This window comes from Amazonocrinis nigriterrae CENA67, assembly GCF_016056305.1.
In the GTDB taxonomy this organism is placed as follows: Bacteria; Cyanobacteriota; Cyanobacteriia; order Cyanobacteriales; family Nostocaceae; genus Amazonocrinis; species Amazonocrinis nigriterrae.
The window spans coordinates 276,974-334,644 of the sequence record NZ_JAECZC010000001.1 but is presented as its reverse complement, the minus strand read 5'-3'; the positions used below and the strand labels follow the sequence as shown (position 1 = coordinate 334,644).

Here is a 57,671-nt window from a genome sequence, read left to right as displayed (position 1 = left end):
GACAACTGTGCTTCTTGCCATATAGGTGGTGGTAACATCCTCATTCCTCAGAAAACCTTGAAGAAGGAAGCATTGTTAAAATACCTGGCAAATTATGAACAAGAGTCAATTCAGGCAATTATCTACCAGGTACAGAATGGTAAAAATGCTATGCCTGCTTTCAAGGACAAATTGAGCGCTCAAGAAATTTTTGACGTAGCTACTTACGTTGGCCAACAAGCAGAACAGGGCTGGTAAATTCGCTGAAAGTACCATGCAACACCTCTTTCATACATCAAAGGGTGTTGCATGGTACTTTCAACTGTCTTACATCTAAAAGGTTTTCACCCGGAGGGCGATTCCTGTTTTATTTTTCTGAATTCGAGTTTTGTCTTTCTTGTCTGAATTTGTTCAATTCTCGTATTAGGTTTTGACTAGATGTTGGTGTTACAGAAGGCGACACCTGAGTTTTATTCGCTTCCTGTGTAGAAGATGGTTTAACAGGAGTTGTCGATGCAGGGGCAGACTTACCGTTTCTATTTCGCAGTTCCTGCATTAGTTTATTAGTCGTTGCTGGTGATGGCGTTGGCTGGTTACCAGGAACTTGCTCAGATAATGGTTTGAACGAAGGAAGTACAGGTGGTGGGGTTTGCTGATTACCTTTAGCTGGCGTAGACACTGGTTGTGGAGTAACTACACCTGGCGTTTGCCCTTGAGTAGCCCCAGCAGTATTGTTGCTGTTATTTTGGAAACGCAGGTTGAATGGATAAATATTAGTCTGCTTATCTCCCTTCGGAGCCTTGGAATTGAAATATTCCGTTATCTTTAATTTCAACTCAGGGGCGACTGGCTTATCTTCATACTTAATAACATGCTTACCTTGAGAGTCTACTACTAAAAAACCCGAAACTGTACCTTCAAGACTCGGTTTATCTGTAGTAATTGTTTCACGGATGACTGGTTTTTCTTGCGAATTGGGATATTCTTTGAGAACTTTATCTCTAAGTTTTGCGTGAGCTGCCAAAGCTAACAAGTTCCCATCTTTGGATGGTTTTGCCAACTCAGGTATCTTTGGAGGAGAAGTATTTGGCGAAGCACTTCTACCTGTTGGTGTTAAATTATTAACAAGATTTGAAGGCTGTCCTGGAGGATTTATTAGTGGTTGGTTTTGAGGAACTTGAAAACCGCCCGGTTGGTTGGTTGGTGAAGTGGTAGCACTGTCAGCTATTGTAGTAGGTGCTACAGAAGGGCTGAGAGGCTGAGAATTCTTCAGATCTAATGGTAGTGGACTACGATTTACTTCTGGCAAGTAATTTCCAGACTGTTGTTTGAATGCTGTTATACCTCTGCCACTAGAATCAGACCTTGAAGTGTTGGGTTTTGTGTTAGCAGCATTGAAACCAGATGTATCTCCAAAAGTATCTTTGGGCATTACCCACTGCTTAGAGAACTGTTTGGGCAAGTAATTAGTGCGATATTTGTTAGGTGTTGTGGTAATTGGCGGCGATATGGGCTGCATATAGGCAGGTGGTATCGCAGGCATTAGAGATGTTTTGGTGTCTAGATTCGGCAGTGTAACTTGCGGTTGTTGTGGTAACTGCTGTTGTGGAAGTAGGTCTGGTGGTTGCGGTTGCAAAGCAACTTGGGCTTGATCTGGAGTCTGTGGCAGACGGGCTTGGTCTGCTTGGTTTAATTCCACAATTCCGACTGATTTTGCTGATGCTGATTCTTTTGATTGGCTAGAATCTACAGGCATCAATGGCACAATTAGCGCAATAGCACCGTGGATACCAACAGATGCTATAGCTGCTATCCCAGCTGGCTGGCTTAAAACTTCTGGTATATTTTTTAGCAGGGAGACGTAAGACATAGCTGTTATCGTTCACTCGGCTCAGTGGCAGTTGACTAGCAAGGCAATTTGATTTTTACTGCAATAGGTGCGCCCCTCTAAGAATAATAACTTTCTCTGCCGATACTCAAAACGGCTAGATGGCATTTTCTTGCAGTTTTTATTTTAAAAACGCTGTGTTGAACTTTTGAATTGCATTTGCTGATGAGGTTTATAGAAATGATCGCTTGTGAATTTTGAATTTTGTGAAAAGATGCACAATAAAAACTGAAAACTAGAGTAGTTGCTAGTTAAGGCGATCGCGTCAGTCTCAAGATATAGACTTTGCCTGTTCAAGTCACCTATTTTACTAGCTAACTACTTTTGAGTAAGTGACTCTCTGAATCCTAGATTTCAAGTTCGCTCGTAACACGGAATAAAGCGGACTTGGAGTTAATACTACCACACCAACTCAGTCGCAAACTGTAACTAGCTTTGCTCTTTCCTAGATTAGGAAATGGGGAATGGGGAATGATACAAAATAATTAAGAATTTTTAATACTACTGCCCAAGTACCATACTCATCAGATTTACGCAAAAATACATCCAGTTTTAGTTCATGATCAATTGCCGCTCAATGAAAATAACAGTTTCGACTATTATTTGCGTAAATCCTGACTCAATGCCCAATTTCCCATTCCCAATTCCCCATTCCCAATTCCCAATTCCCAATTCCCAATTCCCCATTCCCAATTCCCCATCAGTCCAAAATGCCATTACCTACCGTTATTCTGCCTGGATATTTAGAAAGCGCGATCGCTTATCGCCAATTAGAACAATCTCTTTTAGAGTTGGGGTTTCCCACAGTCACAGTACCGTTGCGGCGGCGTGACTGGATACCTACTCTTGGTGGTAGACCAGTAACACCAATTTTGCAGCAACTTGATCTCACCGTCAAACAAACATTACAAGAACACAATGCGGCTCAAATCAACTTGATTGGTCACTCGGCAGGAGGCTGGATCTCCCGCATTTACATGGGAGAAAAACCTTATTTTCCCAGCGGTAACGTACAACCACCCATTTGGAAAGCTTACCCTTTGGTTGCCACTCTCATTACCTTGGGTACACCCCATATTAGTCAAGAACGCTGGACAAGACGGAATCTGGATTTTGTAGCCAACAACTACCCTGGAGCTTTTTACCAAAATGTCCGCTACGTTTGTGTAGCTGGTAAAACCATATTTGGGGCAAGACGACGCGGCAGTTGGCTAGCTTACAGTAGTTATCAATTAACTTGCGGCATTGGTAACACTTGGGGAGATGGCATTACACCCATTGCAGCAGCCCATCTAGAAGGTGCAGAAAATCTGATCATCGAAGGCGTAAACCATTCTCCTAGGAGTCCTGGCATTTGGTATGGCTCACCAGAACCGTTAAAAGTTTGGGTACAACATTTAATTTAAAACAGTTTATTTTTCTATAAAAATAAAATAATTTAATCTTTCTTAGTTAAAATTGTAACAAAAATACACTTTTATCTAAAAAAGTTTAAGAGGGGTCAGCCATGCAAAGCACCGAGTTCGACAGGATTTTGCGGCGACTAGCGACTGTACTCTCAGTCGTAATTCTTACATTGTCCTTAATTTACGTTTCTTGCGGAGTTTTGCTGTCTTTTTACTACGAACCCACAGCAGGCGGCGCTTATGAATCATTGCGAAGAATTGATACAGAAGTGGCATACGGCTGGCTGTTCCACAGAGCGCATGATGTTGCTGCTAATGCAGTGATTGCGATCGCCCTGATTCAGATTGTGGTGATGTTTTTAAGCAGGCAATTTTGCAACAGTTGGCTAATTGCTTGGGTAAGCGGGATTTTGTTTACCCTAAGTGCGATCGCCTTAGATTGGACATCAATGATTTTAACCTGGGATCAAGAAGGATACTGGCGTTTTAGCATTGAGTTAGGAAACATCGAAGCCATTCCTCTATTAGGTTCCCAACTGCGAAACATCCTCACAGGGGGTGGAGCAATCAACAGTGTAACCATTCAACACCTATACACCATACACAGCTACATAATTTCCATTGCTGCCATAACTTTGGCCCTAGTGCATTTATCAGCATTACTCTGGCAGGAAAAACAAATGTATCAAGAGAAAGCACTGAGTTAGTTGTCAGTTGTCAGTTGTCAGTTGTTAGTTGCTGGGAGACAGGAGTCAAGAATTATCTCCCTCATCTCCCCCATCTCCCCTTCTCAGGTACCGGGAGCATCACTAGTAGAAAGTTGAGCCAACTTAGCCAGAGGGACTTCTTCTAACTCCGGTAACTTTTCTAGAGACAGGGGAGTAGACTGACTAACGCCAGATAATCGTTTTAAAAGGTTAGGTCTGGGATCATACAACAAGTAAATAATGCGATCGCCTACTTCCCACTCTTGGTTTGCCGACATTATTTGTAGGCGTCCTTCTCGTTCTACTAACAAAGGTACTAACACCCCTGTCCGAATCTTTTCCTGTATACGCTCTAGTTGATTGGCAAATTCCGTTTCATCCAGCGTGATTGTACCTAACTTCACGCGCCCATCATTGAGATACTCGTTCCAAGTCTTGATTGGTAAATCTGTGGCAAAAGCTTGGTTAACTTTGCTATTTGAACTTGCAGTTGCTTGTGGGTCGCGGGGAAAAACCGCTAACACACGCGGCGGCTTAAATTCCTCAGCAGCTCTTTGAGCTAAGACAAAATTCACCTCTCCATTACTCGTCATAGCCAGAAAAGTGCCCATAGAAGCAAGTCCTGCTTCTTCCAAAACGGCAGCATCAAGGGCACTGCTAGAAATCACGCGCAGATTTTGTGCTTCGGCCTGGGAAAAACATTCTGGGTCAGTATCAATCATTACCACATTTTCTCCCCGTTCTTGAAAAAATCGGGCAATCAAAAGACTCAAGGGATTACAACCAACAATTACAGCACCAGTTGCTTGTTTAGAGGTGATTTGCAGAAACCTAGCAACCCAACCAGCTGTTAACCCTTGACAGACAACTGTCATGATAATTGTCAAAAAGACCAGGGCTTTAATGGAATCACCACCATTGATGCCTCGCTTTGTGAGCAAAATTGCGAATAAAGAAGCAACAGAAGCAGAAACGATTCCCCTAGGAGCAACCCAGCTTAAAAACAGTTTTTGTCGCCAGTTGAGGTCACTGTTCCAGGTACACAAGAGGATGTTAATTGGACGGACAACGAACATCAGTACCAAAACAGTAAATAAACTACCCCAACCCAAAGCAAACACACTAGCAATTGATAGGTCAGCCGCTAGCAAGATAAATAGTACTGATACGCTGAGAATTGTTAGCTGACCTTTGAAACTACGCAAAAGCCGTTCTTCTGGAACTGAAGAATTGGCAAATACAGCTCCTGCAACTACTGTTGTCATCACTCCCGATTCGCTGCGAATCATCTGTGCCCAACAAAACAGACCCCAAAGTATGGCCAGCACCACTAAGTTTTTCAGCTCGAAAGAAAGAAAATTGGCACGTTTGAAAATAAAGCTCATCAAGTAGCCGCCAAATGCACCAATTGCCCCACCAATCCCCAGACGTATGAGTAACCCAATAATGGCGTTGATTGGATCAGCATCACCGTTGACAATTGTGTCAAGGACAACGAAAGCGAGAATAGCTCCCACTGGGTCGATTAAAACCCCTTCCCCTTCTAAAAGTGTTGCGACTTGTCGATCTACATTGATTTGTCTAAGCAAAGGGCCAACGACGGTTGGCCCTGTGACCACAACTATAGAAGCGTATAGAAAAGCTATATTCCAAGGAAATTCGCCCAGCCAGTGAGCTGCCATGCTACCGCCAAGCAGTGTGACTAGCGTTCCTAGGGTGACAAGTAATTGTAAGCTAACTGAAACTCTGTCCAATTCTCGTAGATTCAGGTTAAGTCCGCCTTCAAATAGAATTATTGCCGTCGCTAGGGAAACAATCACTTCCAGCCCTGTACCTAGCAAATGGGGGTGTAATAAACCGATACCATCAGAGCCAAGCACAATACCTAATAGCAGTAGCAAGACAATGCTAGGTACACGCAAGTATGCAGCGAGTACTTGGGCACTAATCCCTGCAAAAACAGCGCTCACCATCTGTAGGGTGATTTCAAAAGATGCTTCCATGTTTGAGATTTTGAGCGATGTATTTCAAAATCTTTTGTAAAGAAGTGTAAATATTACCCTTATAGGGTACAATATCATATTCTTATCTTTTGCTAAATTCAAGCTTTTTTTCATACGTAGTGATTTATCTTACTTTTTTTGTGAGCTATAGAGCAAAAAATTCGTATTTTTTGGCTATAAATTGAGAATGTTTTGGAAATACTTAGTACCAACCTAAAAATAGAAAAGTATATTTAACTTCGCAACTATCCACAAATATAGTCAAAAATATTTATAACTTGCTAGTGGAAATCCCTTATTTATAACCTCAATGTTAGGGTGAGTTTTTACAGAACTTCTGAAAATAAAAAGCCATTATATATCTTGTTGGTTTACAAGTGCCAAAGTGAAGAGGCTGTGATTAAAATCATTTCGGCGTAAAAAATCAAATAGTTCATTCAGGACTTACGCAGCTAGGTTGTTTGTTGAGGTCGGGAATAGGGCACAGGGCATTGAAGATTTTTTCCTGCCCCATGACGCCACTTGCTTCAAGTCGGCAAAGCCGACGATACTTGCTTCAACGCTCTTAACCCGCGCAATGCAGTGTCTCCCCAACGCAGTGGCTCCCCCATGCCCGATGCAAGCGCCCAAACCCTTAATTTTTCGTTTCCCATGCGTAAGTCCTACCTACTTGCTTCCATTGAAAGAAGACTCGCGATCTTCGCAGCACTAACGAGGCGGTCGCGCGTGGTTTCCCGACTTGAGCAGACTGCCGTGGAAGCCTGCCTACCTTTTCCTTCAAAGACGCTCCAATACTCGCGCAACGCTTGGGCTAACGCCAGTCTCCTAAGTCGGGTTAACCCTCCCGCAGTGCTGTAATCACCGCAACACACTGCTTTCCTTGCTCCCCCTGTTCTCTTCTCTGACACCCAGTTTAATGTCACCAAAATTTTTTTCGCAAAGGCTGTTGACATCCATAGGGAAATTAGTTATTGTTAATAAGGTCTGAGTCTGATGCCCCCATCGTCTAGAGGCCTAGGACACCTCCCTTTCACGGAGGCGACGGGGATTCGAATTCCCCTGGGGGTACTTTAAGGAAGGCAAAAGCTAGACAAAAAACTGAAGAACAAAGAGTCTTCAGTTTTTTTGATTTGAGGTTAGTAGTCTTCAAGAAACGAAAGTAGATAGCTATTAGTGACTAGAAACCTTGTTTCGCTAACTGCTCTACACGCTGGTGAATAGCTGAAAGATTTAATTGTAAATCTTTGCTGAGGCGGCGTTCGATAATGGTGACTGGCATAGTCAGCTTTGGCCAAACTTGGATGGTATAGCAGAGATTAGTTCCTACATGCTCACCAAGGAAATAAGGCTCTAAACACCAACTACCAGAAAAGCCTTTAAAATCTCCCTCTACCATCTGGAAATCTATTTGTTTGGGGAAGTATTCAACCAAATCCAAAACCACACGCGCACAAAAGTTGAAATTAAGTAAGCGCTGAGAGCCTATTTGTTCTAGCCGAATACCACCGTTAGGATGCTCAAGCAGACGACTCTTGGCAAGGTTGGGTATGAACTCAGGTAAGGCTTCATAATCTGTGAGTACCTTCCAGATTTGTTCAACAGGTTGGGGAATTTGAACCCTAGCAGTAATTTGCCGCTGTCGCTCTGCTATTTTCTCAATTTGGACTGCCACAAATGGCAAATTACCTGCATCAGCAGCAAAATTGTCTTCTTGGCTTGCATCCTCATCAGCGGCGATGAGATCAAGATCCTCTGTTGTGTTGTGTTGTTCAGTCACTTTCGCCAATTATGGTTTGCTTTCGTCAGAAAATTGAGGCAGCGTGAGGGTAAAGCAAATTTCGCTCAATTGAGAGTTTGAGATGGGAATACTCTCAACGGAAATTGACCCATTGAGATGCTGTACTAAGGACTTGACTAAAGCGAGTCCCAAGCCAGTCCCTGGCGTCCAACGTCCTCCTCTACCGCGACGGAACCTATCAAATATGTAGGTTGCCTCTTCTTCGGAGATGCCACGTCCTGTGTTAGTCACCTTAATCATAACCTGATCCACCAGTTGCTCAACTTGGTGAGTTGCTTGCAAGTGAACTGTAGTGTCACGCTCTGAATAAGTGTAAGCGTTATTTAATAATTCTTGTAAGATGCGGTCAAAACTCTCTAGTTCAGTTTGTAATTTTAACGGCTCTTCTGGTAAATCTATCGTTACACTTAATCCTTTATCTACCAGCCTTTTCTCAAAGGATGTTCCTAACTCTTGAATTTTGGTATTTAAATCAATTGTTTCAAACTGTGGACTTTCCTGTTGAGATTCAAGCTTCTGAAGTTTCAGCAAGTCATCGATTAAATTTTTCTCTTTGGTACATTCTTTTTCTAAGATATCTAGGTATAGAGCCTGGCGTTCTGGCGTTATTCCTGGCCTACGTAAATTTTTGATTGATAACAGCATATTTGTTAGCGGGTAGCGTAGGCGATCGCTCATGTTGCTCATAAACTCATCTTTGAGTTCGTTGAGTTCCCGCAGTTGCTCAACATATTGCCGTGTTCTCTCATGCAATTTGGCTTGGAGTTCCAGACTGCTTTTGAGTTTCGCTGTCCGCTCATCTACTACAGTTTGTACTTGTCGCAAAGTCTGTGATTGAATAATGGCATTGCTGACTTGAGCGCAGACCATTTCCACAAGATTTAATTCTGCTATTTGCCAACTGCGAGGAACTGCTTGCTGTAGTACTAAGAATCCTAAAACTTTGCCTTGATTTTCTAATGGCATTAACAGCACCGCAGGCAATGCCTCAATAGCAAACAATGGATTCACTGTTGATGTATCCTGAAACTCTGTATAGTCATTGATGACTACAGATTTTCCAGAGTCAGTGAAAACACGCTGGCATAAACCGCAATCTCCAAGGAAGAAGGACTGCTCCAAACTGTCTGCTTGACTAGTGCTTCCGATTTGTGAATCCCGATTCCATTCCCCAACAATAGTAGCTTTAGCTTTGGGAATTTGTTTTTTCGGTTGAATCCTAAATAGTGGATCTGTATATTTCAAGAGGATGAGCAAACCCCGATCTGCCTGTAAAGATTCGGCAGTAGAAGCGATCGCTAACTGGAGCATTTGATTCAACTCCAGGTTGGTACGACTCAGTATAGTCAATTGCTTGATCAAACTTTGATGTTGATTCGTTTTATGCAAATACTGTTGTTGACTGGCAATTAGCTGTACTTGTGCCACTTGGGAAAAAGCGATCGCACAAGACGACTCCACCGCTTTGAGCAGTTGTTTTTCTGACGCACTCCAATCATGGGCTTGGAATTTGATCAAACTAATCACGCCGTTATTTTTACCGCCAAACCGCGCAGGAATCGCCAAAACTGCTTTTATCGGTAGTGGTAAGGATTGACATCCAACTACTAAACTATTTTGAATCGTCGAAATATCTTCTATAGTCAGTGGTTCAGCAGCGCATTGAACTACTGGTACGTCAGATAACATCTCATTTGAGTGAGGCATCCCCAAATACTCTTCAGAACACCAATTGGCAGCAGTCGCTTCGCCCGACACCTCATTTGTAACTGTAACTAAGCAGCAGCAGTCTACTTTGAAAGCAACTCCCAACAATTGGGCAATATCTTGCAGCATCAGTGCCGTGGCTGAATTATTGGCAATGATGTGGTTAATCTTTTGTACCAACTCGTGGCCTGTTTGTTCCTGATGCTGCATCAGCTTGACTGGGTATGGTTGTAGTCGCTCTAGGTCATCCGGGCACTGTGGCGGTAATGATAAATGCTTTTTCATTCCTGACACACTCTTATATAATGACCCCATTGTTGTTGTACCCAATTTCTTGGCATATTCTTCACTGTTGGTGGTGTTGCTCCACTTGCTTAATTACAAATTTTTTATTCGGACTTTGTTTGTTTTACCTGTTGTAACCTTTTTCTATACAGATGACCAAGAACAAGATACTGGTATATGAAACCAATTTCTACATAAGTATGGAAATATTTAAAATACACTACACTGCTTTAACCAACTCATGTTTGGGCGTTTTGTGCAGGCTTGATTTCTTAACTTTTGCCTAGGATATCCTGTCTGTAACTATACATAAACCGTAATTATTCTGGAATTAAGGCAACCAGTTTAAAAAAAAAGCCGTGCTAATACTGTATCCCAATTTTGTAAAAGTATAAAAATTAACTTTAAATTTTATGAAAATAACTACCTTTCTATCACTCTGATCAACTGTCAAATACTGTTACAGCAGAATCACACAAAAAACTTGAATAGCGGATCAAGCTTCTTCACTAAGGATTTGTCATGTCATTGCCTAACTCCTGTTCTCTAGAATCATTTACTTACTAGGCCAATGGTTTCTATCTGTCAAGTCCTTTTACACCCCCTGTTATCAAAACTCAATCTTAGCAAGTATATCTACCAGTCAAAACAGATTTTTATCTGGTTATATCACTACATAACTTTATGGTGAGTAAAATATTTACTATTTACGCGGACTTACTTGCAGCTAAATTATGAATGCAGCCCAGTCACTAATCAGAGTAACTGAGCTGCATTCAGCAAAACAAAAGGTTATCCAGCTAAACTCTCGACGCTTAAGGGAACCATATCGCCATTCCTCGTCAGTCCTAGCAGCATGGGTTGTTGGGCTTGAATTAATTGACCTGTAAGTACACAACGTTCTTCTTGCAAAGCTGTGGCAGCTATACTAGCTCGAATATCGGCTCGTGAAAATCGGGGTTTCCACTCACCTGATTTTTGCTGGACATAATTCCAGAGGATATCTCGAATCAGGGCTTGATACCCTTGATTGCCAGCTATGTCTTTGAGTTTATCTTTGAGTTCCCGCTCCAAGCGAATGCTCGTAACTTCCATATCGGTGGTTGGGGTGCGAGCGATCGTATGCATGACTTTTTCTCCTTCAAGGTATGGACAGGATAGTAATACAAGTGTAGTATGTTTAAAGGAATGTTCAATAGGTGAAATTTTCTGTGAAATCTCTTTACCCCAACTCTACTTCCTTGCGTGCTACTAACTGGCGAGCCAGTTGGGAATTAGCATCTGTGGGAGTGGAGTATTTATTTATAGGCAATGGAAGCCAAATTCATCGCCAAATTACAGAGGGTAATTATGATTTTAGATATCTGGGCATTAGCGCGCTGAATGCAAAACCACAACTAGATCTAGAAAGCGGGAGGTACAGACGAAGCAATACTGTACCGATATAAGACCAGAAATTTTTCGGTCAATTTCTAACCCCCGCTTCACATGAACAAGAAGCGGGGGTTTTTTTATAAGGAGTGAAGCTGTGACAACATCTTCGATGCGCTGCGCGAACGCAATGCAAGTGTTAGAGCAATTTGTGGTGGTTTTTTCTCAAAATTACTTGCCACTGTGTCGGGTGAATATCAAGCGAGCAATTGTGCTGTTAGTAACAAGCAAAGCTGAAGGGCTAAGTTTCGCCACGCAAAACAGATGGCGAGTTCATTCACCTGGCTTGGTCATTGATGTGGCAAAACACATTCGCTTGAAAATCGCCTCTAGTGAACAGATGTGGAAAGTTCTGCCAGTAAATTGGCGGGAAGTGTCGCGGCCAGACCATCACAGTTGCCAATATTGCGGTAGCGGCAAACATCTCACGTTAGATCATGTGATTGGGCGCTCTCAAGGCAGTTCACACACTGGAGACAACGTAGTCACAGCTGGTGAAAGATGTAACTCCCCTAAAGGCGATCGCATCCCCTTTGAAGCTGGTATGCAACTGCGGAAAACGCCAAAAGCACCAGTCCATCCGACGATTTCTTTTGTCGTTAGTAAAGCTTGGCGTAACAGCGCTACAGAGTTCTGGATAGATGTGCAAGCAAACCTGGAATAACAGGAGAGCATAAGGAATGCTGAAATTAACTTACACCGAAGAGAGCTTTTATTTAGAGTGTCTTACTCAGCCACTAGAAGACTGGGTGGCACAGCGAGTAATTTTCGCACTGCGTGTCGGGCAAAGTCTGTGCGTTGAACCTAGCACTGCTTCCTTTTTGCTGCCTGTTGATTTACCAGGGGTAGATTTGCTCAAGGCTGAGGTGAAACGAGATGACAGTGAAATCATTGACCTCTGTGCTTGCGATAGCGAGTGTATGGAAGTCACTCTGCGCGGTTCTTGGCTATCAGATGGTTCTGAAGACGCTATGGGTGTGTTTGCCACCAGTATGAGCGATCGCGCCGAGTTCTTGTTACAAAAACTTTGGCAGGAAGCACAAGCTTGCGCTTCTGTCATGAGTGAATGAAAAAGGGAATTGGGCATGGGGCATGGGGCTTTACTCTACTTTTAGTATGACTTTACCATCAATGAGCGATCGCTCAACCTCCCTAACACCCGCGATTATCCTCTACTTAGTACTTATGTACTATATTTAGATGCGTTCGCCCTGCTATCTCCCCTACTCCCTACTCCCCACTCACTACTCCCTACTCCCTTTATGGCGCAATTTTGAGTAATTCGGGAATTGTCACAAATCTGTAGCCTTGCTGTTTAAGTCCGGTGATGATTTGTGGCAAAGCTTGTACAGTTCTTTGGCGATCGCCGCCACCATCATGCATCAAAACAATAGCACCAGGTTTTGCACCTTTGAGAACATTGTTGACAAATGCTTGCGGTTTGGCGTGAGGGTCAGTATCTGCTGAAGTCAACGACCACATAACTACAGTATTTTTTTGGCTTTTGGCATAAGCGGCTAGTCCGTTGTTTAAAAAGCCTCCAGGAGGACGAAACAAAGAAGTTTTCACTCCTGTAGTTTTGTAGATCAAGTCGGCTGTCCGTTCAATTTCACTTTTGGCTGTGGCTTCGTCCATCCGCCGATACCAATGATGCCAAGTATGGTTGCCGATGGCATGTCCCTCGGTCACCACTCGTTTTGCAAGTTCGGGATTAGCTTGTAAAGCTTGCCCTACCCAAAAGAATGTTGCTTTAACATCATTTTGCTTGAGTATATCGAGCATTTGTGAAGTTGTGTTTGGCCAAGGGCCATCATCAATAGTCAAGGCAATCAGCTTTTCATTGCTGCTGGGATGCACTTGATAAACTGTTTTTCCTTGAAATTTATCTGGTACAGCAAAAGAGAGGTTTTCTACTTTGGCTGATGGTAGCAATTGAGAATTAACTTTGCTGTTTGCTGGATGATTGGGAATTTGTACAGCATGGAGTTGACTTGTTACTGGGTCAGCCTGCAATCGTGGGTGTATGCCTGGAGCAATACTACAAGCTGTTACAGAGAAAGCGATCGCGACAACACCAAATATTCTTTGTCGCTTGAGGTTGTTGTCTGCCACATTAGAGTTCCAAAAACTCACCCGATCATAAACTGTAGTTCTGCTTTTGAGAGAGGTTAACAGGCTACACCCCAAGCATAGAAACACTTTTCCACAAATTCAAAAAAATTTTCCGAAACCCCTTGACACTTTTTGTAGTATTTATGTAGTATAAATGTAGTGAAGCGAAAGACAAAGCTTCCAAGGGTTAAAACTCATGTTCCACATACAAGCAGCCCCAAAACGTTGGGATAAACTAAATTCTCCAAAAAACAAAGCAGATTCTACTTGCAAAACATCTCAAGTAGAGCCAGTAGACAACAAAAGTTCTCAGTTTGCCAAAGCAAAAACAACCGAATACATCAGTAATACACAACAGGTTTATTACTTAGAGCGTCGGTTATTTGGCTAATAGTTTCTAACAGTTAAAAGTAATTTTTCTGAACCTTGAAAACTGAATAAGGAATGGGCAAGTTCACCAACAATCTGTGCCTATAAGCCTAAAAAATAGTCACAGATACCAAACATGGGGGTATAGCTCAAATGGTTAGAGCGATCGCCTGTCGAGCGATAGGTTGCGAGTTCAAGTCTCGTTACTCCCGTGTAGCCTTGTGGACGACTAGACAAGTCGCTGTGCCTCTCAAGCACAGAGAAGCGGGTGCAACTCCCGTCGAGGCTCCCAAATGGCTGAGTAGCCAAGTGGTTGAAGGCGTCGGTCTGCAAAACCGACATCGTGAGTACCCTTCGGGAAGCCGCTTCGCGTCTACGATTCTCACCTCAGCCTTTGGTGATTATTGCAGCGTAGCTTAACTAGCAAAGCGCCAGGTTCATACCCTGGTGTATGCGGGTGCAAATCCCGCCGCTGCCACCAATGCAGGGATGGTGTAACGGCAATACCTCGTGACTCCAAATCCGATGTTCTAGGTTCAAATCCTAGTCTCTGCGTTAATGCCCCTGTGGACGAATGGTTAAGTCATTGCTCTTTCAAAGCAAAGATGCGAGTTCAATTCTCGTCAGGGGAATTATCTGGGTCGATGGCCGAGTCTGGTTGAAGGCGACAGTCTGTAAAACTGTTCTATTTTGCACGCAGGTTCAAATCCTGCTCGACCCACTGTGGAGGGATGGCTGAGTGGCTTAAGGCACTCCCCTGCTAAGGGAGAGCGGTTAACGACCGTCGAGGGTTCAAATCCCTCTCTCTCCGCCTTAATTGAGAGCGTGGTGTAACTGGATAACATCTCAGTCTACGAAACTGAAGACGTGAGGGTTCAAATCCCTCCGCTCTCGTTACATGGGAGAGATGATGGAGTGGCTGATTCAAACGGAACTAATCAGTCCACAGGCTAAGATCCATCTCTCCTCTTTATCCCCCGGTAGCTCAGTTGGTAGTTAGCGCCTGTCTGAAGAACAGGAGGTTGTCGGTTCAATTCCGACCTGGGGGGCTGTTGTTGCCCCGTAGCTCAATGGCAGAGCAAGCGGCTGTTAACCGCAAGGTTGCTGGTTCAAATCCAGTCAGGGGTATTGGTGACACGCGGGGATGAAGCAAGAGTGGCTTGGAGGTCTCATAAGCCTCATATCGGCAGGTGCAACTCCTGCCCCCGTCACCAAAATTCATGCTGGTGTAGCTCAATTGGCAGAGGAGGACACCGCCGTGCGGGGGTTCCCCCCCGTTGAGGCGAGTGTCCGTCAACTGACTTGTAATCAGTAGGTTGCAGGTTCAATTCCTGTCACTAGCTCCAGATGCGGATATGGTGTAGCGGCAGCATGTGAGTCTTCCAAACTCTTGGCACGAGTTCGATGCTCGTTATCCGCTTTAAAACTTGCGGGTGTGATGTAATTGGTAGCATCTGAGTGCGCCATACTCAGTGCGTGGGTTCAAGTCCCTCCACTCGCTTATACCATTTTGGATTTTAGATTTTGGATTTTAGATTGTGAATCGTCTTGTGTGTCCTGGTACGCGCAAATCAATATGTCGCAATCATTTTTCAAATTGGTATTACGTAGTCCTGTAGCTCAACGGTAGAGCAATTGTCCTACAAGCAATCAATTGCAGGTTCAAATCCTGCCAGGACTACTAAATATTGGGAGTGTAGCTCAATGGAACAGAGCATCGAGCTTCTACCTCGAAGGTTGTAGGTTCAAGTCCTACCACTCTCGCCTGTGGGTCTGTAGCTTAATCGGTAAAGCGTCTAACTGGCTGTTAGAAAGTTGTCGGTACCCTGCGGGAAGCCGCTTTGCGTCTACAATTCCGACCAGTATCCACCAAATATGGGGTCATAGCTCAGTTGGCTAGAGCGCCTGTCTTGCACACAGGAGGTCATGGGTTCAAATCCCATTGATTCCACTGATGGTGTCTGAAGCCAAAGTGGTCGAGGCGCTGGTTTGTGGAACCAGTCATAGCGGGTTCGAGTCCCGTCAGGCACCCCTAAATGGAAGATGCTACTGAATGGACGGCAACCAAGCTTGAAACTTGGATTACAGGTAACTGTAGGGGTTCGATTCCTCCATCTTCCTCTGTCTACAATCTTTTCCACCTGAAGCCGAAAAGTGAGGCGCTGTGCTGATAACACAGATATAGGAGGGGCAGTACCTCCCTGGTGGATTTAATTTGTCTACTAAGCTGTGGTTGGACGTTAATTTTTGAGGGGATATAGCTCAGTTGGTTAGAGCAGGTGACTCTTAATCTCAAGGTCGTAGGTTCAAGTCCTACTATCCCCATTTTTGCGGGTGGTTGACATAGCGGCTGTGTAGCGGGCTTTTAATCCGTACTAGATAGGTTCGACTCCTATACCACCCATTATTCTTTTATTAAGGGATTTAGTGGGATGTGTAGACGCGAAGTTGAATGTTAAGACAACAGGAGAGTAGGGGAAAAAGATTGATACTTTTTCTCTAAAATCAACAATATGCAATAGAACTTATACGGTTTCTTTGTGAAGCTGCTTATGAATTACCCACCTAATAATATTGATTGAAAAAATTTCAGGAATGTAGGGTGGGCTTTGCCAACAAAAACTTAAATATGGTAGATTTTACTCACTATAAATGTATTTCAATAATTTAATAGTAACTATTATAATATTTATAACTTATATTGATTGAGGCGAAGCATTAAAGGATATTGAGAAATTTCATCCTACGAGTATTTCTAAGTAAAACTGAGAAATCAAATACTTAAATAGTAATAAACTACAGTCGCTCTACCTATAGATTGATATTATTATAACTTAAGATATAAATAATTTCATTCTACAGATTGATGCGAGTACTCGACTATCACAGCTAAAAATAGAGATAGGTGAAATTTGGCTGAAGAATAAATTTGTATGCCAGGTGTATTAGGTAGTTTTTAAATACCTAATGACAAAGCAAGTAAAGTAAAAATGCAAAGTTCAATTCTTCACTATCTATTTCATTGTTAAAGGACTTCCATCTGCTAGAAGTAGAGCTTGATAATTTGATTACACAAATTTTCATGTAGCTCAAAGTATCTGCTTCTATTTTTGACTACAAGTCCTGTATTTTTGAGGCTGTTATTGAGGATTACAAATGAAAAATTTTACTGTTGTTTTATCTAGCTTACGTCCAGTGCGTTTCTTAATTGTGGCTTTTACTTGTGCTTTGTTATTCTTGTCTAATGTAGTTCCGGCTTTTGCAATAACTAGCACTCAAAGCGACCCTGAAAAGGCTACTACACAACTTCTTGAAACTCAACGCGAAACTGACAAAGTTGCTAAAGAGCCACCACCAGGACTAGAAGAGGTTCAAAGGAAGTCAAATGAAGGATTGAATGAAGTCCAAGGCGCTGCTGATATTGAGAAACAGAAGCGTCCTGAAAATTCACAAGGGGCAACCTCTGTTAGAGATGAGGTGGAGAATTTTTTAGGAAAAGTGACAGGTAATAAGTAAGCAGTCAGTAGATTACTAAAACTAGTTTTTGTTATAAAATAAGCATCTTGATTACTTGGAGTTTTCAAGATGCTTATTATTTATTATTGAATACATAATAACTCATAGCAAAATTTTAAGTTATCTGTACCTGTTATCTATTATCAGGTATAAATAAATATAAACCTAAGTAGTAATTAATTGAGCTTACATAATATTTCCTATGGTTGATGTTTATTATGGCTGATTTTTGGGAAGTTATTAAAGAAGTTCGCTTAGGGATGGAAAGTAATGCGTGCGATAAACATTGGTTTGACAGAAGAACAGCGTCAAGGTGTAATTGATCTGTTAAATCAAGATTTAGCAGATTCTTATGTAGTGTTAGTAAAAACTAAAAAGTACCACTGGGATGTGGTTGGACCTCAGTTCCGCAGTCTGCACCAACTTTGGGAAGAACACTACGAAAAATTAACTGTGAATATTGATGCCTTAGCGGAGCGGGTTCGTGCTTTGGGTGGCTATCCAGTCGGGACAATGGAAGGATTTCTGAAGATTGCTACCATTAAAGAACATGCTGGTGATGTTCCCAGTGCAACGGGGATGGTAGCTAATCTTGTGGAAGATCACGAGCAGATTGTTCGCAATTTAAGAGAGCATATCGATCGCTCTAGTGAGCAGTTCCATGATGAAGGAACAGCTGACTTTTTGACTGGACTGATGGAAGAACACGAAGAAATAGCTTGGATGCTGCGCTCATTTATTGAAGGACAGCCAGTAGAACCAAATGGTGCAAAGCCAGCAGCAGAAGCTAAAACCCCTGTAGGCGTGTAGCCAATAAGCAATATAAATCCAGTTCATAACATCTGATTTGAGTAAGGCAGTCTGTGGAAAGGATTAATACTAGCCACATCTGCCTTCTGACATGTCCATGATAAAAGCAATATTTAAGGAGTAGGCAAGTGCCAGAAACTTATCAAGCAGAACGTACAATCTCGGCTGTATTTAAAGAACAGAAGCAGATTGATGATGTGATTCGACGTTTACTTGACAGAGGTGTGCCTAGAGATCATATTTCGGTTCTGGGTAGAAATTTCCAGTCGGAAACTCGAATTTCTGGCTTTATTACTAAGAAAGATATAATTCTTGGAGGTTTGCGAACAGGAGCAATTTTTGGCTCTTTGTTTGGTTCGTTTCTCAGCTTACTTACAGGTGTTGGCGTACTGTTTATTCCCTTTGTGGGGCCAATTGTGGCAGCAGGGCCAATCAGTGCTTTGCTATTAGGTGCTGCTAGTGGGGCGATCGCAGGTAGTGCAGGTGCAGGTTTAGTGTCAGTTCTGACTGCTTGGGGATTACCAGAAGATAAAGCCGCTATTTATCAAACTCGCTTACAAGCTGGTGAGTTTCTATTAATGGCAGAAGTTCCAAGCGATCGCGCTGGCGAATTCCAATTGCTACTCGAAAGTGCTGGTGGCGAAGAAATTAACACTGTTGAGAAAACATTTACTCACCCTTGTCTTGGCCCTTGCAACAGTGCGGAAGATTTATCTCCTGAAGTTCGTTCTCATCTTTCCCCAGATGCTCAGCGTACATTTATTGAACGCTATAATGCTGTTTTAAGTGAGACAAGTGATGAGTTTAATGCTGAACAAGCTGCTTGGGAAGCTGTTCACAAAAACTTTGATGAAGATGAAAATGGGGTTTGGTCAAAGGCTAAGGTTGGTGTTTAATTTGGTGTAAATAGGTTGGTAATAATTTTTTAGGGGCGCAACACCTTGCGCCCCTTATAGTTAGTGTTTTATGTGATTTTTAAAAAAGAATTCATTTTAACTAACCGCAGAGGCGCAGAGAACGCAGAGAGAAACAAGAGAGATTTTCACGCACGAATGTTTTAGCATTACTATAACAATAGTACTTTAGTTGTGAACAATACTCTTTTCAACGAACCGCAAAGGACGCTAAGGACGCGAAGAAGGAGAAGAAGAGAGGAAGAAGACTTTTACAAATGATTTCGCGTTGCTATATATAAGTTAATTACGAATTACGAATTACGAATTACGAATTATTAGGGTGATTTGTAGCTGGAAACGCGCAGTGTTAATTGACCTTGGCGTGGATTTTTACTAAATATAAATGCTCCTTCTTCTTTTTCTCCACGAGATAAAAAGTCAATTTGTTGTTCTCCTGTTTCTACGACTTTGCTGTCAATCTGTAATTCAGCGATAATCTGAACTGATTCAGCTGTTTCTCCTCCAGTATTAACGATTTCAAAGGGTACATAAAATTGTCCATCAATTTCTCTAACTGTTTGTTTGTTACTAACAGAAAGGATGGGGGGTTGATTTTCGTCGTCTAGCCAAGTGTACACTACTAAGCCAATAATTACTGCTAGGATAAGTGAGGCAATGCTGAATGTCATCCATTCAGCTGAAGAACGTTGTGGTTTTTGTTCTGTTTGGGTCATATTGCTAATCTACCAGCTGCACCACCAATTGTTGCAGGTAAACCTAGCACTAAGGTATGGTCTAACCACATTGTCCAAGGGTCATCGAAACTTATTTTTTGAAAGAACCAAAGCATAAAAGCGCCTGCTAGTAGGGACAACAAGTAAGACATAATAGTTTCACTTGATGGTCTTTGAAAAATTCCCTGTTGCTGTCTGCGTTTTTGTTGGTCTGAAAAGCCTGCCTGAAATACAATGCCATAAGATATTACTAAAGATGCAGCGATCATTGCTAAAAGCCAAGGTGGTGAAACTGCGGCTGCAAGCATGGGAATTTCATCAGTTGGAGCAATATTAAATGCTATTACAGTAGCACCAATTAAGGTTGCACCCATATCAGAAAGGGTGGCTTGCAAGCCACCCTGTTTGTAGTTGTTGACTTTGTTTGTCTGTGCTTGAGTATTGGTGTTATTAGTATCACCTAACAACTGGTTAGATAATGCTACACCAAGAGTAAAAGGTACACTTTCAAAGATAATTTTACCTAAACCTTCTTTGAGAGATGTTTCTAATGTGAGTTCTCGCAATAATAATAGTACTAAGGTAGAACAAGCTAGTCCGATCGCTATTGCTTCTACGGTATCTATTAGTGTTTCGTAAATTCGCAAGTTACGTTTGCGTTTGCGAAATCCTTCTGTCTGGTTGAGTAAGAAAACCGCAGCAAACATTAATGCGATCGCCATGAGCATTTGTTGTGGTTTTACAAGTGACCCAATCCACCAAACTTCCATTGTGTATAGCAATGGGATACCAAATAAAAAACCACCACAAGCGCCCCTTATTATATCATTTATCTCTGTTGTCCAGACATTTTTCTTTCGCTTTATGACCACTCTGATTTTTTCCCTGTGAATCAAATTTACTTGAGGGTAAGTTTATATAGAAACAAGATATAGGAATCCGATTTGATTCCTGAAAACATTTGCGTAGGAAGGGAACGGGGAACAGGGAACGGGGAACAGTAAGAAGGAATAAAAGTGTACTGAGTTTTGTTCAGAACTCAAATATGAGTCCTATATTCAAATATCGTATCATTTTAGCCTGCATCTATCTGAAGATATGAGATGCTTAAAAAAGATCTCTCCAATGAAAGAGCAAAAAATTATATATTACTGTTATTTTATTTACTAGTTGATAGTTACAATAATTTAAATAAAAAGCTATGAGTATCGAAAAAAGAGTAGAAGCAACAGCGAAAAATATCGAAGGTAAGCTACAAGAGGCAATTGGTGAAGTTACTGGCAATCCAGCTGACAAGGTTGAAGGACAAGCCAAGCAAGATGAGTCTCAAGTTATTCACACTACAGAAAACATCAAAGATGAAATCAAGGATGTTCTCAAATAAGTTATCTTGTTGATTTAACTGATATCTTGCACCAGTTGCAAAAACTGCCTAGGAATGAATTCCTAGGCTTTTAGCTAAAGTTATCTAAAGACGACTAGTTAAGAGTTTGAGTTCAGTTAAGCGGAATAATTATAATTAATTTATTACATTTAATAAAAAAGGTTAGTTATCAAAAATTTGATCTAACCATGCATTTATTGATATTTAACTAATAACTCCTACGACCAGTAATTAAGCCCCACAGAAAAATTGCAATCATTGCACCAATAATAGCAATAATTAAACCAGGAATACTGAGAGTTGCTGCGGTTAGTTGTAATCTTCCTGTGTCTAAAAGCGTGGCTATAGTTCCTCCAATTATAGCACCGATGATACCTAGAATCATGGTTGCAATAATTCCACCACCCTGATGACCAGGGTAAATAGCTTTAGCTATAGCTCCGGCTATTAAACCAAGAATTATCCAAGCTATAATGTTCATAATTTAATTTATCAAAAGACTTAATAGAAAGGTTATAAATTACAATACTTATTTACTTCTACCGAAAGAAATAAGTATTAAATATAAATAAAATTGAATAAAAATATACGTTTTCAGTAGAATAATCGCAAAATAGACCTTAGCATTGTGATTTCACAATAATGCATAGGAATACTTGTTGTGGCTAGCATTCATTTTCGTATGGTGTTTGTGTCGGTGGGGTGATGTTTTGAATTGCAGATTTTTGAGAAAATACTCAAAAAATTAATCTACTTTTCATGACTTACTTAGCTTTACCAGCAACCATACAAAGTATTTTAGATAGATACAGCGAGCCAGATTCTATTTTGACTGCAATCCTGCCAGCACTGGGAGAAGTATTGCAATGCGATCGCTGTTTTCTTTACCTGAGAAATCCTCAAACTAAGTTTGGTAAAATTCCTTACTGCTGGCGGAGAAATCAAGAAATTCCCAATATGATTACTTCCAAATGGGAATTAGAACCACCATCATTACCCGAAGAAGACCCTTTATTTGCTGCGGCACTGCGGACTGACCCTTCTATTTATATTGAAGATGTGGAAACCGCTAACCCAGAAGTTGTTAATAAAGACTTTGAGCGTCGAACTTTTGGACATCGAGCGCTAATTCACGCGCATTTATTCCAAAACGGTGAATTATGGGGTATTTTGCAACCTTGTGTCTTTGGTCAAAAGCGAGTTTGGTCAGAATTTGACCATGCTATTATTACTCAACTTGAAAGTCAGCTGACACCCTTAGTAGTTAGTTACGTTAAAGCTGAGAACAAGTGAGGGTAGGGAGTAGGGAATGGGGAGTAGTGAGTAGGGAATCTACTATTACTAAGGGACTTGCAAATAAAAAAATATCCCACTACTCATAGTCAACAGTCATCAATAAACAAAACCGTCTTGAATTATAGCGGTTTTCACTTCGTTGCAATACAGTCGGAACCCCACCCCGCATTTGCTTTTTGCAAACGCTCCCCTCCCCGTGAACGGCTATCCATTACCCGGATCTTTCTCAACATTTGTGAGAGTATTCACTCACGTTTTTTCTAACCCTTATTAGTTCGTCGTTAATTCTCAATAAAAACGCAGTTTTAGCGAGAATAATAAGCGCGAATTTGTCAAGTATGTCTAATCCCTCAGTTGATAGGATGGTTATAAAACAAGGGTTTCAAGATTGTAAAGAAAGATGTGACTAATGGATAGCCGTGAACGGGGAGGGGCTGGGGGTGGGGTTGAAGCGTACCTCATCCAACTGAGAATCGCTATATGTTCGCTGAAAACTTTAACCGTACATGATATCAAAAGGTTGTTTGGTTTTATACTCCATCGAAAGCGGGGGGATAAGCGACTATTCCCTGATAAGCTGCTTGATATTGTTGGAGTGGTTTAATCATAAAAGCTTCTTCTGGTACTGAAAAAGGCGGCTTGATACCGTATAGCACCGATCGCTTAAAACCAAATCGAGTGTAGAAGCCGGGATGTCCCAGCACGATCGCTCTTTGGTTCTTGCATTGTATCAGCGATCGCAACTCCAGCTTCAACTAGCTGCCTACCAATACCCTGTCTTTGAAACAGGGGATGCACTGCTAATGGTGCTAAGGCCAAAACAGGCAATTTTTCCTCACCCACCAAATCGACATAACTGAAAAGAATATGACCGACGACTTCACCATCAACCTCGGCGACTAAGGAAAGTGCAGGAATAAAGCGATCGCTTTGACGAATACGTTCGACTAAATGCGCTTCATTTTCTTGCCCAAATGCTAGTTGATTCACTTTCGCGATCGCATCTGTATCTAAAATGGTTTCAGGACGAATTTTTAGGTGGAGTGGCTGAGGTTGCATAATTATTCTCCTTGAGCAAATAATTTACCTACCTGTGCCAAATCAACATTACCACCGCTGATAATTACACCAATTTTTGCATTTGGTCGTGTGACAACACCTTCTAGTAAAGCAGCAGCCGCCAATACTCCGGTAGGTTCAACAACAATTTTCAGCCTTGACCATAAGAAAAACATCGTGCGAACAATGGCTGAATCAGATACTGTTACCATATCATCGACGTAATGCAGCACTAGGGGGAAAGTAATTTTTCCCAGGCTAGGAGTACGAGCGCCATCAGCAATAGTATTAGGATTGTTAACAGTTTGCAGAGTTTTGCTGTGAAAGGAACGAGTCGCATCATCGCCTAGTTCTGGTTCTACGCCAATAACTTGACAATCGGGTAAAAGTGCTTTGGTCGCAATAGCACAACCGGAAATTAATCCGCCACCGCCACAACAGACTAATAATAAGTCGAGTTGACCAACTTCTTGAATTAGTTCTAAAGCAGCTGTACCTTGTCCGGCGATGATATGAGGATGATCGTAAGGGGGAATGAGTGTCAAACCGCGATCGCTTGCTAAAGTTTGCGCTAATTTCTCGCGGTTGCTTTCTTCTCGATTGTACAGAATGATTTCTGCACCATAACTTTGAGTTGCTGCTTGCTTCACCGCAGGAGCATCATTAGGCATGACAATAGTTGTGGGAATATTCAGCAGTTTCCCAGCTAAAGCGATCGCTTGTCCATGATTTCCCGAAGAAAAGGTGATTACACCCCGTTGTTTTTCGCTACTGGTTAGCTGTGCTAATGCGTTGTATGCGCCTCGAAATTTAAAAGCGCCTGTGCGTTGAAAATTTTCGCACTTAAAAAAGACTTGACTATTGGTGCGATCGTTTACAATTCTAGAAGTTAGCACGGGTGTGTGATGAGCAACACCAAAAAGACATTTTTGTGCTGCTTGCACATCATTGATAGTGACCGAGTTAGGCTGTGGCATCGACGGCAGTATTAAAGCTAGTTACTCTTTATTTTCAGATGAAAGAGAATTTATGCCAATTACCCACAGATTCATATGCAATCGCTTGAACTGTATCTTGAACTTGACCAAATTTTATAACCTTATTTAAGGATTATGTGTTTGAGATGGTAAATAGAGGCGCTGATATACTAAATTAAATCAGTTTATTTTCAGGAATTTGTAGAATCGTGACAAGTCTGTCAAACATCTCCAATATTGTGCATGAAGTAGAAAGTGATGGTTTAGGAGAGATTGACGACCTTGATAAGCAATTACACAATCGCTTTCAAAACAAGTTCGTAGTTCAGCCTTCGCTTACCCGACTTTTAGTTAGTTTTCAAGCTAACAAAACTAGACCAATTTATCGGTGGTACAAGTACAAGGAAGCCTTTTCTGCCTCTCTAGTCGAACTTTTGTTTCAGAAATATAAAGTTACTCGAGGCAAGATTTTTGACCCTTTCGCAGGCAGTGGAACTGCTTTATTTGCTGCTAGTCAGGTTGGAATTGATGCTGATGGTATTGAATTGTTACCCATAGGTCAACAGATAATCAATACTAAAAAAATTTTAGATATTGAATTTACCTCTGATGATTTTAAAAGGTTAAAAACCTGGTTACAGTTGCAGCCTTGGAAACAGTTTGATAACAAAATTGAACTGCCAGAGTTAAAAATTACTAAAGGAGCTTACCCCCAAGCAACTAAAACTGCAATTGAACAATATCTTGAAGCTTGTCGTCAAGAAAATACCAGAGTTCATGCAGTTTTGAAATTTGCTTTGCTTTGTGTTTTAGAATCTGTCAGTTACACACGTAAAGATGGACAGTATCTCCGTTGGGATTATCGTTCTGGTCGTGGACAGGGAAAGAAGCCTTTTAATAAAGGTGAGATTCTAGAGTTCGATAAAGCTATTACTAACAAAATTAACGAAATTCTTGATGATTTAAAACCTTCTACACAACAGATTGAGCTTTTTTCAACTTTCAACAATCAAGGTCACATCTATCTTTGTGAAGGTTCTTCTCTTGAAGTCATGCCACAGTTATCTGATGGTTCATACGATGCAATTATCACATCACCGCCCTATTGTAATCGATATGACTATACTCGCACCTACGCACTAGAACTAGCTTTACTTGGTATTTCTGAAACAGAATTAATTAATCTTCGACAGAAGATGCTCAGTTGTACGGTTGAAAATCGCCCTAAAGATTTATTAGCTATAAATTCAGACTGGAATAAAGCCTTGGCAATTGCTGATTCGCAAAATCTATTACAAGCTATATTAAAATTTCTAGAAAATCAGAACTCACAAGGTTTATTGAACAATAAAGGTATCCCAAGAATGGTAAAGGGCTATTTCTATGAAATGGCTTGCATCATACAAGAATGCTTTCGTGTTTTGAAACCTGGAGCATTTATGTTTATGGTAAATGACAATGTGCGCTACGCAGGTGCAAGCATTTCAGTAGATATGATTCTCTCTGACTTTGCTGAACAATTAGGTTTTACTGTTGAAAATATTCTTCTTCTACCAAGCGATAAAGGCAATAGTAGTCAACAAATGGGTCATCATGGGCGCGAACCTTTGCGTAAGTGCGTTTATGTATGGAAAAAGTAATAATTTAAATGCCTATGTGTGCCTATCGTAACCATCTGAAATCTATTGATGATCTGGTAACAACTTACGAAGCAACCCGTGCAGGTTTTGTTGCACTTGCGCTTGAAAAAAATCGACGTGCTACACCTTACGTCGCGGAAGCCAGGGCACTTCAAGAAGCTGCTGGTGAAGCTGAGAATGCTGCTGACTTATTAAAAGTTAAAGGCATTGAGATGGGACTATTAACTGCGGCTGGCTTATCTGACAAATCTCTTGCACATCTAATGCCAGAGGACAAGATTGAAGCGATAAATGGTTTGATCAAGAATTTTCTTGAGCCAGCAGGCGCAAATTTTGTTGAGGAATTAGTTTTTAGATTCTTGCTAACTCGTGGTGATACACTTGGTGGCTCAATGCGTAATGTTGGAGGTGCATTAGCACAAAGAAAACTGACTCGCGCAATTCTTTCAACTCTCACAATTGCTGGTAATAAATACCACTGGCAACACTCAAAAACTAAAAAGTGGATAGCCATGACAAATAATGACTCAGAAATTGAGTTGTCTTTACGTGGAATTAGCTGGGAGAGTGAGATTGGTAATCGCACATTGATTTACAATCTAACTGTGCCGTTAGTCAGGAGTAATGTGGATCTTTGTTTGTTTAACCTTGCTCCATCAGAGTTAGTAGCCAATAAATCAAGTGCAATTGAACCATCTGTAGTTGCGCCTTATGTTATCGCGCTTGGTGAATTGAAAGGGGGTATAGATCCCGCAGGTGCAGATGAACATTGGAAAACTGCACAAGCAGCACTAAATCGTATACGCGAAGCATTTGCCAAAGTTGAGCATTCACCTTTCACTTTTTTTGTGGGTTCAGCAATTGCAAAAAGGATGGCGGGTGAAATCTGGAATCAACTGGAAAATGGCACTCTCAGTAATGCTGCTAACTTGAATCAGGAAAACCAAGTTGCATCTATTTCTCGTTGGTTGTGCAAACTTTAAAAGTTACAGCTACCTAATAATAAATTTTGGTGTAGAGGCATTTAAACAAATCGTTGGCAAAATTCACACATCAAATCTACTCTTCCTTTCCGCAACATTGCTGGATCTAATCTTTCAGTGGTGTTACAAGTCATCAAAACAACTAACCGCTGCTTGATGTGAATACCAGAATCATCAATTACACTTTGGTACAAAGTACCATCCAGCAAACTTAAGATATGTTCTGTTTTGTTATTATATTGTGCTACTTCAGATGCCCGATTTTGTGCCAAGTTATCAGCTTCGTTGATGATGATACAAATTCGCTCTAAATAAGCCGGTGGGACAAAGTTAGCGATCGCATCATGATCTAAAATAAAAATCACATACCCTAAAGGTACAAGAATTTCTTTTGCTACTGCTTGTGTCCAGGCAGTTTTACCTGTACCTGGTTCTCCATGTACCACAACTGCTAACTGATTTTGATTGAGTACTGCCTGTTGTACTGTGTCGGTAAAGTTTTGAATATCTGCTGGAAAAGTCTTAATGGGAAATTGACTATGAACCTTCCCTACACGACTTTGATATCCACTCAGCATGACTGCTAAATCGTAAGTCGCTTTGTTAATCAATGGCGAGATATTTTTCGACATTAAAGTATATTGTCGTCGCCCGCGATCATAAAGTTCAATTTGTAGCCAAATGTCATGCTTTGACCAATAAGCATAAACTGTATTAACAACGTCTAAACGCTCCCAACTCACAAATTTATCGACAGGAAAGTAAAAATCTCTTTCTAAATAATATTGGGTAATAATATCAGGGCGCTCTAAAAGATGTAAAACCCGTAAAACAGTAATTTCTTGCAGCCGATTCAGAACATAATCAATGGGAATGCTGCTACGACTGACAAATTGCACGATAGGCGTTTCTGTACTCAAAACATCTTTGTAGCGATGATCTGGTGATTGGGGATCTGGTGTAATATAATTCCAAAATTTTTCAACTTCGTAGCGAGTATTATCAGATGCTATGCTTAATAAGTTAGCCCACCAAGTATAATTATTTCGTCCTAAAACTTCAGCAAAACTACTTGCTAAATTTAAAGTTCTTTGTGTTAATTCTTGTGTGTCTTTATGCCACAACTGCCATAAAAATTCCCATTCGAAATCTCGCTGAAATGGTCGCCAACCACTAGCAATTAAGCTTTGACCTTTACTATTTGGAGGATTGCCTTCATTATTTCTAAAGTAATCAAATTCCATATGTTGCATTCTGGATATAAACCAATAGATTTCTACTAACCTAACTTGAAAATACTTTGTGTCTTGTACCTTAGTAGTAAAAAAATCAAATAACCACTAAGACACTAAGACACAAAGGGTTTTGATTCGTTATTGTCTAGGCAGTTGATGGCGGCTACTTAGCTAGTTAAACACACTTTTGTACGGATGCCTACTTTGAAGAGAGGTTATACCAATGGAAGTATATCGATTGGTTTCAAATCAGGTGCTGTCCAGTGGTTACGAGCCTCCCAGGACATAAGTAAATCTCGACTATAGTATTCTAAAGGTAAATTTTTATTTCCATAAGTATGGATTAACTCATTGGCTAGCTCTATATTAGAGCTACTTTTCTCTAAATTAAATAGATAACGACGCACCATATGAATCCAAAAAAGCGTCAAGGTTTCGTGATAACCACTATTTTTTGTGGTTTTGATACCTATAGCTTTGTTGTACTCTTGGATACCCTGACGAATAAGATTGACGGCTTGTTTTTCCTCATACTGAATCAGATAAGAGAGTGCAACTATCAAGTGTGCAAAATGATTCCACTCACAACGAGGTAAGGTACAGTTTTGAAATCTATTTATTAGGTTGTCTATCTCATCTATTGTTTGGTATTTCTCAGTTACATCCATAATTGTGCTTGATCTATCAAATCAATTAGATGCATTTATGTGAGTAATTACTTTGCTTATATGAAGAAAAATATAATCACTTATGAATGATTACTAAAATAATACATATGTAATACAAAATTGTCAAGAATTAAGAAAACCTAAAAAAATAGATGATTTATTCTCCAGCACGCTTAAAGAAGAAAACAATATAACTATAAGTTTTTACTGATGATGCTGCATCTTATAACTTATGGAAAAAAATAGCACTATGGATACTAAGGGTGATGAATATTTTAAATACCAAGTTATGATAAGGATAGTGAAAAAATATTATGTAATTTTGCTTATAATCAATAAGTGTCTGCTAAATATATCAGTTTGACGTTTTTTTCCCCATACACTTGTTGTCAAGGTAGCGAGTATCAAGTTGCTAGTAGTGAAATAAGAACTAATTTTAAGTGCCATCTACCCCATCCATTACGGTAAATCCCGTCTATAATTTGGCAAAAAAGACGATAAATTCCTATTGAATCCTCTGGAGAAGAGATGTATCTGGCACATTCATTTATGAGTGATCAAAAGAAGCACAACTCTCAGCAACCATTAGTGTTGGTAGTAGAAGATCATGATGATAGTCTACTGTTGATGAGTTATGCTCTTGAGTCACTTGGCTGTAGATTCATTTGTCAAGCAGACAGTTCCACAACGCTGGTAGTGGCAAAAGAGTATCAGCCAGACTTGATCATGTTAGATATTCTGCTACCAGGTCTAAGTGGAATTGATGTTATGCGTCAATTAAAACAAGATCCGCTAACCTACCACATTCCAGTGGTGGCAGTTACAGCTTTAGCTACTAAAGAGGATCAAGAACAGATTCTCATGGCAGGTTTTGATGAGTACATCAGCAAACCTTACATGATTGAGGATCTAGAGGCGATAATTCAACGCTTACTATACGGTAAATTTGAGGCTTACTCGGCTTATGAATTATGTCAAGATTAGCTGATGACTTTTGAGTAAAAGAACTTAACCATGTTTTGGTAGTTGCACTGTAAAGACTGTGCCTTGACCTAATTGTGAGGCAACTGCGATCGCGCCACCATGCGCTTCCACAATTCGGCTTGATAAATGTAGTCCTAAGCCACTGCCTGAACGTTTGTTTCTACCTTGACGAAACCGTTCAAAAATGGTCGCTTGGTCTTCAGGTGCTATGCCATAACCAGTGTCTTCCACTGTGATGGTGAGCCAATCTTTACCTTGAGGATTAGCGGATTGTTCGGAAATAGTAATTGTAATGCCACCTGTATCTGTAAACTTGATGGCATTGCCAATTAAGTTGTTAAATACACGCCGTATTTCCAAAGCATCACCCATCATCACACCAGCGTCTGCTTTACCTGGTTCTAACCCACTAGTGTCCATTTTCAAAATCAAGTTTTTCTCACTGGCAAGGGGAGTGAGTTCACTAACTACTTCTTGGATGATTTCTGGCAAGTTGCAGGTTTCCCAATTTAATGTTTTTTTACCTGCCTCGAAACGATAAACTTCTAGCAGGGTATTCACCATTTGCATCAAATTTTGGTTACTGCGAATCATCACCGCGATCGCTTGTTTCATTTCTGGCGAAATCTTGCAGAAGGTTTCTTGTTGAAACAAATCAAGCATCCTATCTGCTGCGACTAAAGGAGTTCGCAAATCATGAGTCAGACGAGAAACAAAATCTTCACGTTGGCGTGCCATCTTTTTTTGTTCGTCAAGACTATGCTTGAGACGCAATAGCGATCGCACTCTTGCTAAGAGTTCATCAGTATCAAATGGTTTGCGAATAAAATCATCGGCACCAGCATCCAAACCCTCGACAACACTTGATTCGTGAAAGGCCGTAATCAGCAAAATGGGAATATAACTGATAGCAGGGTTATTACGAATGCGACGTGTAACTTCATAACCATCCATCCCTGGCATCATGACATCTAAAAGAATCAAATCGGGTGGAGATTGTTCAACATGCTCTAAAGCGGTTCTGCCATCTGAAACTAAATCAACCTCATACCCCTCACTTTCTAAAATAGTCTGAACCAAAATGAGATTATCTCTAGTATCATCGACGGCAAGAATCCGATCAATTTTAGAATTTTCAAGAACAGACATGATTGGCAACTTTGATCAACTTTTTTTAGAATCATTTATACTTTGACATTGGGACATCCCAATGATGGTTTGTAGATTGATGCGGATTTTGAGCGGAACAAACGATGGTGTTCTCGTCCAAGTGTAAAGTCTGAAAATTTCCGTTGGCGGTTGGTAATGAGATTTGCCGTGGAATTTCAATCCTGAACATTGACCCGGCCCCTAATTGACTTTCTACAAATATTTTGCCACCCATCATTCGCACCAGCGAATCGATGATTGCCAAACCCAGACCAGTACCAGGATATTTACGAGTGAGACTTTGATCGACTTGTCGAAAGGCTTCAAAAATATGTTTGAAGTCTTTGGGAGCTATGCCGATACCTGTATCACGAACTGCGATCGCTACATGATTTCCCGGTATTTCTCTAGCTTCCACCCAAATGCTGCCGGATTCTGTAAACTTAATAGCATTTGATAATAGGTTAACTAAAATTTGTCGTATACGTACTGAATCATTAAATAATATCGGATTTTGTATATCTATTTGAACTAGCAAAGACAATTTTTTTGCCTCAGCTAGAGAACGCATTTCTGCTACTGTAGTATTTATTACTTTAGTTAAATCAAAGAATTCTGGCTTTAATTCTAGTCGTCCTGCTTCCAATTTGGAAAAGTCGAGAACTTCGTTAAGTAACATCAGCAAATGCTTGCCATTGTTGAGAATGCGCTCTACCATATCCGCTTGCTGATGGGTAAGTTGAGCGAATTTAGGACGTAATAATATTTGCGAAAACCCAATGATGGCATTCATGGGAGTCCGCAATTCATGAGACATGGTTGCTAAAAACTGAGATTTCAGCCGCGTTGCTTCCAACAATTTGAGGTTTTGTAATTGAATTTGTTGTCTTTGTCTCTCTAGTTCTTGATTTTTACGAATCAGTTGCTCGTGACTTTCTCTGAGCTGCTGGTTTGCTAAAGCTGCTTGCATTTCAGCACGATGTACTCGAATTGCATTTCGTAAAATTTGTGCCAAAGTTGCTGAAGAAACTCTAGATTTGGAAAGATAATCTGTAGCACCAGCTTTCATTAAAGCTACAGCAATTTCTTCATCTCCTTGAGCAGTCAGAACAACTAAAGGAACTTTAATTTCCCAGGAACGTAGTTTTTGAATTAGGGTCAAGCCGTCTTGGTCTGGTAAACGATAATCCAGGAAAACGCAGTCATAGGTAGTATTTCTTAAAGCAGAGAGTGCATCATGGCCATTAGATACCTCAGACAGTTCCATGCAAACTCCTGCTTTAGTGAGAGCGCGACGCACTGCCATGCGATCTACTTCATCATCGTCTACAACCAAAATTTTCAGCGTCTTTTCCATCGGTTTTTATTTTCGCTGCCAAATACGGTTTGATGTATAACATTGGTATTTTCAAACTATCCAACTAAAGAATTTTAGATTTTTAGATAGGGTTTTGATGAATACTTACCCCTGAGTTTGAAAGATGTAGTGATCACCTTACGGTTCATGCAAAAAATCAGATTTGATGGTTTTCATACCTGATTCATTTGGAGTTGAGTAGTTTATACTTGATACTTCATGCTTTAACTAGGGTATTTCGCACAAAATCCAATATTTGTTCAGTGTTGCCATAATTTCAACAAAGCTAGTAAAGGTTACAGGTTTGAGGATATAGCCAGCAACATTTAAGTTGTAAGCTTCCACTCTGTCTTGGTCTTGGTTTGAGGTCGTCATCACAACCACAGCAGTTGCTTTTAATTTTGGATCTCGTCGTAATTCTTGCAGAAATTCGATGCCACCCATCTTAGGCATATTTAAATCCAACAAAATCAAGCGCCGTTCATTAGGTACATTGGGAGGCTGACTATTATGACCGCGTAGCATTTTTAGTGCTTCTACCCCATTGTCAGCATGGTAAATTGGGTTGGTAATATTGACTTTTTTGAATGCCCGCTTGACATTCATCACATCAACTGCATCATCCTCCACTAATAGTATGTTGATCACTCTTTCCTGCATTATCTTGGCTTGAATTGAGTTGGTAAAATCATCCTCAATCTAGTTAATAGACTAGAATATTGGAATTACAATTGAAGCTGAGAGCTAATTGCTATAATACAAAGAGAAATTAGCAAGCTCACAATGTGATTTAAAAAAAATACATACAAGTGATATAAAGTAAAATAAAATACTTTATTTAGCTCTAATACATATTGTAAATGAGCGGGTTAACACCCGTCCTCAGTCATTGGTGAGAGTTGGTAATTAACATTATGTTCCATAAGCTGGAGCAGTTTTATTGATCTAGTTGCTTAGGCCAGACAAAATAAAAAGTACTGCCAGCGCCGACAATAGAATCAAGATTAATTGTACCTCCTTCGGTTTCAACAATTTTTTTGACGATCGCTAGACCAATGCCAGTATTTTCTTTGCGATCGCGAGCTTCTAAAGTTTGAAAAATCCCAAACACTTTATCATGATATTCTGGAGCAATACCTGGCCCATCATCTGCCACGGCAAATTTGTAGTAACTTCCCTCGTCTTGAAGTGAGATTTTGACTCGACCATCAACTCGTGAGTGATGCTTAATCGCGTTCTCGATTAAATTGGCAAATACCTGTTGTAGAGGAATCCGCTTAGTAATCAAGGTAGGCATTCCTGGTGCTATCTCGATGCTGAAAGTTGGTGGCGGTTGTAGTGAGTCAATCACTTCTTGGAGCAATTGACCAACATTCACCAAAGATAATTCTGTATGAATGCGCCCAATACGCGAATATTCTAGTAAGCCATTAATCAAGGCTTCCATACGCCGCACTCGTCCTCGCAACAGCTGCATCTGATGCTGATTTTCTGGTGGTAGTTGGTCGGCTAGGTCTTCTTCTAACCATTCTGAAAGACTAGCGATCGCGCGTAAAGGTGCTTTCAGATCATGGGAAGCTACATAGGCAAACTGATCTAATTCTTGGTTGCGCTTTTGTAACATGGCCGTAGTTTGCGCCAAAATTGTGTTCGAGCGCGCTAACTCCTCTGCCCGTTGTTGTAGTGTGAGTTCAGTGAGTTTGCGATCGCTAATATCAATACATGAGCCGATGTATCCAGTAAAACTTCCATTTGCCGTGAACCTGGGTGTACCTATATCCAAAACCCAGCGATATTCACCATCATAACGTCGCATACGATACTCCATAGTGAAAGGTTGCCGAGCATCAAACGCCGTGCAGTAAGTCTTTAAATAACGCTCTAGATCCTCTGGATGTACACCCTCTGCCCAGCCGTTGCCTAGTTCTTGCTCCATTGTACGCCCAGTAAATTCTAGCCAGACTCTGTTAAAATAATTACAAAATTTGTCTATACCAGACATCCAAATCATTACGGGTGCGGTATCTGCCATTGTATGAAACCGTTCTTCACTCTCCTGCAATGCTTGCTCTACTTGTTTGTGTGTACTGATGTCTTCAACTACAGCAATAAAATACTCAGCTTCTAGCTGTGGTTGTTTAGTAGCTTCTTGCTGTAGCAGTGAAATTTTCAAATTAATCCATATCGGTAACCCATCTTTGCGGATGTGACATTTTTGTTGTGAGTAAGTCTCTATTTCACCCGTTAAAAGTTGGCGAATATAGTTAAGATCAGTTTCCCAGTTATCAGGATGGATAATTTCCCCAAATGTCAAACCTAAAAGTTCTTCTTGGCTATAACCTAAAATTTCACACAGCTTTTGGTTAACTCGTAAGTAGCGACCATCAACTGTTAAATGAGCAATGCCGACAGCGGCTTGTTCAAAGGTAGCGCGAAATTTTTCTTCACTTGCTTTGAGCGCTTGTTCTGATTGCCGATACTCAGTAATATCCACTACTGTACCAATGTAGCCGATAGCCTCTCCATTGGGCTTAGTCTCTGCTTCTGCTTGTGACAACACCCAGATGATTCTGCCATTAGGATGTTGGAACCGAAATTCATATCTAAAAGGCCTGACATCTGGTAAAGTGCGTCTGATTTCCGTATCGATTAAATCCAGATCATCTGGATGGATAGCTGTTCGCCAACCTTGACCAAGAGCCTTTGTGAATGAGATACCAGAAAGTTCAGACCATCGCTGATTAACATAAAGGCAATTACCCGATAAATCTGTGCGAAAAATACCAACAGAAGACATTTGGTCGAGGTTTACGTAGCAGCACACATTTTCTTGTAATATTTGCTCACTTAGCCCATGTTGATTAATGTGATCAAAGGCAGTTTTCATATCCCGGTTAAGTAATAGAAAAACATTATTACTAGTAAATTCACTGAAATTAAACGCAGTTTGATTTATTTTATTTAGAATGGATTAGGCTTAATTAAACTTAAAAATTCTAAAGTTTGATTGAGGATAGCACGCTGGTATGGCTCACTTTCTTTTATGGCTTATTGAACTTTTTCTGACTTGTCCATTTTTGCCAGCTTTTTTCAAAGCTTTAGAATAGTATTAGATTAAGAAAGTCATGAATCATAAGTGATAGCTAAGTATTGTCCAAAGTTGGAGTTCGTCTAAATATTTCACATTTTCTTGTAAAATAGCCATATATCTCCAGCTAGATTTTGAACTCTATCTAGGAGGAAAAATTAGCAAGTTGATTATTTCTATCGGTGGATGCAGGATTGTAGAGAAATCATCTATCTTTGGAATGGGAAAATCATAGAAGCTGCTTAAAAAAAATCGTAGTTTGCATGATGCAATCAGAAAGAGCGAGTGTAGCAATGAGCGAAATAAGCATTATTTTAATTGAAGATCATGACCTCACACGAATGGGACTAAGAGCTGCTTTACAGTCTTATAGCGGACTGAAAGTGATTGGTGAAGCAGCAAATGCCACCCAAGGACTAAAACTTTTGGAAACAGCTAAGCCGGATGTAGCAGTGGTAGACATTGGCTTACCAGACATGGATGGCATTGAACTGACGCGCAAGTTTAGGCGTTACCAAGCAGAGACTGGGCAAACAGCAACAAAGATTTTGATCTTGACAATGGATCACACAGAGGATGCAGTACTGGCTGCCTTTGCAGCAGGGGCAGACTCATATTACATGAAAGAGACAAGCATCAGCAGGTTAACAGAGGCGATACACGCCACTTACGGCGGTAACTCTTGGATCGATCCAGCGATCGCCAATGTAGTATTGCGGAAGATGCGGCAAGGTATTCCTGGAGAAAGCCAGCCATCCGATAAGCCTAAGACAGTGAAAATTGAGGCACTGGCTACCGAATACGAACAAGTTTTAGAAACTTATCCCTTGACTCAACGCGAACTCGAAATTTTAGAGTTGATTGTCGCAGGCTGTAGCAATGGGCAAATAGCTGAGAAACTTTACATTACCGTTGGTACAGTCAAGACCCACGTCCGCAACATCTTAAATAAACTCTGTGCTGATGACCGTACCCAAGCCGCTGTTCGCGCCTTGCGTTCTGGGTTGGTAGCATGAGGGAGATGGGGAGATGGGGGGTATGGGGCGATGGCGAGACAAGGGGGAGAATAACTAAATTAATTCCCCATTCCCAATTCCCAATTCCCAATTCCCAATTCCCAATTCCCTATGCCCTATGCCCCATACCCAATCTCTCCAGTAAACAATTAGCAATACGTCTTGCTGCACCTGGTTTACCCATTCGCCGCATACCATTTTCAGCGATGATGTGCAAATGATCAGGGTCTTGGAGTTGCGATCGCATCACATTTGCAACTTCTGCTGGCTGTTCGACTAAAATCAGAGACGGCCCCAAAAGACGACTTTGAGCTTCAGCAAAGGCAGGATTATATTGGGGCCCAGCACCAGGAATGGCGATCGCAGGTTTCCCTAAACCCACAAATTGTTCTGTTGCTGTACCTGCCATCGCGATCGCCACATCTCCCCAATGCAAACATTCATTGTAGGCTTGTTGTGTTAAAACTAAATATGCATTTCTTTGCTTAAATGTCAAGGCATTGGTATCAGGAAGGGGTATAGGAGATTCTGGGTGGGTTTGCCAGCCTTGGGATTGAATAGTTTGGCAGAGAATATTACAGTCTAAACTAGAAGCGATCGCCCCCAAAAATACTACACTTCCAGAAGTATGAAAAACTGAATCTCGCTCTTGGAAACTAGCCATTAATGCAGATACAGCCAGCATAATCACTTCCCAATTATTATATGCTTCTGGTGGGCGGGAACCAGGAAGCAGAGTTACCACTAGCGATCGAGCCAATTCTTGCTGTCGGACATCAGCACTATAAAATTGTTGGGGTGAGAACGTTGGTTCTAGACCATCCATCATTGGATTCCCCAAATCAAAAGCTGGAATTGGCCACCGTCTTAAGATTTCTGTAGTTAGTGAATCTCTAGGAAATACTGCCCGACAACGGCGACGACTCATTAACCAACGTTCCCAAGGATGATAAATCGAACCAGAAAAGTTTTCCCAACGTGCAGCTTTTGATTTTCGAGGCAATAACCCCACTTCATCCTGCACGTAATATTCTGATTTCGCCGTGCCAACAAAAGCATAGTTAGCACCACTTAAAGCAGCAAACAACAGTGGTACAATATCGCCCACAGCTAAAATAGCTCTTTTGTTACCCAACCGTTTTTGGGAATTTACCCAACGGCGCATAGCTTTAATTTGGCTGCAAGTAAGTTGCAATAAACCGCCGTGTACATCTCGCATCAGTTGACGCCCATCCATATAAATGAAGCCGCCAGAAGGCATAGTGCGTACTGAACCAATACACGGAATATTCAAATTTTGATAAGCGCGTCCTTCACCCACCAGAGGCAAAGCAAAGATATCTGGTGGGTTTGGTTGTTGTTGAAGTTCCTGCAAAATGCGGACAGCAATCACATCTTCCCCATGACCATTACTTAAAACAAGTAACTGCAAACGAGAAGTAGCAGCAGGTGTATTAGAGGCTAAAGATAAACGAGATAAATCACTCATAAGAAACAAAACATAGAAATTAACGGTCTGTTTGGGCAAAGAGGTATAAAACTGGGGATATTAATCAGCAAAGCTATTACCTCATTTAAAATAACTCCGACTTTATAGACTAAATATTATGCGAGTTTCTTCTGCTGCAATTTTTACTTTAGCTACTTTAGCCGCTAGCAATGTCACTCAAAAAGTAATGGCTGCACCTGTGGCAAATTCTTCTGAGACTGAACCAGCTAAAAACTTGGTAGTTCCAGTCAATGAAGAAACGCCCACACAGGTAAAGGCTATCTCATCGCCGGAAACTGTAGTTGTTCAACAGTTTTCCCCAAATCCTGTAGTTGTGCAAACAGGTGTCAACAATAATTCCAAAGTAGCCCAAACACCAGCTAAGCAAAATTCTCCCGTTATCCTCCCACAATCTCCTACTCCCCCCATCACCCCACCAGTCTCAAAGCCTCCTACTATTGACAATAACTTAGTAGTCACAGCCACAGACGTGCAGATAGTGGGGGCTAGTCAGGAATTACAGCAGATTATTCGCAAAGTGATTAAAACCCAAGTGGGTGGAGAAACTAGTCCTAGCCAACTACAAAATGATGTAGGGGCAATTTTGGAGACTGGGTTATTTACCAATGCCAACGTCAATAGCCGCAGCACTCCAGCAGGATTGAACGTAGTGTATCAGGTGCAACCAGTGGTAGTGCGATCGCTAGAACTTTCCGGTGCAAAAGCACTCACTTACCAAGTAGTTCAAGAACGGTTTCAATCTCAAATCGGTAAGACTATTAGCCCTGCGGCACTCCAGCAAACGGTAGAACAAATTAACAAGTGGTACGCTGACAATGGGTATAACTTAGCACGAGTGCTATCAATTAAACCTAACCGCCAGGGAATCCTTAGCGTGAATGTAGCGGAAGGCTTAGTGGGTGATATCAAATTTCGCTTTCTTAACGACGAGGGCAAAACTGTAGACAGTAAAGGTAATTTAGTTGCGGGACGCACTAAACCAGATTTCTTGCAACAGCAACTCAAGCTTAAGCCTGGTCAAATCTTTCAAGAAAATGTAGTACGCCAAGACGTACAGCAACTTTATCGTACTGGCTTATTTGAAACTGTGAATGTTGCCCTGGAAGGAGATGCCACAAAAGTTAATTTGGTTTACGAACTTAAAGAATATGGAGCGCGTGCCATTAACTTGGGTGGTAGTTACAACAGTGACCAGGGAGTCATAGGTACTTTAAACTACCAAGACCAGAATATTGGTGGTGTTAACGATACTTTCTCGGCAAATGTTGGCTTAAGCCTGCGTGACTTCCAGTTTGACACCAAATTTACTAGTCCCTATCGCTCAACTGATCCCGATCGCTTCGGTTACACTCTAAATGCCTCCCGCAACCGAGAACTTTCAGCAACTTTTGATGACGAGATTAAGCTGGCTAATGGTGACAAAGTGCGGGAAGGTAAAATTGGCGGTGGTGTTAGCTTCCAACGACCCATTGACGATTGGGATACCTCATTAGGATTTAACTACACTCGCACCAGTATTCGCGATCGTCAAGGTAATATTACCCCAACTGACGCTCAAGGCAATCCCCTTTCTATCAGTGGCACTGGTATCGATGACCTGGCTACAGTATCTTTCACCGCCACCAAAGACCGACGAGATAATCCTAACAATCCTACGCAAGGTTCCCTACTGCGTTTAAGTACAGAACAATCTGTACCGCTTGGCCAAGGCAATATTTCCATGAATCGTATTAAAGCTAATTACAGCCAGTACGTACCAGTCAATTTATTTAAGAGCAAACAGCCACAAGTCTTTGCTATGAATTTGCAAGCTGGTACAGTCATCGGTGATTTACCGCCCTACGACGCTTTTAACTTGGGTGGTTCCAACTCAGTGCGCGGTTATGATAGTGGGGATATTGGCAGCGGTCGCAGTTATATCTCAGCTTCTGCTGAATACCGCTTCTCCATCTTGCCTATAGTAGGAGGCGTGTTGTTTGCAGACTATGCCTCAGACTTAGGGTCTGGCAATACTGTCTTGGGAGATCCAGCAGGCGTGCGCGGCAAACCAGGTTATGGCTTTGGTTATGGTGCTGGGGTACGCGTTGACTCACCTCTAGGTTTAATCCGGGCTGATTATGGTATTAACGACCAAGGAGAAAGCAAAGTGCATTTCGGCATAGGTCAACGTTTCTAGGAGTCAGTGGTTAGTGGTCAGTTGTCAGTTGTTATTCCTGTCCCTGATCTCCCTCATCTTCCTCATCCCCCTCATCTCCCCATCTCCCCATCTCCCCATCTCCCTGCTGTATTATGAAAAAGACAAAGCTCTGGCGATAATCGGGAGGGAGGCTTTTTCCAATTCGGGTGTCCCAAGCAATAAATCATTCCTAAAGACAGATATCGAAGTTTAATCAGTGTCTGGCTTATAAAATATTGGGAAGGCTTATTGTATGGCAATCACTGAAGACTCAGGAATCAGTACTTATCTGCTCACTCAGGACTAAGGACTCAGGACTCAAAACTCTCTATGTTAGCAGGCACAATTTTGCAGGGTGGAAAATATACCCTAATCCAGGAAATAGGGCGTGGTGGCTTTGGCATTACGTTTAAAGCTACTCATCACTACTTAGGTCAAGTGGTAGTGATGAAAACCATCAATGAAAAGCTGCGGCAACATCCTGATTTTGCCAAGTTTGAGCGCCAGTTCCAAGATGAAGCCAGACGGTTAGCTACTTGTATTCACCCGAATATTGTCCGGGTCAGCGACTTTTTTGTCGAAGATGGACTGCCTTATATGGTGATGGAATATATTCCTGGTGAAACCTTGGGAAATGCCTTTGTCTTACCTGGGATACCCTTGCCAGAAGCCACAGCAATTCATTACATCCGGCAAATTGGGGCAGCATTGCAGGTAGTACACAACAATGGTTTGTTGCACCGCGATATCAAGCCAGATAATATCATTCTCCGTGAAGGCACTCAGGAGGTAGTACTAATTGATTTCGGCATTGCCAGGGAATTTAACAGCGGTGTCAGACAAACTCATACAGGTTTGGTTTCTGAGGGTTATTCGCCCATAGAACAATACCTGACGCAAGCACCGCGCACACCTGCTACAGATGTTTATGGTTTAGCAGCAACATTATATGCTTTATTGACAGCACAAGTTCCCTTGCCAGCATTGTTGCGCGATCGCGAAAAAATGCCTTCTCCCCGCGAACTACAACCCCACCTGAGTGCAGCAGTCAATCAAGCAGTAATGCGTGGCATGGCTGTAGAATCTCGCTTTCGTCCGGCGACAGTTGCCGAGTGGCTACAACTACTACCTGCAAATGAAGTGAATGCTACACCTCAAACAGCAGCCACTTACATGATGCCGACTATCGATTTATCTTCCCAACAGCCAGGAAAGTTACCCGCAGTCACTGTTGTCAATCACATCAACAAGCCATCACCAGTCAAGAATTTAACAGCAATTGGTAAAAAACTGGGAAATTCTAAGATATTTCTGGGTACAGGTATCGCCCTGGTTGCTGCTACAGCAGGTTTTGGCATCACTAATCTATATTCTAATTATCAGCAACAGACGCTTGAACAGCCCAAAATAGAGCCTGCTGGGCAAAAACCCACCATTGATTTTCCACCCTTGCCTGAGAGTCAACAGCCTAACACTGCCAAAGATTCTCAAACCTCCTCACCAACTGAATCTGCACCTGTCTCAACCTCTAGGCGGCGTAGCAAGCGCAGTTATGGTAGACAAGAACAATCTCCTAATACTAGTAGCAGCGATTCTACAGAAAAATCGTCACAACAACCCAACTCAGGAGAATCATCACGTCGCGATTCTCAACAACCCCCACTTTCCCCCAGCATTTCTCCATCGCCATCGCTAGTAGAGAAGCTACGGTCTATTCGTTCATCTCGTCGTCCTTCCTCTACATCATCAGAAAATACTTTGCCCTCTTCTAATCAGAATTCCACTCCACCCCAACCAGTGAAGCCATCACCCCAACCTGTAAAGACATCTAATCCTGTGGTTATACCATCAGCACCACCACCTGCGGAATCAAAACGCTCAGATACTCCCGCTATAGTAGTACCAACCTTGGAAGATAAGCAAAATTCATCTACTGATAATCAATCTCAAAAAAATGAGAAGTCCCAGGAAAACCCACAACCTGAGAAACATTAATAATGTGTTTTCAGCCAAATGTAAAACTTCAAATAATACCAGAGTTACATGGTTAATCTCAGCGAATAAAAGCGTAAAACAAATAAGTTTTGCTCAACATTATGAATGAAATTTTAATATTTTTCATTCATAAACATTGTTACTAAAAATATTTATTTTTCTTTTTTTACATCATTCATTACAACAATTTTCCCCTTTTGATCAATCTTCACCGGATTATTGGGAAAAGCTTGACGATTTAAAGAACGCATCAGTTCTACTGTACGGAAACGCTGATCTATGTAAGGAATTCCCTGACGATTCATATGCACAGGGATAATTTTACTTGATACCAAATCTCCCTTGGAACTCAGTTCAACTTCTAAAATCATTGAGTACCCAGTTTCAGCATCTGTCGATAAAGTTCGGTATCCCAGAAAGTTACCCAAAGAATAGGCTATGAGTTTTCCTTTATAAATCTCAATTGCTCTTGGGACATGAGGGCCATGTCCTAGTACTAAGTCTGCTCCTGCATCAATCATTGTCCGGGCAAACTGAATAGAATTACCTCGGTTTTCTCCATAAAAAAACTCTGTTTGATTCTTAACGTGCAGCGCCCCTGTTCCTTCTGCTCCTGCGTGCATTGATACAATTACGACATTGGCATTATTTTTAGCTTCTGTGACTAATGCTTGGGCAGCTTCAAGATTGTGAATAGAATTATACATGTCATAGGGAGAAAAGCCGATCATTGCGATCGCAATATTATTGGCTTCTAAATAAAGAATTTGATTTTTCAGACCTAGTGTGGCAATACCAACAGCAGCAAGATTATTAACTGTATCTTGGAACCCCACAGCACCAAAATCCATTGCATGGTTGTTTGCCAAATTGAACACATTAAATCCAGCATCCGCAAATAATTCAGCATAGGCGGGTGGCGAGCGAAAAGCAAAAACTTGTCCGCGACTAATATCTTTAGTAGTGTAGGGATAGTTAGTTAGGCTAGTTTCAAAGTTGCCAAGTAAAATATCAGCTCCCTCTAGTTGTTCTCTTACTGAGTTGGGTAATAATTTATTGCGATCGCGAGGCAACCTGTAGTTAGGAAAATTTGTACCAGGAATAATATCCCCAACGGCTTTAATGGTGATGGTGTCTGGAAAAGTTTCCTCCCCTCCTGGTGGTAGAGGTTCCGGCACTGCAAATGGAAATGAGTTAGACTCAGTGGATGAGGTAGCAGCGTCAGATGGGAGTAATTGCCCAAAGCGAATGAATACTCCAATACCAATGCCAAGACAAAAGCAGCCACTAATAAAGCCCACTGACAGTAATTGCACCAGCCTGCGATTTACCATCGTTTTACACCTCACACGATGGCATTAGTTTATCCCAAAAATTGTTCATCTATGTATATAGATGAATAATTAGCACATCGTGTTTATCCAGGCTGGTAAATTAGTTTACTTCGTTATCGCTTGTTTTGCTCCCCTGCTCCCCTGCTCCCCTGCTCCCCTTTTACTTTCTATCTACCTAAAAATTGCTGTATGTCTAGCAAGTTGATAATTCGGGAACGCTGTTTCGAGTGGGGACAGCGTACTTATCTAATGGGCGTTTTAAATGTGACTCCTGACAGCTTTAGTGATGGCGGTGAGTTTAATTCTACCTCTACTGCTTTAGCTCAGGCTGAAGCCCTGGTGGCTGCTGGTGCTGACATTATCGATGTGGGTGGTCAATCAACCCGACCAGGGGCAGAACAAATCACTCAAGCTGAAGAGCTTAACCGGGTGTTAACAGTTTTGCAGGTGGTACGAGAAAAAATTTCAGTACCGATTTCTGTGGATACAACCAGGGCAGCTGTGGCAAAGGCATCTGTGGAAGCTGGAGCAGATATTATTAATGATATTTCTGGAGGTACATTTGACTTAGATATGTTGCCAACGGTGGCAAGTTTGGATGTGCCGATTATATTGATGCATATCCGGGGAACACCGCTGACGATGCAACAAATGACTGATTATCAGGATTTAATGGGGGAAATTTCTAGTTTCTTGGCAAAGCAAATAACAGCAGCGATCGCTTGTGGCATTAACATTGAGAAAATCATCATTGACCCAGGTATTGGTTTTGCTAAGAACTATGAGCAAAATTTAGAAATTTTTCGCCGCTTGCGCTCATTGAAAGCCCTCAACTGCCCTATTTTAGTTGGAGCATCCCGTAAAAGTTTCATTGGTCGGATTTTAAACCAACCAGAGCCAAAAGCACGAGTTTGGGGTACAGCAGCGGCGTGTTGTGCAGCTATTTTTAATGGGGCAGATATACTACGAGTTCATGATGTTAAAGAAATGCGCGAGGTTTCGCTGATTGCTGATGCTCTGTTGCGATAATCTGCTCGTAAAAACTTACCATTACCTCCTCAAACTTGTTAATTGGGTTAGTGTTTTCTTCCTGCTTCGTCCAAGGTAGTCTACTACTACTTGTCCACAGGCGTTTAGTTAAGATTGAGCCAACCTTACTTTTGATTAACCTTTCTCAGAGCCATTGTTCTCAATTTCGTGACTCGCCGCTTCGCCTATCATCTGATCCAATGCTCCCTCTGTTAATGCTGGATTGAGAAAAACAATCTTAGCATTTTGGCTCGCACTAAGTTTTTGGCTAGCTTCTAGATGTTCTTGAGCCACAAGATACTTGAGAATTTCTTTTGTTTCCGGCTTGGAAGTTATAGCTTGAGAAAGTATCTGAATAGATTCTTTTGTTGCTTCTGCTCGCTTGATAGCAGCTTGCCGTTCTCCTTCTGCTGTGGTGATAGCTGCTTGTTTTCTGATTTCAGCAGACTGTTGTTCTGCCATTGACTTCTGGACGCTCTCAGGGGGTGTAATACTCTGAATATCGACTCGAATAATCTGAACTCCCCACTCTGCACTTGTATCGTTTAAAACCCTTAATAGGGCTTGGTTAACCTCGTTTCTGGAGGCTATAGTTTGCGCTAGAGTTCTATCGGCAATGTTGGCACGGAGTTCAACTTGAGCCAAGGTTGCCAATGCTTGCTGAATATCATCAATTTTGTAAAAACTTTTTTCCATATTGGTGATCCGCCAGTTGACAACGCCATCTACTTCTAGATAAACGTTATCTTTGGTAATCACGTTCTGGGGCTTAATGTCTAAAATCTGTTCCCGTGTAGTATCTTCCATCACAATGGAATCAACTAGGGGAACTATGAAGTTAAGACCTGGGGTAAGTTTGCGATGATATCGCCCTAAACGTTCGACTAGAGCCTCATTCCCTTCGTTAATAATTTTTGCTGAACCTAAGGCATAGCCTAAAAGCGCTAAGACAATAGCAATCAATGGTTCCATATATCCTCCTATTTGTTTAGTTTTTAGGGGAATTTTAGTTTAAAGGACATGGTACTACCTTGTCCTACCTTTAAGTCTAATGTTTCGAGTCTGTAATTTTATGAACACAGCAGCTATGTCTGTTGACTCGCTGCTATGAGTCTTGTGCATCTTTTACAGGCTAGAATATTTGGCAGAACGCAATCGTTATTAAAGCACCTTGATCACATACTGGCAAGGGCTATTTTTGTAATTAACTTTACTGGCAACACCTGTGACTCTCTACTGATGGTGTTTGTGGAATGCTGAACATGCAGCAATTTTTGAGTGAGAAGACCCAAGTAGCGATGGCTACGCCAACGCCTTCGGCGATCGCAGATTTCTCTCTCAGCAATGATTATGTATTTAGTTAACTGAATAATATCTTATTGTAAATGTTTGAAACAAAACATTGTTTTGTCTCTGATGCGGTTTGATGGAAAGTTTTATTTAAGACCTAGATTAGCGCTGCTAAATCCTACAGCCAAAACGCGATCGCAAGGTTTAATATTTTCTCATAAGTGAGAGTTATGAGATTTTTAGAATCTGGGGGTAGGGAGAATTAACCAAAGCCCCCAGTTTGTCATCTGAATCTAAAAACCTACGAACAACCTGACAACATTCAAGAGCGTGCCAAGAGGCCCTGAAATAACGCCTATACTATCACCAGCCTGAGCTATGCCAGAGCGGTTAACTACTATAACATCATTATTGCGGAGTATAGGATTAGTTTGCTCGTTAATTCCTTGAGAGAAGTCAACTTTGACTTGACGTTTAGTAACAGAACCATTGGGGTTCAGGCGAATCAAATCTACAGTGGCTCTGCTAGCTCTGGCATCGTTGAAGCCGCCAGCAGCGAGCAATGCTTGGTTTAAAGAGCTATTGGGCCGAATGTCTATGGCTCCTGGTTTTTTGACCTCACCTACTACACCAACCTGAATGGTGTTAGGAGACAAAGTAGTACTAGCTAATTGGGTTGCTTCTGCTGGGTTAATTTCTGTTGCGGTAGGAACAACAATTGTATCTCCGTCTTGTAAAACTATGTCTTGATTGACATCACCACTCTGCAATAATTGCCAGAGATTGATATCCACAGTTTGCTCTGAGCCGATTCTTGTATTTCGCCGTATTTTCAGATTACGAATATCGGCTTGTGATGTAATTCCCCCAGCTAATTGAATTGCCCTTGTCACAGTTGGCAAACCACTACCTGCGGCTCCACCCGCTTGTCCTGCTGCACCACCTGTGGTAGCGCCTGTGGTGACAAGATACGAGCCTGGACGATTAACTTCACCAACGATTGCTACTGTGCGGGGTGTATTTGGATCTGCGGCAAAGTTAGCTGCAAATAAATTGCGTGCTTCTGCTACATTTAAGGCGGTAGCAGTTGGCACAATAATTGTGTCTCCATCCCTTAAGGTAATATCTTGTGCTGTACTACCTGTCTGAATAATGTCTTTCAAATTGAGAATCGCAACTTGCTCAGCGTCGGGCCCTATCTTACGCCTGACTTTAACTTGAGTGACATCTGCTGCTAAGGTAACTCCTTGAGCTGAAGTTAGTGCTGCTAATACAGTTGGGTATTGTACGCCTGGGTTATTTCCTGCGCCTCCTTGCAAGCTCAGAGTATAAGACCCCGGACGTGTCACCTCACCAGCCACTAAAACATTTATGGGACGAGGTGATATAAGGTTAACTGAGATTAAAGGACGTTTGAGAAACTTAGAGTATTTTTCGGTAATTTTATCAGCAGCTTGTTCTGTTGTTAGCCCTTGAACTGGTACACTGCCAATTAGAGGTAGGTTGATCGCTCCACCGGGAGGAATTTGATATTCACCTGTATATTCAGGTACTTCAAATACGTTTACACGAATAAGATCCCCGCCTCCTAATAAATAATTTGTATTTAATTGTGTGGTTGGTGAGGCTGGTTGTGTAATAGCTGGTATTGTTTGCGTGTTAGGTATTACTGGTTGTCTATTAGGTATTACTGGTTGTCTATTAGGTATTACTGGTTGTCTATTAGGTAATACTGGTTGTCCTTGAGCTAGGCTGGCAGACGAAACGGCAGCATTGAAAGCTATGAACAAAGCCACACCTGCAACTGATTGGGTAAGGAATTTTAGCAAACCTGTGTTAAGCATATTTACCTAATACTCTTAGACGACCGTCGGTAAAGTGTTGTCAAAACATTTTATCTTGACTGTACTTAAATAGTTAAATTAACCGACAATCTTATTTTCGTAGAAAAATCAGATTTTCCGGAGGTTAATTGTTTATTAAGTTTGAATTTTTAGTAAAGTTAGCTTAAAGTTTATCTAGTGTCAATTCAGAATAACTTGAAATCGAATTGCTGTATTAGTTACTTTTGATACTACTTAATAAAAATTATATAGACAATAGTATAAATTAGTCTTTAAGTAATTAATAAAATCGGGATTAGGCAAAGATATTTTTTGATGAATGTTTGAACTGTGTAGCTCAAACTTTAGTAGCGATCGCAACTTGAAGTTTGTACATTGATTGTACACTTACATATTATGATAAATAATTAATTTGTGATTATTACTAATTAATATATTAATTATATTTTGACAAGATTGAATGAGATAGCTGGTAATTTTACAATCTATCCTGCTGAACACTAACTATTAATATTGAAGTTGGTGGTGAATATGAGATGGAGTTTTAAGAGGATGTTTTAAAAGTGTGCTGCAACAGGACTGACGCAACTGGCACATTGATCTAAAAACTGTTACATAGAACTAATTTAGCTCTAATGCTCATAAATCAAAGCTTACAAGCATTCGACTTTAATTGAACGTGAGTTCGACAGATTTAAAAGACCCCTCTCCAAACCTCTCCCCTGAAAGGAGAGAGGCTTTAAAAGCTTGATTTTTCGTTCTTTACCGAAGATGCTAAAGCCCCTCTCCGACGCGGAGAGGGGTTGGGGAGAGGTTCATCGAACTCACGTTAATTTAAGTATATGTGCCAGTTGACATTTTTTTGTGACACTTGCGTAAGTCTTATGCAAAAACAAGCTCTGCAACACATGAATAGACAGTAGGGGCGTACAGCTGTACACCCCCTACAAAATTAGGTATTTTGTGAAATAGTATTAGGCGAATGCAGCAGTTTTCACATCATTATTCGCCAGAATTTCTTGCAATTCTTCTGCGTCTACTGTTTCTTTATCAACAAGCAATTGTGCTAGTTGATCCAAAATGTGGCGGTTACTGACCAACACATCTTTAGCGCGTTGGTAGGCGACATCCACAAGTTTGCGGACTTCTTCATCGATGGCGGCGGCGGTTTCTTCAGAGAAATCGCGCTCTGACATGATATCGCGACCGAGGAACATGTTGCCTTGTTGACGACCAAGGGCGACTGGGCCGAGTTTGTCGCTCATGCCAAATCTTGTTACCATCTGACGTGCTACCCGTGCTACCTGTTGCAGATCGTTGGAAGCACCGGTGGTAACTTCTTCTTCACCAAAGATTAATTCTTCGGCAAGACGACCACCTAAAGCCACTGCCATCTGATTTTCCAGATAAGCACGGCTGTATAAACCAGTGTCCATGCGGTCTTCACTAGGGGTAAACCAAGTTAAACCACCTGCACGACCACGAGGAATAATACTAATTTTTTGCACTGGGTCATAGTCAGGCATCAAAGCACCAACTAAGGCGTGACCAGCTTCGTGATATGCAACCAAGGTTTTGCGTTTTTCGCTCATTACCCGGTCTTTCTTCTCTGGCCCAGCTAATACGCGGTCGATCGCGTCGTTGATTTCATCCATCGAGATTTCCGTCAAGTTACGCCGTGCTGCTAAGATTGCGGCTTCATTTAGCAGGTTGGATAAATCTGCACCGGTAAATCCAGGGGTACGACGGGCGATTTTATCCAAGTCCACATCTTTGGCCAAGGTCTTGCCACGAGCATGAACTTTGAGGATTTCCGAACGTCCAGAATAGTCGGGACGGTCTACAACGACTTGACGGTCAAAGCGACCAGGACGCAACAACGCTGCATCTAGGACATCGGGACGGTTGGTAGCGGCAATAATAATGATACCGGTGTTGCCTTCAAAGCCGTCCATTTCTGTGAGCAACTGGTTAAGGGTTTGTTCGCGTTCGTCGTTTCCACCACCTAAACCAGCACCCCGTTGACGACCTACGGCGTCGATTTCATCGATGAAGACGATACAAGGAGCGTTGGATTTGGCTTGCTCAAACAAATCGCGGACGCGGGATGCACCCACACCCACGAACATTTCTACAAATTCCGAACCGGAGATGGAGAAGAAAGGTACACCAGCTTCACCTGCTACAGCACGAGCTAAAAGGGTTTTACCTGTACCTGGAGGGCCGACTAACAATACACCTTTGGGAATTTTTGCACCAACTGCGGTGAAGCGATCGGCGTTTTTCAAAAAGTCTACAACTTCGTTTAATTCCAGCTTGGCTTGGTCAATACCAGCGACATCACCAAATGTAACTTGGGTTTGTGGCTCCATTTGGACTCTGGCTTTAGACTTACCAAAGTTCATAGCTTGGCTGCCTGGGCCATTTTGAGCGCGGCGTAGCAAGAAAAATAAGCCAACTAGAAGCAATACAGGGAAAAATAAGCTGCTTAGTGCCTTAAACCAAAATCCTTCATCGGTTTGGGGCAAAACAGAAATATCAACACCTTTTGCTGTGAGATTATTGATTAGGTCTGGGTCGTTGACCAGAGTTACTAGCTTTTTATTGGGGTCGTATTTGGGTGTGACTACGGCTGTAGAACGGTCTGCACTCAGGCTGACTCTTTCTACTCTGCCTTTCTCCACTTCTTGAATAAACTGACTGTATCGCCATGTCTCTCTGCTTTGGGGTTGCTTGTCAAAGAATGCGGTTCCCAATGCAATGACAACAATAAATAGCAGCGCGTACAGCCCCGCATTTCTCCATCGTTTATTCACCGAGGTCTATCCTCCTGTATTTTTCGTGCGTATGCGTAGCGTCTCTGAAAGAGAGGGGCATTTTTAAGAATTATGTTAACTTATCTTAAGGTATAACAGATTGGCGCTCATGTCATGCTAAAAAACCTCTTTATTTGCTGAAATTTAGGATGGTGGGGATTATATTGTAGCGACCCTGTAGGTTGATAAACGGTATGGATGGGGATAATTTCTACCACACTATTAGTGTAGGCGATCGCTTCTAAGTCTTGAGCTAACTCAGCCGTCCAAGGTGACTCATGTACGACCAAACCTTGATTTCGCAGCCAGTTCACAAGTTGCGATCGCACTATTCCCGGTAAAATCCCTGCTGTGAGAGGCGGTGTCCACCAACTACCATCGCGCCAGCCCCAAAGGTTGCCTGTGGTAGTTTCTAGCCAGTTACCTGCGGTATCGACTAAAATTGCTTCTTGGGCATCTTGTGGAACGCTAGTTTTTGCTAACCAAGGGCTGAGGTAATTTCCAGTTTTATGAGAAGCCAGAGAGCGATAATATTCCGACATTGCCAAACTTGTGGTAATGCCATGTGTTTGTTTTTCTGTTAAATCTTGTGGTAAGAACCTACCAGTTATCCACTCGCGCCCATCGGGAAAAACAGTGATTCTGAGGGTAGGGAAGTGTTGCATAATCATTTCTGCACCTTGACGTACACGCTCCCAGTCTGGTTGTTGCCAAACAAAAGTTTGTAGGGAGAAGCGTAGGCGATCGCAATGTAAGTCCCAATTGGTTAAACTACTATTGAGGGAGTTTCCATAAACTCGTAGCGTTGTAAAAACTGTTGCACCATATAGTAATCCCGGATCGTTAATGTCTAATTCTATGGTTTGGGATTGGATTAATTTACCGTTGTACCAAAAAATGTTATTTGTCATTTGTTAGTTGTCAGTTGTTAGTTGTCAGTTGTCATTTGTTAGTTGTTAGTTCTTGTTTTACTCCTGACCACTGACCACTGACCACTGACCACTGACCACTGACCACTGACCACTGACCACTGACCACTGACCACTGACTATCAACAATTTTTCAATCTTTTGGCGGAAATGTAATTTTGTAAGTGCCTTCTGGAGTTGGAATTACTTTGCCTCCTAAAGCCTCAATTTGGTTAATTGCTATTTTACGAGTTCTATCATCTATTTGATTATTTAATACCATTGCCCAAGTAGCAATTTGTGCATATTTACTATTAGGATTATGACTGAGAAATTCGGCAGTCCTCAAAGAATAATTAGCTACTGTTTTGCTTTCTTCATCAGAAAAATTGCTAGCCCAGGTTGCTGCCATAATAAAAGATTCTTTAGCAGCTTGAGAATTTCCTAGAAACAGTAATTCATCAATTCCTTTATAACGCCAAATATAATAATATTTTTCTGGAAGTTTTGGAGATAATGATTTTAAGCCTTTCTCCATCAATTTTATCGCTCTTTCTGGCATGGCAGCATATAGTGAAGTACTAGTAGAAAGACTTTGATAAGCTGCTAAAAATCGAGGGTCGCGTTCTAGAATTACTTCAAAATATTCTGGACTTAGACTGTAACCTGTTTTGGCGCGTGCTTCATCATCACCAAAATATTGTAAGAAGTTGAGATACACCCAATCTGCAATCAAGTTATCATAACCAAAACTAGGCATTTGCTTCAGCAGATTAAGTCTGATATTTTCTAATTTTATGTCTTTTTCTAGAACTTCTAAGGAAGTAGCATGGTTGGTAGCTAGCAATTTTTGTAGTTTAGGAAATTGAATTAGTCCAACGCCTAAAATACATACAAAGATAACAAAAGGTGCGATTAGAGCTTGGCGAGATAACAACCACATATTTTTCTTGTTTTTTATGGTATAGACACCTCATTGTATACACTAGGTTTCACATCAGTAGATTTTAGGTAGCATTAACGTTTGATAAGTTTTATTGAGAATACTTGAGCAATATTTTTTACCATCAAAGTGCTAAATTAGCCTATTTCAACTGCTTTATACTCTTTGTCACCCAGTCAAGTAAGTAAAAGAGAAGAGTAACTATGACTTAAAAATAGAAGAAATCAAATCTGTGTGTAGTATTTGACTGAAGAATCTCACAAATATACTTCAAGTACTATTGCTAATGCTAACTTTACTTTTCTTTATAAAGACTTTCTACAATCATTAAGTAGTTTTGAGTTAACTTACTTTTTTTAAGTGAATTCACTGACTTACTTAAACGTAATATAGAATTATACTTTGTTTGTAATTAAACCTGCCTGTACCGCAATCATATGGAAACTACAGCTACAGAAAATAGAGAAAGTAATGGTCAAGCTATTACCACAAAAGTAAATGATTTTGAAACTATAATTACTAATCTCAATGCTGACAGAAAAGGATTTAACTTTGATGACATTACTGATGCTATTAAGAAAGCAATAGTTGACGTTGTTCAGCTAGAGATTACAACTTGGGTTTCAGAGCCATCTACTGAATCAGATTACGAACTACAAAATAGGCAAGAATTTCCTAAATCAGGCAATCGAATGCATACGATCATCAATCTTGTGAATGGTGATATCAAAAATGAAGTTGGTAGTCAATTTGTTGGTAGTGGCCCCTATGCAGAACTGCGTGAATTTCATTTAAGTCAAGTTAAAGAAAGTCAGGAGATTATTCAAAAGAATATCGAAACAGTGCATAAAATATATGACATTTTGGTGGAAATGCTAAAATCTCGCAAAAATTCACAAGAATCAGGGTCTCGTATTTAGATTTTATTGATTCACTTATATATTAACTCAAATACCTACAGTAAATTAGACCAAACTGTAGGCTAATTTGTTGGTCATTTTATATGTCAATAAAAAGCTAAAGTTAAAATTACTTTACAACTTCAGAGGTTGTCTTATGTCTAATAGTAAAGATATTGTTTACATGCAAAATACAAATAATATTCAACCAGAAAACCGAGCAACAAAAATATTAAACAAATTATTAACATCTGTGCAGTCATTAGTTGATGATATCACAGCTTTGGAAGTGAATACTATGGTTGTGGATAAAATTAATGCTTCAAAATTTAACGCTTGGGAAGCATATTTAAAAATTTATTCTATCAATGATAAAGATTATTTTGAGAATAAAGGTATTCCTGAGGAACTGCATCAGCGTTATCAAAATTTATTTGCACAATTAGAAAGGGAATATTTTTATATTCTCATCGATTCCGATGATAATTTGACTCCAGAGCAGAATGAAAAAATACAAAGATATCAAAAACGTTTGGAAATGAAAAAACAAAAGAATCAAGACATAATTGAAAGTGACCCAAATTATATATCATTGGCTCGACCAATATTACCTGCTCCATCTCCTATTGTAGATGAAAATTCTTCTGAAGATAATCAAAAGCAACTAAAAGAGTGGAAAAAAAATCTTCAAGAAATCCAAAAACTTCTGAATAATGATAAATTTGTGCGTACTCTTCGGAAAATGGCTGAACTGAGAGCTGCACTTAATAGTGGTGATGTTCATAGTACTGAGATTGATATCATTTACGCCCAAACTGTCATGCAGCTAGATGGAGATATTATTACTAGATATCATAAAGACCTGTTTTCGTTATCTGAAGATGCTAAAAACTTAATTTTGAAAGCACATAACGAAGGAGTTGTTGCTGGTGAAAAACAGTGGCGTGGAACATTTAGTTTTTTGATTAATTTAGTACAAAATATTGCTACTTTTACTTCTAATGGGCGCAGTTATTAGGAAAATAGATAATCTAAATCGTAATCAAGCTGATACTGCTATTTCTCTTTTTCTACAAATTCCTCAAGGCGATCGCTTGGAAATTTGGATTAAAGAATCACAGTATAATTTTTGTTTGAATGAGACGATTATTGAGCAAATTCAGCAGGCACAAAAAACAGGTAGTACTTTGTATATACCCCTCAGCCTGCTGATTCCCCTCTGGTACTACACTTGTGTGAGTTATAATGTTGTGCCAGAAGAACCAGGAAAACAAATTAAAAATTCAAATTATCCTAAAAAAATACAACCCCTGCCTATTTTTTATAGGAATCTAATATTTAAAATCATCAAATTAATTTTCAATAAAAATTTTCGCAAAGAAATCATACTACAGACAGAATTCACTTTTAATTCTTACTATATACCAGAAGAATCTGCTGCTACAGTTAAAAACGAAGAACCTGTTTTACAAAGTATTATTTTTTTCAATGGTGATGTTTTTCATAAAATTCAGAAAGACTTTTTAGAAACTAATTCACAAATTTCAGATATTATTTCTGCTCATTATTGGCTGAGTGAACAAGTGCTGAGCTACTTTCAGACTAACTTGAATCTATTAGTTTGGGAGGTAGCTGCATTTGTACCTGCGGGTTTTTTAGCGCATGATCTGTATCCAAAAAATTGGGGATTATCAATTATTACTTGGGTAGCAGCAGTTATAGGGTTTGTTACTACACGTTTTTGGCTAATAGGTCAGCGGCAAAAACTTACTAGTATTAACTCTAAATATTTAGATTATTTGGTGTGGGGACTTTTTTCTTTAATTCCTGCTGTTATTAATATTGTTAGGATTAATGGCTTGCAGGCATTAATCATCATGGTTTTGTCTTTGATTTTACCGCTAGTATCCAAACGCCTTTTAGCTTTTATCTGGCCACAATTAGGTAAAGTATTATTGCGCCGTTTATTATCTTAAATGTGGTTGTTGACTGATGACTTTTGTGTGTCTATTTGACTGTAGTGTAGTCTCTTTTTTACATTTTTAAAAATTGATAGCATTGTTGAGCGATCGCCCAATCTTCTTGAGTATGAATTACTAATATCCGCACTGCCGAATCAGGGGTAGCAATATCTTGATCAACAGGCTTTTGCTGATTTTTCTGGGAGTCAATTTTTAGTCCCAAAAATTCAAAGCCTTCACAAGCAGCTTGGCGGATTTCTGGAGAGTGTTCACCTACGCCTGCGGTAAACACTAAAACATCCAATCCCCCTAAACTAGCAAGCATTGTACCAATACCAGACCGCAAGCGATGGACGTAGATATCCAAAGCAAGTTTAGCGCGATCATTGCCTTGGGCGATCGCTTCCATCACCTGACGCATATCGCTGGATACTCCCGAAATTCCTCGTAATCCCGAAGCTTTATTCAGCAAATAATCCAAGCTTTCGCCAGAGTAATTAGCATACTGCATCAGATAAATCAGAATCCCTGGATCAACCGAACCAGAACGACTACCCATCATCAATCCATCTAAGGGCGTAAATCCCATAGTTGTATCAATGCTTTGACCGTTTTTAATCGCCGCTAAAGAACAACCATTACCCAGATGGCAAGTGATGATCCGCAAAGATGCTAAATCTTCACCAAGCATATCAGCAGCACGTCCAGAGCAGTACTGATGACTGATACCATGAAATCCGTAGCGGCGGATACCTTGGTCTACCCACTCATAGGGGCCGGGATAGATGGCTGCTGCATCGGGTAGAGTGGCATGAAAGCCAGTATCAAAAACTGCTATTTGAGTGACTTTTCCTAAGCTTTGCTCAATTGCCTCTATTCCTTCTAAAGCAGCTGGATTGTGTGCTGGGGCTAGTTTAGACCAATCAGCGATCGCCTTTTTGACATCCTCAGTAATTATCACTGGCTGTCGGTAATTTTGCCCACCATGCACTACACGATGTCCCACCACATCGATTTCTGATAACTGATCAATTACCTTAGTGGCACCATCACTGAGAGTATTTAGTATATAAGTAAGGTGGGTGCGTCGGGAGTCACCAGAGATTGATTCTTGCAGCATTTCACCCGTAGCAGTTTTAACCTCAATTTCTGCTACACCGTGGTCTTGCGTCCAGTTAACTTTCCCTTCCGAAAGAGGCTGGGGTGCTTCCTGAGGAAGACCCTCATCTGCAATCTCATACAGACAACTTTTTTGGCTGCTTGAGCCAGCATTGAGTACTAGTATCTTCATATGGCAACGAGAAACTAAGCTGCTCTCATCATGTTACATTGCTATGTTTGCTGGCAGGAGTCTGATACTAATTCGTAATTCGTAATTCGTAATTCGTAATTGTAGAGATGATTCGGCGAATCGTCTGTACTCACATATGGTCTGGGTTTTAGGGTTTGGATGTGTTGCCCAATCTTTAGAAAATTGGTCTGAACGACTAGAAGTCGCAGTTCATCTCTATTCCTCTGCGTCCTCTGCGTCCTCTGCGGTTCGTAAAAAATTAGTTATTATACTAATTCCTGGTCGTAATTAAAACACATTTATAATTTATCACTATGTTGGCGACTGTTGAAGAAATCGCGAAAATTCCTATCTTTAGTAATTTGAAATTAGAAGAGTTAGAGCAACTACAACCCCATACAGAAGTACGAAAATATTTGCATGAAGAAATTATTTTTCATGAAGGAGATCACATAGCAGCACAACTTTATACTGTGCTTTCTGGTAAAATTAAAGTTAAGAAAACTGCTGCAACAGGAAAAGAAACAATTTTAAGAGTTTTACCAGCAGGAGAAATTTTTGGCGCACCAGCTTTGTTTGATGATCCACCCGTTGCACCTGCAACTATAATTGCTGAACAAAATTGTCAGATTCTCACTGTGAAGCGAACAGCTTTGTTGTCAGTGATTCAGCAAACTCCAGAAATAGCATTGCGGATTATGCATGTCCTCAATCAACGCCTTCAGGAACTCCAGAATACTGTACATGGGTTAATTTCAGAACGAGCAATTGTCCGCTTGGCGAAGTTGATTTTATACAATAGTTTACAGTATGGAACTGAACCAGTTAAAGAAGGGCAATATTTAAAAGTAAAACTGCCTTACTATGAAATGTCCCGGAAAGTGGGAATTACTTATGAAGAATGCGTCCGTTTAATCAAAAGTTTAGAATCTGTGGTGGATTATCGACGAGGTGGGAAAATCACCATTTTGGATGTAGAAGCTTTAAATGCGATCGCGAGTGGTGAAGACTAAGAATTAATAGGACAATTTCCCCAAAACTACACAAGCAATTGCTGTAATACCATTTCATGAAATACCTGCTACAGTAGGGGCGTACAGCTTCTCATTATTTAGAGTCTATGTGCAGAAACCTTAAAACTCTCTCCCCTGCACCCCTGCACCTAAAGCACCCCTGCACCCTTCATGAAAAGTCTTTA

At 40.9% G+C, this 57,671-nt stretch carries 50 protein-coding genes and 22 tRNA genes (1 of these 72 cut by a window edge); 45 read left to right on the top strand and 27 right to left on the bottom strand.

The genetic code is table 11. From position 1 onward, the window contains the following. Positions 1 to 237: the 3' portion of a cytochrome c6 PetJ gene (gene petJ / locus I8748_RS01510; protein ID WP_198122897.1), read on the top strand. The gene continues 117 nt to the left of window position 1, outside the view; 237 of the gene's 354 nt are visible here — the last part of the coding sequence; the start codon falls outside the window, past its left edge; it ends in the stop codon at positions 235 to 237. Positions 238 to 346: 109 nt separating this feature from the next. On the opposite strand, the gene I8748_RS01505 is transcribed toward petJ, so the two are convergent. Beyond that, positions 347 to 1,849, bottom strand: a complete 1,503-nt coding sequence (locus tag I8748_RS01505) for a hypothetical protein (RefSeq protein ID WP_198122896.1) — start codon at positions 1,847 to 1,849, stop codon at positions 347 to 349. Positions 1,850 to 2,577: 728 nt separating this feature from the next. On the opposite strand from I8748_RS01505, the gene I8748_RS01500 reads away from it, so the two are divergent. Continuing rightward, the gene (locus I8748_RS01500; RefSeq protein ID WP_198122895.1) at positions 2,578 to 3,273 is read left to right on the top strand and encodes an esterase/lipase family protein; all 696 of its coding nucleotides are present in this window, start codon (positions 2,578 to 2,580) and stop codon (positions 3,271 to 3,273) included. 101 nt (positions 3,274 to 3,374) lie between these two features. After that, a complete protein-coding gene (locus I8748_RS01495; protein WP_198122894.1) occupies positions 3,375 to 3,980 on the top strand; it encodes a cytochrome b N-terminal domain-containing protein in 606 nt (201 codons plus the stop codon). Between the two features lie 83 nt (positions 3,981 to 4,063). Here the strand turns inward: I8748_RS01495 and I8748_RS01490 are convergent, their stop codons facing one another. Both I8748_RS01490 and I8748_RS35585 read right to left on the bottom strand, forming a co-directional pair. Continuing rightward, complete coding sequence (locus I8748_RS01490; protein WP_198122893.1) at positions 4,064 to 5,983, bottom strand: cation:proton antiporter; 1,920 nt, start codon at positions 5,981 to 5,983, stop codon at positions 4,064 to 4,066. 527 nt (positions 5,984 to 6,510) lie between these two features. Next, complete coding sequence (locus I8748_RS35585; RefSeq protein ID WP_263975712.1) at positions 6,511 to 6,636, bottom strand: hypothetical protein; 126 nt, start codon at positions 6,634 to 6,636, stop codon at positions 6,511 to 6,513. A 342-nt stretch (positions 6,637 to 6,978) separates the two neighbouring features. On the opposite strand from I8748_RS35585, the gene I8748_RS01485 reads away from it, so the two are divergent. After that, a tRNA-Glu gene (locus tag I8748_RS01485) sits at positions 6,979 to 7,051 on the top strand. A 109-nt stretch (positions 7,052 to 7,160) separates the two neighbouring features. Here I8748_RS01485 and I8748_RS01480 read toward each other — a convergent pair. From I8748_RS01480 to I8748_RS01470, 3 genes are all read right to left on the bottom strand, one after another. Beyond that, on the bottom strand, positions 7,161 to 7,760 hold the full coding sequence (locus I8748_RS01480) for an SRPBCC family protein (protein WP_198122935.1): 600 nt from the start codon (positions 7,758 to 7,760) through the stop codon (positions 7,161 to 7,163). A 9-nt stretch (positions 7,761 to 7,769) separates the two neighbouring features. Beyond that, positions 7,770 to 9,773: a sensor histidine kinase gene (locus tag I8748_RS01475; protein ID WP_198122892.1), complete on the bottom strand. Its 2,004-nt coding sequence runs from the start codon at positions 9,771 to 9,773 to the stop codon at positions 7,770 to 7,772. A 792-nt stretch (positions 9,774 to 10,565) separates the two neighbouring features. Beyond that, a complete protein-coding gene (locus tag I8748_RS01470) occupies positions 10,566 to 10,901 on the bottom strand; it encodes a ribbon-helix-helix domain-containing protein (protein ID WP_096556461.1) in 336 nt (111 codons plus the stop codon). Between the two features lie 83 nt (positions 10,902 to 10,984). Between I8748_RS01470 and I8748_RS01465 the strand changes: the two genes are divergently transcribed. The 3 genes from I8748_RS01465 (at position 10,985) to I8748_RS01455 (ending at position 12,274) form a co-directional block, all read left to right on the top strand. After that, positions 10,985 to 11,221, top strand: a complete 237-nt coding sequence (locus I8748_RS01465) for a hypothetical protein (RefSeq protein ID WP_404800256.1) — start codon at positions 10,985 to 10,987, stop codon at positions 11,219 to 11,221. Positions 11,222 to 11,334: 113 nt separating this feature from the next. After that, positions 11,335 to 11,868: an HNH endonuclease gene (locus I8748_RS01460; protein WP_198122934.1), complete on the top strand. Its 534-nt coding sequence runs from the start codon at positions 11,335 to 11,337 to the stop codon at positions 11,866 to 11,868. Between the two features lie 16 nt (positions 11,869 to 11,884). Then, a complete protein-coding gene (locus I8748_RS01455) occupies positions 11,885 to 12,274 on the top strand; it encodes an alr0857 family protein (RefSeq protein WP_198122890.1) in 390 nt (129 codons plus the stop codon). A gap of 190 nt (positions 12,275 to 12,464) precedes the next feature. On the opposite strand, the gene I8748_RS01450 is transcribed toward I8748_RS01455, so the two are convergent. Further along, positions 12,465 to 13,316, bottom strand: a complete 852-nt coding sequence (locus I8748_RS01450) for a polysaccharide deacetylase family protein (RefSeq protein WP_318781178.1) — start codon at positions 13,314 to 13,316, stop codon at positions 12,465 to 12,467. Between the two features lie 196 nt (positions 13,317 to 13,512). On the opposite strand from I8748_RS01450, the gene I8748_RS01445 reads away from it, so the two are divergent. From I8748_RS01445 to I8748_RS01325, 25 genes are all read left to right on the top strand, one after another. Further along, positions 13,513 to 13,707: a hypothetical protein gene (locus tag I8748_RS01445; protein ID WP_198122888.1), complete on the top strand. Its 195-nt coding sequence runs from the start codon at positions 13,513 to 13,515 to the stop codon at positions 13,705 to 13,707. A gap of 116 nt (positions 13,708 to 13,823) precedes the next feature. After that, positions 13,824 to 13,897 (top strand) — tRNA-Asp (locus tag I8748_RS01440). A gap of 83 nt (positions 13,898 to 13,980) precedes the next feature. Beyond that, positions 13,981 to 14,079 (top strand) — tRNA-Cys (locus I8748_RS01435). An 11-nt stretch (positions 14,080 to 14,090) separates the two neighbouring features. After that, positions 14,091 to 14,166 (top strand) — tRNA-Met (locus tag I8748_RS01430). Between the two features lie 2 nt (positions 14,167 to 14,168). Beyond that, positions 14,169 to 14,240, top strand: a tRNA-Trp gene (locus I8748_RS01425). Between the two features lie 6 nt (positions 14,241 to 14,246). After that, positions 14,247 to 14,317 (top strand) — tRNA-Glu (locus I8748_RS01420). A 6-nt stretch (positions 14,318 to 14,323) separates the two neighbouring features. Beyond that, a tRNA-Tyr gene (locus tag I8748_RS01415) sits at positions 14,324 to 14,406 on the top strand. Between the two features lie 4 nt (positions 14,407 to 14,410). After that, a tRNA-Ser gene (locus tag I8748_RS01410) sits at positions 14,411 to 14,496 on the top strand. A gap of 8 nt (positions 14,497 to 14,504) precedes the next feature. Beyond that, positions 14,505 to 14,579, top strand: a tRNA-Arg gene (locus I8748_RS01405). A gap of 80 nt (positions 14,580 to 14,659) precedes the next feature. Then, a tRNA-Phe gene (locus I8748_RS01400) sits at positions 14,660 to 14,734 on the top strand. Positions 14,735 to 14,742: 8 nt separating this feature from the next. After that, positions 14,743 to 14,813, top strand: a tRNA-Asn gene (locus tag I8748_RS01395). Positions 14,814 to 14,823: 10 nt separating this feature from the next. Further along, a tRNA-Met gene (locus I8748_RS01390) sits at positions 14,824 to 14,899 on the top strand. Between the two features lie 8 nt (positions 14,900 to 14,907). Continuing rightward, positions 14,908 to 15,031: transfer RNA gene (locus tag I8748_RS01385), tRNA-Thr, on the top strand. Between the two features lie 3 nt (positions 15,032 to 15,034). Then, positions 15,035 to 15,105: transfer RNA gene (locus tag I8748_RS01380), tRNA-Gly, on the top strand. Between the two features lie 9 nt (positions 15,106 to 15,114). Continuing rightward, positions 15,115 to 15,186 (top strand) — tRNA-Gly (locus I8748_RS01375). A 108-nt stretch (positions 15,187 to 15,294) separates the two neighbouring features. Further along, a tRNA-Val gene (locus I8748_RS01370) sits at positions 15,295 to 15,366 on the top strand. A 9-nt stretch (positions 15,367 to 15,375) separates the two neighbouring features. Beyond that, positions 15,376 to 15,449, top strand: a tRNA-Arg gene (locus tag I8748_RS01365). A gap of 5 nt (positions 15,450 to 15,454) precedes the next feature. Next, positions 15,455 to 15,557: transfer RNA gene (locus tag I8748_RS01360), tRNA-Ala, on the top strand. 5 nt (positions 15,558 to 15,562) lie between these two features. Continuing rightward, positions 15,563 to 15,636: transfer RNA gene (locus I8748_RS01355), tRNA-Ala, on the top strand. A 6-nt stretch (positions 15,637 to 15,642) separates the two neighbouring features. Beyond that, positions 15,643 to 15,716, top strand: a tRNA-His gene (locus I8748_RS01350). A gap of 220 nt (positions 15,717 to 15,936) precedes the next feature. Beyond that, positions 15,937 to 16,010, top strand: a tRNA-Lys gene (locus I8748_RS01345). Between the two features lie 7 nt (positions 16,011 to 16,017). Next, positions 16,018 to 16,089, top strand: a tRNA-Lys gene (locus I8748_RS01340). A 752-nt stretch (positions 16,090 to 16,841) separates the two neighbouring features. Beyond that, positions 16,842 to 17,201: a hypothetical protein gene (locus tag I8748_RS01335; protein ID WP_198122887.1), complete on the top strand. Its 360-nt coding sequence runs from the start codon at positions 16,842 to 16,844 to the stop codon at positions 17,199 to 17,201. Positions 17,202 to 17,471: 270 nt separating this feature from the next. Continuing rightward, entirely contained in the window at positions 17,472 to 18,011 is a 540-nt protein-coding gene (locus I8748_RS01330; protein ID WP_198122886.1) for a Dps family protein, read from the top strand. A gap of 128 nt (positions 18,012 to 18,139) precedes the next feature. Further along, positions 18,140 to 18,907 carry a ChaB family protein gene (locus I8748_RS01325; RefSeq protein ID WP_198122885.1) on the top strand — a complete coding sequence of 256 codons (768 nt, stop codon included), beginning with the start codon at positions 18,140 to 18,142 and terminating at the stop codon, positions 18,905 to 18,907. 335 nt (positions 18,908 to 19,242) lie between these two features. On the opposite strand, the gene I8748_RS01320 is transcribed toward I8748_RS01325, so the two are convergent. Together I8748_RS01320 and I8748_RS01315 are read right to left on the bottom strand one after the other, a co-directional pair. After that, positions 19,243 to 19,641, bottom strand: a complete 399-nt coding sequence (locus tag I8748_RS01320) for a TIGR02588 family protein (protein ID WP_198122884.1) — start codon at positions 19,639 to 19,641, stop codon at positions 19,243 to 19,245. Next, on the bottom strand, positions 19,638 to 20,513 hold the full coding sequence (locus I8748_RS01315; RefSeq protein WP_404800254.1) for a TIGR02587 family membrane protein: 876 nt from the start codon (positions 20,511 to 20,513) through the stop codon (positions 19,638 to 19,640). Before I8748_RS01315 ends, I8748_RS01320 begins: the two co-directional genes overlap by 4 nt. A 329-nt stretch (positions 20,514 to 20,842) precedes the next feature. Here I8748_RS01315 and I8748_RS01310 point away from each other — a divergent pair, with 329 nt between their 5' ends. Then, positions 20,843 to 21,025 carry a CsbD family protein gene (locus I8748_RS01310; RefSeq protein ID WP_198122883.1) on the top strand — a complete coding sequence of 61 codons (183 nt, stop codon included), beginning with the start codon at positions 20,843 to 20,845 and terminating at the stop codon, positions 21,023 to 21,025. 208 nt (positions 21,026 to 21,233) lie between these two features. On the opposite strand, the gene I8748_RS01305 is transcribed toward I8748_RS01310, so the two are convergent. Beyond that, positions 21,234 to 21,506, bottom strand: a complete 273-nt coding sequence (locus I8748_RS01305; RefSeq protein ID WP_198122882.1) for a GlsB/YeaQ/YmgE family stress response membrane protein — start codon at positions 21,504 to 21,506, stop codon at positions 21,234 to 21,236. Positions 21,507 to 21,784: 278 nt separating this feature from the next. Between I8748_RS01305 and I8748_RS01300 the strand changes: the two genes are divergently transcribed. Beyond that, a complete protein-coding gene (locus tag I8748_RS01300; protein ID WP_198122881.1) occupies positions 21,785 to 22,318 on the top strand; it encodes a GAF domain-containing protein in 534 nt (177 codons plus the stop codon). A 533-nt stretch (positions 22,319 to 22,851) separates the two neighbouring features. Here I8748_RS01300 and I8748_RS35975 read toward each other — a convergent pair. The 3 genes from I8748_RS35975 to I8748_RS01290 are packed head-to-tail and all read right to left on the bottom strand — an operon-like array spanning position 22,852 to position 24,357. Next, positions 22,852 to 23,025 carry a hypothetical protein gene (locus I8748_RS35975; RefSeq protein WP_318781177.1) on the bottom strand — a complete coding sequence of 58 codons (174 nt, stop codon included), beginning with the start codon at positions 23,023 to 23,025 and terminating at the stop codon, positions 22,852 to 22,854. Beyond that, on the bottom strand, positions 22,985 to 23,380 hold the full coding sequence (locus tag I8748_RS01295) for a GNAT family N-acetyltransferase (protein ID WP_318781176.1): 396 nt from the start codon (positions 23,378 to 23,380) through the stop codon (positions 22,985 to 22,987). Before I8748_RS01295 ends, I8748_RS35975 begins: the two co-directional genes overlap by 41 nt. A gap of 2 nt (positions 23,381 to 23,382) precedes the next feature. After that, on the bottom strand, positions 23,383 to 24,357 hold the full coding sequence (locus I8748_RS01290) for a threo-3-hydroxy-L-aspartate ammonia-lyase (protein ID WP_198122880.1): 975 nt from the start codon (positions 24,355 to 24,357) through the stop codon (positions 23,383 to 23,385). Positions 24,358 to 24,566: 209 nt separating this feature from the next. Here I8748_RS01290 and I8748_RS01285 point away from each other — a divergent pair, with 209 nt between their 5' ends. Both I8748_RS01285 and I8748_RS01280 read left to right on the top strand, forming a co-directional pair. Further along, complete coding sequence (locus I8748_RS01285) at positions 24,567 to 25,997, top strand: site-specific DNA-methyltransferase (protein WP_198122879.1); 1,431 nt, start codon at positions 24,567 to 24,569, stop codon at positions 25,995 to 25,997. A gap of 14 nt (positions 25,998 to 26,011) precedes the next feature. Next, the gene (locus I8748_RS01280) at positions 26,012 to 26,980 is read left to right on the top strand and encodes a type II restriction endonuclease (protein ID WP_198122932.1); all 969 of its coding nucleotides are present in this window, start codon (positions 26,012 to 26,014) and stop codon (positions 26,978 to 26,980) included. Positions 26,981 to 27,021: 41 nt separating this feature from the next. Here I8748_RS01280 and I8748_RS01275 read toward each other — a convergent pair whose 3' ends face one another. Continuing rightward, positions 27,022 to 28,224 carry an AAA family ATPase gene (locus I8748_RS01275; protein ID WP_198122878.1) on the bottom strand — a complete coding sequence of 401 codons (1,203 nt, stop codon included), beginning with the start codon at positions 28,222 to 28,224 and terminating at the stop codon, positions 27,022 to 27,024. 206 nt (positions 28,225 to 28,430) lie between these two features. Next, positions 28,431 to 28,883 (bottom strand): hypothetical protein, encoded by a 453-nt coding sequence (locus I8748_RS01270; RefSeq protein WP_198122877.1) that lies wholly within the window; start codon positions 28,881 to 28,883, stop codon positions 28,431 to 28,433. Positions 28,884 to 29,411: 528 nt separating this feature from the next. Between I8748_RS01270 and I8748_RS01265 the strand changes: the two genes are divergently transcribed. Further along, positions 29,412 to 29,867: a response regulator gene (locus I8748_RS01265; protein ID WP_198122876.1), complete on the top strand. Its 456-nt coding sequence runs from the start codon at positions 29,412 to 29,414 to the stop codon at positions 29,865 to 29,867. A gap of 24 nt (positions 29,868 to 29,891) precedes the next feature. Here the strand turns inward: I8748_RS01265 and I8748_RS01260 are convergent, their stop codons facing one another. The 4 genes from I8748_RS01260 to I8748_RS01245 all read right to left on the bottom strand — a co-directional run bounded on the left by I8748_RS01260 (position 29,892) and on the right by I8748_RS01245 (position 35,260). Then, the gene (locus tag I8748_RS01260; RefSeq protein WP_198122875.1) at positions 29,892 to 31,016 is read right to left on the bottom strand and encodes a hybrid sensor histidine kinase/response regulator; all 1,125 of its coding nucleotides are present in this window, start codon (positions 31,014 to 31,016) and stop codon (positions 29,892 to 29,894) included. A 31-nt stretch (positions 31,017 to 31,047) separates the two neighbouring features. Then, a complete protein-coding gene (locus tag I8748_RS01255) occupies positions 31,048 to 32,373 on the bottom strand; it encodes an ATP-binding response regulator (protein WP_198122874.1) in 1,326 nt (441 codons plus the stop codon). A gap of 228 nt (positions 32,374 to 32,601) precedes the next feature. Further along, entirely contained in the window at positions 32,602 to 33,033 is a 432-nt protein-coding gene (locus I8748_RS01250; protein ID WP_198122873.1) for a response regulator, read from the bottom strand. A 277-nt stretch (positions 33,034 to 33,310) separates the two neighbouring features. Further along, complete coding sequence (locus I8748_RS01245; RefSeq protein WP_198122872.1) at positions 33,311 to 35,260, bottom strand: PAS domain-containing sensor histidine kinase; 1,950 nt, start codon at positions 35,258 to 35,260, stop codon at positions 33,311 to 33,313. Between the two features lie 494 nt (positions 35,261 to 35,754). Here I8748_RS01245 and I8748_RS01240 point away from each other — a divergent pair, with 494 nt between their 5' ends. Next, positions 35,755 to 36,477: a response regulator transcription factor gene (locus tag I8748_RS01240; RefSeq protein ID WP_198122871.1), complete on the top strand. Its 723-nt coding sequence runs from the start codon at positions 35,755 to 35,757 to the stop codon at positions 36,475 to 36,477. Between the two features lie 109 nt (positions 36,478 to 36,586). On the opposite strand, the gene I8748_RS01235 is transcribed toward I8748_RS01240, so the two are convergent. Further along, a complete protein-coding gene (locus tag I8748_RS01235; RefSeq protein ID WP_198122870.1) occupies positions 36,587 to 37,966 on the bottom strand; it encodes a lipid-A-disaccharide synthase-related protein in 1,380 nt (459 codons plus the stop codon). A 118-nt stretch (positions 37,967 to 38,084) separates the two neighbouring features. Between I8748_RS01235 and I8748_RS01230 the strand changes: the two genes are divergently transcribed. Both I8748_RS01230 and I8748_RS01225 read left to right on the top strand, forming a co-directional pair. Next, positions 38,085 to 40,163 carry a BamA/TamA family outer membrane protein gene (locus tag I8748_RS01230; RefSeq protein WP_198122869.1) on the top strand — a complete coding sequence of 693 codons (2,079 nt, stop codon included), beginning with the start codon at positions 38,085 to 38,087 and terminating at the stop codon, positions 40,161 to 40,163. Positions 40,164 to 40,493: 330 nt separating this feature from the next. Next, a complete protein-coding gene (locus tag I8748_RS01225; RefSeq protein ID WP_198122868.1) occupies positions 40,494 to 42,158 on the top strand; it encodes a serine/threonine protein kinase in 1,665 nt (554 codons plus the stop codon). Positions 42,159 to 42,310: 152 nt separating this feature from the next. On the opposite strand, the gene I8748_RS01220 is transcribed toward I8748_RS01225, so the two are convergent. Next, positions 42,311 to 43,492 (bottom strand): CapA family protein, encoded by a 1,182-nt coding sequence (locus I8748_RS01220; protein ID WP_198122867.1) that lies wholly within the window; start codon positions 43,490 to 43,492, stop codon positions 42,311 to 42,313. A 189-nt stretch (positions 43,493 to 43,681) separates the two neighbouring features. On the opposite strand from I8748_RS01220, the gene folP reads away from it, so the two are divergent. Then, positions 43,682 to 44,521, top strand: coding sequence for a dihydropteroate synthase (gene folP, locus I8748_RS01215; RefSeq protein WP_198122866.1), 840 nt, complete (start codon positions 43,682 to 43,684; stop codon positions 44,519 to 44,521). A 135-nt stretch (positions 44,522 to 44,656) separates the two neighbouring features. Here the strand turns inward: folP and I8748_RS01210 are convergent, their stop codons facing one another. From I8748_RS01210 to I8748_RS01190, 5 genes are all read right to left on the bottom strand, one after another. After that, positions 44,657 to 45,493 (bottom strand): SPFH domain-containing protein, encoded by an 837-nt coding sequence (locus I8748_RS01210; RefSeq protein WP_198122865.1) that lies wholly within the window; start codon positions 45,491 to 45,493, stop codon positions 44,657 to 44,659. Positions 45,494 to 46,104: 611 nt separating this feature from the next. Then, positions 46,105 to 47,655 (bottom strand): polysaccharide biosynthesis/export family protein, encoded by a 1,551-nt coding sequence (locus tag I8748_RS01205; protein WP_198122864.1) that lies wholly within the window; start codon positions 47,653 to 47,655, stop codon positions 46,105 to 46,107. Between the two features lie 974 nt (positions 47,656 to 48,629). Beyond that, a complete protein-coding gene (gene ftsH3 / locus I8748_RS01200; RefSeq protein ID WP_198122863.1) occupies positions 48,630 to 50,471 on the bottom strand; it encodes an ATP-dependent zinc metalloprotease FtsH3 in 1,842 nt (613 codons plus the stop codon). 107 nt (positions 50,472 to 50,578) lie between these two features. Beyond that, positions 50,579 to 51,382, bottom strand: coding sequence for an aminotransferase class IV (locus I8748_RS01195; protein ID WP_198122862.1), 804 nt, complete (start codon positions 51,380 to 51,382; stop codon positions 50,579 to 50,581). A 151-nt stretch (positions 51,383 to 51,533) separates the two neighbouring features. Further along, on the bottom strand, positions 51,534 to 52,322 hold the full coding sequence (locus tag I8748_RS01190) for a hypothetical protein (protein ID WP_198122861.1): 789 nt from the start codon (positions 52,320 to 52,322) through the stop codon (positions 51,534 to 51,536). A 437-nt stretch (positions 52,323 to 52,759) separates the two neighbouring features. On the opposite strand from I8748_RS01190, the gene I8748_RS01185 reads away from it, so the two are divergent. The 3 genes from I8748_RS01185 to I8748_RS01175 all read left to right on the top strand — a co-directional run bounded on the left by I8748_RS01185 (position 52,760) and on the right by I8748_RS01175 (position 55,197). Continuing rightward, the gene (locus I8748_RS01185) at positions 52,760 to 53,242 is read left to right on the top strand and encodes a hypothetical protein (protein ID WP_198122860.1); all 483 of its coding nucleotides are present in this window, start codon (positions 52,760 to 52,762) and stop codon (positions 53,240 to 53,242) included. A gap of 136 nt (positions 53,243 to 53,378) precedes the next feature. Then, complete coding sequence (locus I8748_RS01180) at positions 53,379 to 54,239, top strand: hypothetical protein (protein WP_198122859.1); 861 nt, start codon at positions 53,379 to 53,381, stop codon at positions 54,237 to 54,239. Between the two features lie 76 nt (positions 54,240 to 54,315). Next, on the top strand, positions 54,316 to 55,197 hold the full coding sequence (locus I8748_RS01175) for a hypothetical protein (RefSeq protein ID WP_198122858.1): 882 nt from the start codon (positions 54,316 to 54,318) through the stop codon (positions 55,195 to 55,197). Positions 55,198 to 55,255: 58 nt separating this feature from the next. Here the strand turns inward: I8748_RS01175 and I8748_RS01170 are convergent, their stop codons facing one another. Then, positions 55,256 to 56,473, bottom strand: coding sequence for an acetate kinase (locus tag I8748_RS01170; protein ID WP_198122857.1), 1,218 nt, complete (start codon positions 56,471 to 56,473; stop codon positions 55,256 to 55,258). A 314-nt stretch (positions 56,474 to 56,787) separates the two neighbouring features. Between I8748_RS01170 and I8748_RS01165 the strand changes: the two genes are divergently transcribed. Next, complete coding sequence (locus I8748_RS01165; RefSeq protein WP_198122856.1) at positions 56,788 to 57,486, top strand: Crp/Fnr family transcriptional regulator; 699 nt, start codon at positions 56,788 to 56,790, stop codon at positions 57,484 to 57,486. Positions 57,487 to 57,671: the final 185 nt, after the last annotated feature.

Excerpts from the sequence above, each read along its gene's own strand:
- I8748_RS01445 (WP_198122888.1), top strand. The coding sequence starts at position 13,513 with ATGTTCCACATACAAGCAGCCCCAAAACGTTGGGATAAACTAAATTCT.
- I8748_RS01495 (WP_198122894.1), top strand. The coding sequence starts at position 3,375 with ATGCAAAGCACCGAGTTCGACAGGATTTTGCGGCGACTAGCGACTGTA.
- I8748_RS01180 (WP_198122859.1), top strand. The coding sequence starts at position 53,379 with ATGTCTAATAGTAAAGATATTGTTTACATGCAAAATACAAATAATATT.
- I8748_RS01165 (WP_198122856.1), top strand. The coding sequence starts at position 56,788 with ATGTTGGCGACTGTTGAAGAAATCGCGAAAATTCCTATCTTTAGTAAT.
- I8748_RS01290 (WP_198122880.1), bottom strand. The coding sequence starts at position 24,357 with ATGCCACAGCCTAACTCGGTCACTATCAATGATGTGCAAGCAGCACAA.
- I8748_RS01265 (WP_198122876.1), top strand. The coding sequence starts at position 29,412 with ATGTATCTGGCACATTCATTTATGAGTGATCAAAAGAAGCACAACTCT.
- I8748_RS01305 (WP_198122882.1), bottom strand. The coding sequence starts at position 21,506 with ATGAACATTATAGCTTGGATAATTCTTGGTTTAATAGCCGGAGCTATA.
- I8748_RS01320 (WP_198122884.1), bottom strand. The coding sequence starts at position 19,641 with ATGACCCAAACAGAACAAAAACCACAACGTTCTTCAGCTGAATGGATG.
- I8748_RS01205 (WP_198122864.1), bottom strand. The coding sequence starts at position 47,655 with ATGCTTAACACAGGTTTGCTAAAATTCCTTACCCAATCAGTTGCAGGT.
- I8748_RS01185 (WP_198122860.1), top strand. The coding sequence starts at position 52,760 with ATGGAAACTACAGCTACAGAAAATAGAGAAAGTAATGGTCAAGCTATT.
- I8748_RS01255 (WP_198122874.1), bottom strand. The coding sequence starts at position 32,373 with ATGGAAAAGACGCTGAAAATTTTGGTTGTAGACGATGATGAAGTAGAT.
- I8748_RS01335 (WP_198122887.1), top strand. The coding sequence starts at position 16,842 with ATGAAAAATTTTACTGTTGTTTTATCTAGCTTACGTCCAGTGCGTTTC.
- I8748_RS01330 (WP_198122886.1), top strand. The coding sequence starts at position 17,472 with ATGCGTGCGATAAACATTGGTTTGACAGAAGAACAGCGTCAAGGTGTA.
- I8748_RS01300 (WP_198122881.1), top strand. The coding sequence starts at position 21,785 with ATGACTTACTTAGCTTTACCAGCAACCATACAAAGTATTTTAGATAGA.
- I8748_RS01310 (WP_198122883.1), top strand. The coding sequence starts at position 20,843 with ATGAGTATCGAAAAAAGAGTAGAAGCAACAGCGAAAAATATCGAAGGT.
- I8748_RS01230 (WP_198122869.1), top strand. The coding sequence starts at position 38,085 with ATGCGAGTTTCTTCTGCTGCAATTTTTACTTTAGCTACTTTAGCCGCT.
- I8748_RS35585 (WP_263975712.1), bottom strand. The coding sequence starts at position 6,636 with ATGGGAAACGAAAAATTAAGGGTTTGGGCGCTTGCATCGGGCATGGGG.
- I8748_RS01220 (WP_198122867.1), bottom strand. The coding sequence starts at position 43,492 with ATGGTAAATCGCAGGCTGGTGCAATTACTGTCAGTGGGCTTTATTAGT.
- I8748_RS01275 (WP_198122878.1), bottom strand. The coding sequence starts at position 28,224 with ATGGAATTTGATTACTTTAGAAATAATGAAGGCAATCCTCCAAATAGT.
- I8748_RS01490 (WP_198122893.1), bottom strand. The coding sequence starts at position 5,983 with ATGGAAGCATCTTTTGAAATCACCCTACAGATGGTGAGCGCTGTTTTT.
- I8748_RS01260 (WP_198122875.1), bottom strand. The coding sequence starts at position 31,016 with ATGTCTGTTCTTGAAAATTCTAAAATTGATCGGATTCTTGCCGTCGAT.
- I8748_RS01245 (WP_198122872.1), bottom strand. The coding sequence starts at position 35,260 with ATGAAAACTGCCTTTGATCACATTAATCAACATGGGCTAAGTGAGCAA.
- I8748_RS01195 (WP_198122862.1), bottom strand. The coding sequence starts at position 51,382 with ATGACAAATAACATTTTTTGGTACAACGGTAAATTAATCCAATCCCAA.
- I8748_RS01250 (WP_198122873.1), bottom strand. The coding sequence starts at position 33,033 with ATGCAGGAAAGAGTGATCAACATACTATTAGTGGAGGATGATGCAGTT.
- I8748_RS01295 (WP_318781176.1), bottom strand. The coding sequence starts at position 23,380 with ATGCAACCTCAGCCACTCCACCTAAAAATTCGTCCTGAAACCATTTTA.
- I8748_RS01455 (WP_198122890.1), top strand. The coding sequence starts at position 11,885 with ATGCTGAAATTAACTTACACCGAAGAGAGCTTTTATTTAGAGTGTCTT.
- I8748_RS01470 (WP_096556461.1), bottom strand. The coding sequence starts at position 10,901 with ATGCATACGATCGCTCGCACCCCAACCACCGATATGGAAGTTACGAGC.
- I8748_RS01170 (WP_198122857.1), bottom strand. The coding sequence starts at position 56,473 with ATGAAGATACTAGTACTCAATGCTGGCTCAAGCAGCCAAAAAAGTTGT.
- I8748_RS01500 (WP_198122895.1), top strand. The coding sequence starts at position 2,578 with ATGCCATTACCTACCGTTATTCTGCCTGGATATTTAGAAAGCGCGATC.
- I8748_RS01225 (WP_198122868.1), top strand. The coding sequence starts at position 40,494 with ATGTTAGCAGGCACAATTTTGCAGGGTGGAAAATATACCCTAATCCAG.
- I8748_RS01460 (WP_198122934.1), top strand. The coding sequence starts at position 11,335 with ATGCAAGTGTTAGAGCAATTTGTGGTGGTTTTTTCTCAAAATTACTTG.
- I8748_RS01240 (WP_198122871.1), top strand. The coding sequence starts at position 35,755 with ATGAGCGAAATAAGCATTATTTTAATTGAAGATCATGACCTCACACGA.
- I8748_RS01270 (WP_198122877.1), bottom strand. The coding sequence starts at position 28,883 with ATGGATGTAACTGAGAAATACCAAACAATAGATGAGATAGACAACCTA.
- I8748_RS01190 (WP_198122861.1), bottom strand. The coding sequence starts at position 52,322 with ATGTGGTTGTTATCTCGCCAAGCTCTAATCGCACCTTTTGTTATCTTT.
- I8748_RS01235 (WP_198122870.1), bottom strand. The coding sequence starts at position 37,966 with ATGAGTGATTTATCTCGTTTATCTTTAGCCTCTAATACACCTGCTGCT.
- I8748_RS01505 (WP_198122896.1), bottom strand. The coding sequence starts at position 1,849 with ATGTCTTACGTCTCCCTGCTAAAAAATATACCAGAAGTTTTAAGCCAG.
- I8748_RS01210 (WP_198122865.1), bottom strand. The coding sequence starts at position 45,493 with ATGGAACCATTGATTGCTATTGTCTTAGCGCTTTTAGGCTATGCCTTA.
- I8748_RS01280 (WP_198122932.1), top strand. The coding sequence starts at position 26,012 with ATGTGTGCCTATCGTAACCATCTGAAATCTATTGATGATCTGGTAACA.
- folP (WP_198122866.1), top strand. The coding sequence starts at position 43,682 with ATGTCTAGCAAGTTGATAATTCGGGAACGCTGTTTCGAGTGGGGACAG.
- I8748_RS01475 (WP_198122892.1), bottom strand. The coding sequence starts at position 9,773 with ATGAAAAAGCATTTATCATTACCGCCACAGTGCCCGGATGACCTAGAG.